Here is a 54,463-nt window from a genome sequence, read left to right as displayed (position 1 = left end):
ATTCTCTTCCGCTCATGCGGATCCAAATAGCGCTTGCGCAAGCGGATCGCGTTTGGCGTTACTTCGACCAATTCATCATCATCGATGTAAGCGATAGCCTCTTCCAAGGAAAACTGAATATGGGGCGTCAATCGTACCGCATCGTCTGAGCCGCTTGCACGCACGTTGGTCAGCTTCTTACCTTTGAGCGGGTTCACTTCCAGATCATTGTCGCGGGAATGTTCACCGATCACCATGCCCTGATAAACATCGGTTTGCGGGCCAACGAACATACGCCCGCGTTCTTCCAGGTTCCATAAGGCATAAGCAACCGCTTGCCCTTTCTCCATCGAAATCAGGACACCGGCACGACGACCGGGGATTGAACCCTTGTGGGCGGCCCAGCCGTGAAATACGCGGTTCAATACACCGGTTCCACGCGTGTCGGTCAAAAACTCACCATGATATCCGATCAATCCGCGCGAAGGCACGTGCGCGATGATCCGTGTCTTTCCCACGCCTGCGGGGCGCATCTCGGCCAACTCACCTTTGCGCGCACCGGTGATTTTTTCGATTACAGAGCCCGAGTATTCGTCATCGACATCGATGGTGACTTCTTCGATGGGTTCCAGACGCTGGCCATCTTCGTCGCGAAACAAGACCTGAGGGCGCGAGATGCTGAGTTCGAATCCCTCGCGGCGCATGTTCTCGATCAGAACACCCATTTGCAGTTCACCACGACCTGCGACCTCGAAGGCTTCGCCGCCGGGTGTGTCGGTGATGCGGATGGCGACATTTGATTCGGCCTCTTTCATCAGCCGGTCGCGGATGACGCGGGACTGAACCTTTTTGCCCTCACGACCTGCCAGCGGAGAATCGTTGATGCCGAAGGTAACCGTGATGGTCGGCGGATCGATCGGCTGCGCCGGCAGCGCTTCGATTACCTGCGGGGCGACAAGAGAGTCTGCAACCGTCGCCTTGCTCATTCCAGCAATTGTGACGATGTCGCCGGCTTCGGCGACGTCAATCGGCTGTTGTCCGAGACCGCGGAACGCAAGGATCTTCGTGGCGCGGAAATTTTCGATCAACCCGCCATCGCGGCTGATTGCCTTGAGGCTTTCACCTGCCTTCAAGGTACCGCTTTCGACGCGACCGGTCAGAATGCGGCCGATGAATGGATCGCTTCCCAGTGTCGTAGCGAGCATCCGAAACGGCTCATCCTTCCTTTCGATCTGCTTGGGGGCAGGGACGTGATCAACAATCAGATCAAACAGCGCAGACAGATCCTTGCGAGGGCCGTCCAATTCCATATCCGCCCAACCCGAGCGGCCCGAGGCATACATGGAGGGGAAATCAAGTTGGTCGTCATCTGCACCAAGATTGGCGAACAGATCAAAACATTCATCCAATGCGCGGTCGGGCTCGGCATCCGGTTTGTCGACCTTGTTCAAAACAACGATCGGGCGCAAACCCAATGCCAGCGCTTTGGAGGTGACGAACTTCGTCTGAGGCATCGGACCTTCAGCTGCGTCGACCAATAGAACAACACCGTCCACCATGCTTAGTATGCGTTCGACCTCGCCACCGAAATCAGCGTGGCCCGGGGTGTCAACGATATTGATGCGGGTGTCTTTCCATTCAACGCTTGTAGCTTTGGCCAGAATGGTGATGCCGCGCTCACGTTCCAGATCATTGCTGTCCATCGCGCGTTCAGCAACGGCCTGATTTTCCCGGAATGCGCCGGATTGTTTTAGGAGCTCATCGACCAGAGTCGTTTTGCCGTGATCCACGTGAGCGATGATTGCGATGTTGCGCAGGTCCATGAGAGGTCAGCCTTTGAACGGGAAGTTGGCCCGGCGCATAACGCGGCACGGCACAATATACCAGCACAAACAGGCGTTCAGTGGCCTGTCGTCGAAGAAAACAGATGAATGATCAGAATTCCGGACAGGATCAACGCAAGTCCCAGGATCGCCGGCCAGTCGAGTTTTTGCCCAAAGACCAGGAACCCGATCAAGGCGATCAGGAAGATACCCAGTCCGGACCAGATCGCATAGACGATGCCGACCGGCAGTACCTTCAGTGTCAGTGCCATAAAATAGAATGCGGTGCCGTAACCGACTACGACCAGAACGGACGGCCAGAAACGGGTGAACTGATGGCTGGCTTGCAGCGCCGTGGTCCCGATGGTCTCGGCGATGACCGCCAATAATAGGAATAGGTATGTCTTGGGCAAGAAGGATGCCTTTCCGATTTATCGCGGAAGTTTGAGCATAGGTACCTATTGCCGGGCAAGAGAATTCGGAAAGCAAGCATCAAAGGATAACTTTACCAAAGGTCAGGTAAACCAGACTATTCGACATTTGTGAGGTGTGGTAGGAACTCGATTGTTTTTAGTTTGTTTTTAATGAGTTTGGTAAGATGACGACTTTTGCAAAATCTGTCATTATCGTTTCGGTTTTGATTGTGGCGCTGGGGTGGCTTGCAGACGGGGGGTCCGTCGACATTGATGCAGCCCAAAATGTTGAGCGGTTAACGGGTATTTCAGTTTAGGCGCCCGCCGAACGATTATCTGAAAAGGAGCTTTCGGGCTCCTTTTCTTTTGTTCGAATTACAATCGCCTCGGAATTTACTGCTTTTCGATCGCCTTGAGCTTTGAGCGATGCTCGGACAATTTCTTGACCACAAACTGCCGGGCCTTGCGCTCTGCCAACCGAACCCGGATTTCGGTCAGAAACGCTTCTTCCAGGGTTTGGGACGCCGCGCCTAGGAGCTCGCCGACCTCAACAAAGAACCGATCTTCACCGGTTTCATCCATAACCTTCATCGTGTCCTCGGCCAGTCGAGCGGCCAGAGTCGTGACAGTGTCAGACATCAGCGCGTATTCTCAGTTAGGCGGCGTTTCACATAGTCGGTTACGTCGGTCATCAGCGTGTCCATGTGGCGCTCTTGGAAGAAATGATCCGCGCCTTCGACTTCGTTATGTGTAATCGTGATCCCTTTTTGCTCATGCAGTTTACCGACCAGAGATGTCGTATCTGCAGGAGGCGCAACGCGATCCGCTGATCCGTTGATGATCAGGCCAGATGACGGGCAGGGGGCAAGGAAGGAAAAATCGTACATATTCGCCGGGGGTGAAACACTGATAAAACCGGTGATCTCTGGGCGACGCATCAGCAATTGCATTCCGATCCATGCGCCGAACGAAAACCCTGCAACCCAGCAATGCTTGGAGTTGTTGTTCATCGATTGAAGGTAATCCAGCGCTGAGGCCGCATCGCTGAGTTCGCCAATACCCTGATCATATTCGCCTTGGCTGCGACCTACCCCGCGAAAATTAAAGCGCAGAACGGTGAAGCCCATATTGTAGAAGGCGTAGTGCAGGTTATAGACCACCTTGTTATTCATGGTCCCGCCAAATTGTGGGTGCGGATGCAGCACGATGGCGATCGGTGCGTCTTTTTCCTTTTGCGGGTGGTAGCGGCCTTCCAGGCGGCCTTCGGGTCCGGGAAAAATCACCTCGGGCATGTGTGCTTTGGTCCTGTTTTTTGACGCGTCGGCCCTGAGATTATCTTGACGGTAATCATCAGGTACCTTAGAACGGTTCTAATTACATTGTGTGGCGTGAAAACGCTGCCAGTGGGAGATACGCACTGGCTGCGGCGACGTCAATGTTTTCGCGTGGTTCTTGCCAAAAGGGGATGATATGAAATTATCGACCAAAGGCCGCTATGCGATGGTTGCGCTGGCCGATATCGCCCTTCAGTCCTCGGAAAAACTGGTGACGCTTGGTGAAATTTCCGAACGTCAGGATATTTCGCTGCCCTATCTAGAGCAGCTTTTCGTCAAACTGCGCCGTGCCGATTTGGTCAGTTCAGTTCGCGGACCCGGGGGCGGGTATCGCTTGGCACGCCCGGCATCCGAAATTCGCGTGGTTGAAATATTGGCTGCGGTCGATGAAACCGTGGATGCGATGCATAAAGGTGCCGGGGCTTCGGGTGCGTCCTCGGGCAGTCGGGCGCAGTCCCTGACCAATCGGTTATGGGAAAGCCTGAGCGCACATGTTTACGTTTTTCTACATCAGACGCGGTTGTCAGATGTCATCCGAAATGATCTTGCGCCATGCCCGGCCGTTCCAAACTTGTTTTCAGTCGTGGACGACTGAGCCAATGAAACACCTGTCTGCATCGCCAAAACCCATGCTGGAAAAGATACATCTATGACACGAGTTTATCTCGATCATAACGCAACGGCCCCGCTGAGGCCGGAAGCCCGTGATGCAATGATCGCGGCGATGGATCTGGTCGGCAATCCGTCATCGGTTCATGCCGAAGGCCGTGCCGCGAAGGCCATGGTCGAAAAAGCCCGCGCGCAGATCGCGACGGCATTTGGGGCGGATGGCGCTGATATAGTATTCACCTCGGGTGCGACTGAGGCGGCAGCGTTGGCAATATCGGGGCGGGACCTACAAGGTGCGGCGATTGAACATGACGCGGTAAGGGCCTGGACTAACGAGGTTTTGCTGGTGTCGCAAGATGGGCGCATTACGGTTTCGACCCCCTCACAGTCGACCTTACAACTCGCCAACTCGGAAACCGGGATTGTTCAGAGCCTTCCTGCTGGTCTGGCCGTAACTGATGCAACACAGGCGTTTGGGAAACTACCGGTTGCGTTCAACTGGTTGGGTGCCGAAATGGCCTTGATATCTGCTCATAAACTGGGCGGCCCCAAGGGTATTGGCGCGTTGGTGATGAAGCGCGGCACCGATTTGGCGGCGCAAATCAAAGGTGGCGGGCAAGAGATGGGGCGCCGCTCGGGCACGGAAAATGTGATTGGAATAGCTGGATTTGGGGCGGCGGCAGAAGCTGCGGCGCGCGATTTGGCGAATGGCGTTTGGGAAAAAGTAAGAGAACTTAGAAATATTCTAGAAAACGCTCTTGAGGCCGGTTCAAAAGCTACTATTTTTGTCGGGAAAGATCAGGAGCGACTCCCCAACACGACGTGCATCGCGACTCCGGGTTGGAAGGGAGAGACCCAGGTCATGCAGATGGATTTGTCGGGGTTTGCGATCAGCGCAGGTTCGGCCTGTTCTAGCGGAAAGGTACGCGCCAGTGCGGTGCTGACAGCCATGGGACTTGATGAACATGCGGCGGCCAGTGCGATTCGCGTATCGCTGGGCCCAGAGACGACGGAAGAGAATGTGCTGCGTTTCGCGGAAACGTGGCTGGAAAAACAGAAAAAGCATCGCGCGCGTGCCGCGTGATCTGACGGAGGGTGTCACATGGCCGCTTTGGACCAGACGCAGGTAAAAGAAGGTGTCGATCAAGAAACCGTTGATGCGGTACGAGAGGTCGGAACCTACAAATACGGCTGGGAAACCGAGATCGAGATGGAATACGCCCCCAAGGGCGTAAACCCCGATATCGTCAAGCTGATTTCAAGCAAGAATGATGAGCCCGAATGGATGACCGAATGGCGTCTGGCTGCGTTCGAGCGTTGGACCAAGATGGAAGAACCGAACTGGGCCATGGTCAGCTATCCCAAGATCGATTTTCAGGACCAGTATTATTACGCCCGCCCGAAATCGATGGAAGAAAAACCCAAATCTCTGGACGAGGTCGACCCCAAGCTTTTGGCTACCTATGAAAAGCTGGGCATCCCTTTGAAAGAACAGATGATTTTGGCTGGCGTCGAAGGTTCTGAGGATGCCCCGGCTGAAGGCCGCAAAGTTGCGGTTGACGCGGTGTTTGACTCGGTTTCGGTCGGGACGACATTTCAGGCTGAACTGAAAAAAGCGGGCGTCATCTTTTGCTCGATATCCGAGGCGATCCGTGAACACCCTGAGTTGGTGAAGAAATACCTGGGCACTGTCGTACCTGTATCGGACAATTTCTATGCCACGCTGAACTCAGCCGTGTTCTCGGACGGTTCGTTCGTTTACGTCCCACCGGGGGTGCGCTGCCCCATGGAGCTGAGCACCTATTTCCGTATCAACGCGGAAAACACCGGGCAGTTTGAACGCACGCTGATCATTGCCGACAAGGGGTCCTACGTCTCTTATCTTGAAGGCTGTACAGCGCCGCAACGTGATACGGCGCAGCTTCATGCCGCAGTGGTTGAAATCATTCTCGAAGAAGATGCCGAGGTAAAGTATTCGACCGTACAGAATTGGTTCCCCGGGGATGAGAACGGCAAGGGCGGTATCTACAACTTCGTCACCAAACGCGCCGATTGCCGGGGTGATCGGTCCAAGGTGATGTGGACGCAGGTGGAAACCGGTTCGGCTGTGACGTGGAAATACCCGTCCTGCATCCTTCGGGGTGAGGATAGCCAGGGTGAGTTCTACTCGATCGCTATTACCAACAACATGCAGCAGGCCGATACCGGCACGAAGATGGTTCATTTGGGCAAGAACACCAAGTCACGAATTGTGTCGAAAGGAATCAGCGCCGGTCGGGCGCAGAACACCTATCGCGGGCTGGTTTCGATGCACCCCAAGGCAAAGGACAGTCGCAACTATACGCAGTGCGACAGCCTGTTGATCGGCGACAAATGCGGGGCGCATACTGTGCCTTATATCGAGGTCAGGAACAACTCATCTCGGGTTGAACATGAGGCGACAACCTCAAAGGTTGATGACGATCAGCTGTTCTATTGCCGCCAACGCGGGATGGACGAGGAAGAAGCAGTGGCGTTGGTCGTCAACGGGTTCTGCAAGGATGTGCTCCAGGCGCTGCCCATGGAATTCGCGATGGAAGCGCAGCAGTTGGTCGCGATCAGCCTTGAGGGATCAGTCGGCTGATGACGCCAAAACGCCAACAACGTATCTGCAGGGATGACCTGCTGACAGCGCTTGGATACGCGTTGCCAGTACTCGGTGGCCTGTTGGGGGTTGTTTATGTGAACACAAAGTACATGAACTTCATAAACCCGGTTTGGGCAGTGGGCGCAGGCGTGCTGCTGGGTTGGATCATCGCCCGGGTGATCCGCAAGGCGCTGGGATAGAAACTAATTCGGGGCTGGTTAGCGCCCCTTGCGATACTCTAAAGGACTAAAAATATGCTGGATATCAAAAACCTGCACGTCAAACTTGAGGAAGAAGACAAGCAAATCCTCAAAGGGGTCGACCTGACGGTTGAGGCTGGCAAGGTGCATGCGATCATGGGGCCGAATGGCTCGGGTAAATCAACGCTTAGCTATGTCCTGTCCGGTCGGGACGGATACGAAGTGACAGATGGCACCGCGACGCTCAATGGCGAAGATCTGCTTGAGATGGAGCCGGAAGAGCGCGCCGCCGCAGGTGTCTTTCTTGCATTCCAATACCCGGTGGAAATTCCTGGGGTGGGCAACATGACTTTCCTGCGTACGGCGGTAAACGCCCAGCGCAAAGCGCGCGGTCAGGATGAACTTTCGGCTGCCGACTTCCTGAAAGAGGTACGCGCAAAGGCAAAAGCGTTGAAGATCGATGCTGACATGCTGAAGCGCCCAGTGAATGTCGGGTTCTCGGGCGGTGAGAAAAAGCGCAATGAAATACTGCAGATGGCGATGCTGGAACCCAAGATGTGTATCCTGGATGAGACCGACTCGGGCCTTGATGTGGATGCGATGAAACTGGTTTCGGAAGGCGTGAACGCGCTGCGCGACGAAGGGCGTGGTTTCCTTGTCATCACGCACTATCAGCGTTTGCTGGATCACATCAAACCGGATGTTGTGCACATCATGGCCGATGGTCGTATTGTTAAATCCGGCGGACCTGAGCTGGCTCTGGAAGTAGAGCACAACGGCTATGCAGATATTCTGGCCGAGGTGAACTGATGGCTCTTCCTCAAGCAAAACAGACGGCGACGGATGAGCGGCTTGCCACTCTGAACATGCCCGATGCGGGGTGTACCCGTAAAGCAAGAGAGGCAGCCTTGGCACGTGTGTGCGAAATGGGATTGCCGGGACGCCGTGATGAATACTGGAAGTATACCCAGCCTGACACGTTGGTTTCGGCGGACGCACCATTTGCAGCGCTGTTTCATAACGACGAACCGCCGATGTTCGATGAATTCGATCGATTGAAGATCGTATTTATCGACGGTGTCTTCAGTCCTGAAGACTCAGACGAATTGGCGATGGATGGCGTGTCCATCGATCGGCTTGAGGATATTTGTTGCAAAGATATCCATTGGGCCAAAGAGTTGTACGGCGTTCTTGAAGCCAACGGTCAGAACCCGGTACAGCGGCCTCTGGCGGCATTGAACACCGCGTTTGCATCGGACGGTGTTGCAATCCATGTGACTGGAAAACCAGCCAAGCCGATCAGCTTGATCTATCGCCACGCTTCTGAGACGTCTGATGCGATCTTGCACCACGTTGTTCGCGTTGAAAGCGGCGCCGAGGTCACGATCCTTGAAAATGGCCCCGCCGCTTCGCGTTTTAACAAATGCATGGAGATTGATATCGCTGATGGCGGCACCCTGCACCACATTCGTGCGCAGGGTCGCGATCATCAGCGTCGCGCCGCCACACATATGTTCACCCGAATGGGAACCGAGTCTGTCTACAAATCGTTCACGCTTACGGTGAATGGTGTACTGACGCGAAACGAACAGGTGGTTGAGCTTACTGGCGACGATGCCGTGGCTCATGTCGCTGGCGCATGCGTAGGCGATGGCGAATTCCATCATGACGACACGGTATTTGTGACCCATGATGCGGTGAATTGCGAAAGCCGTCAGGTGTTCAAAAAGGTGTTGCGCAACGGGGCGACCGGTGTCTTTCAGGGAAAGATCCTTGTCAAAGAAGGTGCGCAGAAAACCGACGGATATCAGATCAGCCAATCGCTGCTGCTGGATGAAGACAGCCAGTTTCTTGCCAAGCCTGAATTGGAGATTTACGCCGATGACGTGGCGTGCTCGCATGGCTCGACCTCGGGCGCAATTGACGAGACGGCCCTTTTCTACTTGCGTTCGCGCGGTGTTTCGGTCCGAGAGGCGACCAATATGCTGACATTGGCCTTCCTTGCCGAAGCGGTGCAAGAGGTCGAAGACGAAGCATTGGCCGAAGTGATTGTCACGCGATTGCAAGATTGGCTGGCGCGCCGCCGCTGATGTCCGTTACAACAGATATCGTAGCCACGTATCGCGGACCGGGGCGCGTCATGCGCCGTCTGCTTGATATGGGTCCGCGTGAAGACAGGGCGTTAGCTTTTGTGATGGCCTTCTGCGTTGTGGGATTCATCGCACAGCTACCAAGCCTTGCGCGTCGCGCCCATATCGAAGGGTTGGAACTAAACATGCTAATGGGCGGGGCCTTGTTGGGCTCTGTCTTCATACTGCCACTGTTCTTTTATCTCTTGGCGTGGCTCTCATATCTGATCGCGCGGATGTTTAGAGGCGGCGGCGACAGCTATGGCGCAAGACTGGCGCTGTTTTGGGCTCTGTTGGCATCGGCCCCTTTGGTTTTGCTGAACGGTTTGGTGGCCGGTTTCATTGGTCCAGGCCCCGCACAGACATTCGCCGGGTTGTTATGGGTTGCGATTTTCGGCTGGTTCTGGTTGTCCGGTCTGAGACAATCGCAAAAGGCCGTCAAATGAACTCTGCCGCGCTGCTAAATATGGTCGTTCTGACCCTGACGAACCCTGCCGAAGCCGCACAGCGTTTGCTGGCCATGCGCTTTGGGCCAGATGTGTTGTGGCTGGCCTTCTTTCTTGCAGTCATCCTGAACGCCCTGGTCCAATCGCTGTCCGGCTTTGTTTTACCCCTGATAAACCCCGAGGTCCAACAGCTTGCCGAACCTGTGTCGCGGACATTGTTTGTTTCGGTTGCAGCAATCCTAATTAGTGTCGTGATATTCCTGCTGGTGGGCCGGGTCATGGGCGGTTCTGGATCGTTCAACGATTTCATGACCCTCGTCGTATGGCTGCAAATCCTGCAGATCGCAGGGCAGGCCATTGTTCTGGTGTCAGTCTCAGTCCTGCCGTTTTTATTCCTTCCAGCAAGTTTGGCGATGCTGGTGCTGAGCCTCTACATCACGCTTCATTTCATCAACGAGGCGCATGAATTCAAGTCGCTGGGAAAATCGTTTCTGGTGATTTTATTGTCCGGCCTTGTGGCCATCCCGTTTGTCCTCTGGCTGTCGCCTGTATAGGGAACTCTTGTCCATGTATGACATACAGAAAATTCGCGCCGACTTTCCGATTCTGTCGCGGCAGGTCAATGGCAAGCCGCTGACCTATCTCGATAATGGGGCATCTGCGCAGAAACCTCAGGTCGTGATCGACGCAGTGACGCAGGCGTATGCGCATGAGTATTCCAATGTCCATCGCGGGCTTCACTACCTGTCGAACCTAGCGACCGAGAAATACGAGTCTGTTCGCGGAACCGTCGCACGATTTCTTGGCGTTTCAAACGAGGATGAGATCGTCCTGAACTCGGGCACGACCGAAGGGATCAATCTTGTTGCCTATGGTTGGGCGATGCCGCATTTGCAGGCGGGGGATGAGATTGTCCTCAGCGTGATGGAGCATCATGCCAACATCGTACCCTGGCATTTTCTGCGCGAACGCCAGGGCGTGGTTCTGAAATGGGTTGATGTGGACGCGACCGGACATCTCGACCCTCAGGCAGTTATCGATGCAATTGGCCCCAAGACAAAGTTGGTGGCGGTGACCCATTGCTCGAACGTGTTGGGCACGGTTGTTGATGTCAAAACGATCACACAAGGCGCCCATGCCAAGGGTATTCCGGTTCTGGTGGATGGAAGTCAGGGCGCAGTTCACATGCCCGTCGACGTCGAGGATATCGGCTGTGACTTCTACGCTATCACCGGCCACAAACTGTATGGCCCGTCCGGTTCAGGCGCGATCTTTATCAAGTCAGAACGCATGGCCGAGATGCGCCCCTTTATCGGCGGCGGCGATATGATCAAAGAAGTCTCAAAAGACCAGGTGATCTATAACGATCCGCCGATGAAATTCGAGGCCGGAACGCCCGGTATCGTACAGACCATCGGGATGGGGGTCGCGCTGGACTACATGATGGAATTGGGCATGGAGAATATCGCCTCTCATGAGGCAGGTTTACGCGATTATGCGATGCAACGTCTGAATGGATTGAACTGGCTTCAGGTTCAGGGCATCACACCAGGTAAGGCTGCAATCTTTAGCTTTACGCTAGACGGGGCAGGGCATGCCCATGATGTTTCGACCATTCTGGATAAGAAAGGTGTCGCCGTCCGCGCAGGCCACCATTGTGCCGGTCCGCTTATGGATTATCTGGGGGTCACCGCCACTTGTCGCGCCAGCTTTGGGCTTTACAATACAAACGATGAAGTCGACACGCTGATCGATGCATTGGAATTGGCCCACGATCTGTTTGCCTGATTGTAGTACGCATTTGCAGTTGCACCCGGATTGGAACGAGGGTAGCTAACGGCCAAGGCACCTGTAGCTCAGCTGGATAGAGCGCTGCCCTCCGAAGGCAGAGGCCAGAGGTTCGAATCCTCTCAGGTGCGCCATTCCTCAAAATTTGAACGATTAAATATGCAGCCACTGTAGCGCGCTGGCTCGCTGCCCAACAAAACAAAACCCCCAACAGGACTGACCTGAGGGGGCTGAATGAAAGGACGGTAAGAAACGTTAGATCAGCCGCGCCACGAACGGATGATACCGCAATCCATGTGCACAAAATTCGAACGGTTGTACTGACCAACGCCACCGGCACGACAGGACATCGCAGCCTTGGCCATTTGCGAGACCGAGCGGGAAGACAGGCGTAAATCTGCAGCTTGACCCTTCATGTGCAACGAGTTCTTGGCGACCCCACGTGAGCGACGGCGCAACATGGCATTGGTTTGTGGTGAACGATATCCGGACAGCAGCATGTAGGGTTCGCTTACGTCCAGCATATTGTGTGCGGCAGCCATGATGTCGATGGTGCGCAGGTCCATATCCTTGACCTGATCGCTGCGCCAATCACGCATGAAGTGATTAACCTCTTTCACGGCGTCCTTGATATACTTTCCGTCAACCCAATATACCATATCGACACGTTCGCCGGTGCGGCCCGAGTACATGCGGATGCGGCGGATATCACCGCCGCCTCGAAGAAAGCCTGCTGCTTTGGAATAGGTTGGTGCCGCAACAACCGCCGTTGCGGCGAATGCGCCCAATAGGGCACGCCGGGTCAAGCCCGATGTACTGCTCTTGGTCATTTCAGTTTCGTCCCGTACTGTTCCTGCCTGCACACGATGTTACGCGCGCTGTCTTAATTTTTATCCCATCCCAGATGCGGAATTTATGGCACAGTCGGAATCATCAGCCAAGGAGTCTTTGTTTGCGCCGTAATCAAGGGGGAATTTTCGGCAGTTTTTTGCGCAACTGATGCAAAGATGCATGATTTGACCCTATCCAGAATCGCAACGATGCAAACGCGCATCACGGCAAAAAGAAGAGGCGCATTGATGTATTTGTGATTAGACTTCACCTGCGCTGCAAAACATTATTTTTAAACTCCGCTGCTAAAGTGCGGAAAATCATTGAATAACCAAGGCTATCTAATGTCGTTTGTTTCTCGTGCCCGTTCCAGTGTTTTCGTCGTTGCCTTGTTTGCGGCATCGGCCTCGTTCGCCCATGCGGGGACCTCGGGTACAGCCTTTCAGATGGCAGTGGCAGAAAACACTGCTACAGATACCTCCATTGCCGAGTTTTACAGCCAAAACGGGTTTGATCCGGTATGGACCGGAGACACTTCAGAACATAAGGCGCGTCGCGCGGCCTTGATCCGGGCACTTTCGACAGCTGATATGCATGGCCTTCCCGGCGCTCGGTTTGATGCGCCTGCGCTAATCACCTTGATGCAAGAGGCTAGATCCACCCGTGATCTGGGGCGGGTTGAAGCTGAGCTAAGCCGCGTTTTTGTCAAGTACGCCAATAAGTTGCAATTCGGTGCTACATCACCTGCACAAATCGATTCCGGCCTCGTCCGGACAGTTGAGCGCCGTAGCGCGGATGAACATTTGCAGCGCCTCGTGGCGGGTGGCGGTGAACAATATTTCCAGGAGCTAATGCCGCAATCGCGCCAATATCGCGCGCTGATGAAGCAGAAAAAGGTGCTGGAAACTCTGATTGAGAAAGGCGGTTGGGGAGAAACCGTTCCCATCGCAAAGCTCGAACGCGGGGATACGGGCGGAAATGTCATCAAGCTGCGCAATCGATTGGTTGCCATGGGGTATCTGAGGCCAACTGCGAGCCCTGAATATGACGATGCATTGCTTACTGCGGTCCAAGCTTTTCAAACTGCACATGGGTTAGAGCCGGATGGCGTCGCCGGGCAAGGGACCATTACCGAGATCAATAGGCCGGTTTCAGAGCGCCTGAAATCGGTCTACGTCGCGTTAGAGCGTGAGCGTTGGCTGCCCAAGGAACGTGGTGATCGTCATATCCTCGTAAATCAGGCAGATTTTTCTGCTAAGATCGTTGATGATGGGCTGGTGACGTTCGAAACACGCGCCGTTATTGGCAAAAATACCCATGATCGCCGCAGCCCCGAGTTTTCGGACGAGATGGAGCACATGGTAATCAACCCAAGTTGGTATGTGCCGCGCTCGATCATCACCAAAGAATACCTGCCGAAACTGCAGGCCAATCCAAATGCAGTCGGGCACATTCAAATCACCGATCGCGGCGGGCGTCAGGTAAACCGGGGCGCTGTCGATTTCACCCAGTTCACGGCAAGGAACTTTCCATTTTCAATGCGCCAACCCCCAAGCAAAAGCAATGCGCTGGGTCTGGTGAAGTTCATGTTCCCGAATAAGTACAACATCTATCTCCATGATACGCCACAGAAATCTCTGTTTGCACGTGAGGTTCGGGCGTTTTCGCATGGCTGTATCCGGCTGGCTCAACCGTTTGAATTTGCCTATGCGCTGCTGGCCAAGCAGGAAGAAGATCCGAAAGCATTCTTCCACCGTGTTCTGAACACTGGAAAAGAAACAAAGGTGGATCTGGACAGCCCTGTGCCGGTACATCTGATATATCGGACAGCATATATTGGACCGAAAGGAGAGGTTCAGTATCGCCGCGACGTTTATGACCGGGATCGCAAGATCTGGGAGGCGTTGCAGAAGGCAGGGGTGGCCCTGCCGGACGTTCAGGGGTAATCACGGGGCAGATCGCGCCACGAGGAAGCCCGCATGCAGTTCACAGTTCAGCAAATCGCCGAAGCTCTTGATGCCGTGGCCGAAGGGCAGGTCGGACTGACGATTCTGCGCGCTGCCGAGCCGGGCGATGCAGGGCCGACCGATTTGGCAATGGCGATGTCGCCCAAATATGCTCAGGCCCTAACCGACGGCGCGGCCCGGGCAGCTGTTCTCTGGGATGGGGCGGACTGGAAAGCGTTGGGGCTGGAAGCCGCCATCTTTGTCCAACGCCCGCGCATGGCCATGGCGGGGATCACATCAATGCTGGATCGCGGGCAGGGGATCGCACCGGGGATTCATCCCTCGGCGGTGGTCGATGACACCGCCGAGATCGGTGCAGACGTCTCGATTGGCCCGCTGGCTGTCATCGGCGCGCGTGCGCGGATTGGCGCAGGTTCGGTCATAGGGGCGCATTGCGCGATTGGAATTGATGCCTCACTGGGGAATAACGCCCTGCTGCGCGAAATGGTTAGCATAGGTGCCAGGGCGCAAATTGGTGATCGTTTTACCGCACAACCGGGCGCTCGTATCGGAGGAGACGGGTTCAGCTATGTCACGCCCGAGGTTTCTGGCGCTGAAAATGCGAGGAAGACACTGGGCGATCAAGGGGACGCCAAGGCCCAGAACTGGTTGCGCATTCATTCACTGGGGGCGGTTGAGATCGGCGACGATGTCGAAATTGGTTCGAACTGTACTGTAGACAACGGAACCATTCGAAACACTGTAATCGGCAGCGGATCCAAGCTGGATAACCTTGTGCACGTTGGACACAATACCCGTATCGGGCAGGACTGTCTGCTGTGCGGCCAAACGGGCGTGTCTGGATCGGTCGAGATTGGCAACAATGTCGTATTGGGCGGCCAAACCGGTGTATCCGACAATATTTTTATCGGAGATGGAGTAATTTCTGGTGGTGGGTCAAAGATCCTATCCAATGTTCCAGCTGGTCGCGTAATTATGGGGTATCCGGCTGTCAAAATGGAAAGCCATACCGATATTTATAAGGCACAACGCCGTCTGCCCCGAATGGCGCGTGACGTCGAAGCGTTGAAAAAGGCTGTTTTCAAACAGCCCCCAAGCGATTAAGTCATGCCCAACGCGATAATCAGAGGATCGAGATGAGCATCAGCGACCGCGTCATTGCAATCATTGCGGAACAGGCCGTGCTTGAGCCTTCGGATGTGACGCCCGATAGCACCCTCGAAGATTTGGGCATCGATAGTCTGGGTCTGGTCGAAAGCATTTTTGCCATCGAAGAAGAGTTCGATATTACGGTGCCTTTCAACGCGAACGAGCCCAATTCTACCGATTTCGACATTTCGAACGTGGCCGCCATCATTGCGGGCATCGAAAAACTCGTTTCGGAAAAGGTCTGACCGCCGATATGAAACGCGTCGTCATTACGGGTGCGGGCACCATCAATTCATTGGGGCATTCAGTTCCCGATACGCTGGAAGCCATGCGCGAAGGTCGATGTGGCATTTCAGACTTGGAATTTCGTGATGTCGACCGCCTGTCGATCAAGATCGGTGGACAGGTGCGTGGCTTTGAAGCCGAAGGCCGGTTCAACCGTCAGCAGATGACGCTGTATGATCGGTTCACACAGTTCACATTGACCGCAGCTAAAGAGGCAATCGACCAATCAGGTATCGTCTTCTCGGGCGATACCGCTGCGCGATCGGGCGTCGTACTGGGGACAGCTGGCGGTGGTGTCTCGACTTGGGATGATAACTACCGATCAGTTTACGAAGACGGCAAGAACCGGGTACATCCTTTTGTCGTACCCAAGCTGATGAACAACGCGGCCGCCAGTCACGTTTCGATGGAACACAACTTAAAAGGCCCCAGCTTTACAGTATCGACAGCCTGCGCATCGTCGAACCATGCAATGGCGCAGGCGTTTCAGATGGTACGTAGCGGGGCCGCACCTGCGATGGTAACGGGTGGTTCGGAATCCATGCTGTGCTTCGGCGGCGTAAAGGCGTGGGAAGGGCTTCGGGTCATGTCGAAAGATGCGTGCCGCCCATTTAGCGCCAACCGAAATGGGATGGTGCAGGGCGAAGGGGCTGGTGTCTTTGTATTCGAAGAATACGAACATGCGCGTGCGCGCGGTGCCGAAATCTTGTGCGAGGTTGCGGGCTTTGCCATGTCCTCTGACGCAGCTGATATTGTCATGCCCAGCAAACAGGGTGCGTCGCGCGCCATGGCCGGGGCATTGGCGGATGCGCGCCTAAATGGCAGCGATGTTGGATACATCAATGCGCATGGAACGGGTACGGCAGCCAATGATAAAACTGAATGTGCTGCAGTTGCGGACGTGTTCGGCCCCCATGCGGACGACCTTATGATCTCGTCCACAAAATCGATGCATGGTCATCTGATTGGCGGTACGGGCGCGGTCGAGTTGCTGGCCTGCATCATGGCTCTGCGCGACGGGATTGTTGCGCCGACGATCGGGTATGAAGAGCCCGACCCCGAATGTGCGCTTGACGTTGTGCCGAACGAGGCGCGCGAGGCGAAAGTTGATGTCGCGCTCAGCAATGCTTTTGCCTTTGGCGGTTTGAACGCTGTTTTAGCGCTGAAGCGGATATGAAAAAAGCCGCCGCAACTTAGCGACGGCTTCGATTTCGTAGATTTCAGTTCTTAATTCGCGGATACACTCAACCCGTCAAAACCTGACGTGAAACCGCTCAGAGACATTTCCATATTCAACACCTGATCCGGCAGGCGGGCAGGAACCAGCGAGAGCACTGCAGTTGATCCCGATTTCATGGCGTCAATATCGCCCTGGGTCAGCCCCAGCTGTGCGATGCACCCAACGGAAACGCAGTGGTGGTAGTTGTACAGCTTGCGCGGAGCACCATCGATCGAAACCGCCAGCTGCGCCTGCAGAAGTGTTTCAAGCGGAACAACAACATTTGCCCAAGCGACCGCAGCACCACCTTGCGGTAGCTTCCCGATCGAAATTTCGGCAATCGGATCACCTTGCGGATTGTCCAGGATTTGCACCATAGCGCAGGGGTCTTCGTTGCCCTCCGATTTGATGCAAGAAATGTTCCAGTCGCCCGATTGCTCTTTCACATATTGCTCGCCAATACGGGGGCCGGTCTGGCCTAGGTCTAGATCGCTGCCAACCTCGGCCTCTGTGTCCGGGGCTTCGGTGGTTTCCTGCGCGAAGGCCGAATTGCACAACAGTGCAGCCGCCAACATGCTAAGGGGTGCCAATTTCCTGATCATGAATGCCTCATATTGCTGATCCAGCTTTTTGTTTCGTCTAACACTGTTGCCAAGCGGTGTCAGGAACAATCCGAATGGATGACTGTAAATTACTCACTTTTTTATCCAAGCGTGTTTGGCGCACCCATTCTGGCAATGAAAAAGGGAGCCGGTGGAGCGGCTCCCTTCTTGAATATTTTCTCCCCGTCGGACTGGCCGACTTATTTATGCGCAGACGTTACGAAAGCGAAACCCGTCGGTCAACCGCTAACCCGAAAAAATTGAACCAATACCCGCAGGTTTTAACCAAATAAGACCAAAAAAGCCGTGCCCGAAGGCACGGCCAGTCTACAGGGAGGAAGTTTGCCCACCACAGTCATACCATGATGGGCAACATTTACTCTCGCAGCGAAAGGTTAACTTTGTATGCTTGCGGCAGATCGGTAGAATTCGGGACAGATTTTCAATGGACAACAAGATCTTCGTAGGCGGCGGCGGTGATGGGTATTCAGTGGCGCAAGGGCTTTCCCTGAAATATGCAAACCGTCACGGCTTGATCGCCGGAGCGACCGGAACGGGCAAAACGGTAACACTTCAAATACTGGCCGAGGGATTCTCACAAGCCGGGGTCCCGGTATTTCTGGCTGATGTCAAAGGTGACCTGTCGGGATTGGCGCTGCCCGGAAGCCAAGAGCATAAACTGCATCAGGCATTTCAGGATCGGGCCACCAAGATCGGGTTCGGTTCTTTCTCATACGCTGCGTGCCCAGTCACTTTCTGGGACTTGTTCGGCGAACAGGGCCACCCCGTTCGGACCACCGTGACCGAGATGGGGCCATTGCTGCTTTCGCGCCTGATGGAGCTTAGCGAGGCGCAGGAAGGAATTTTGAACATCGCGTTTCGGGTGGCGGACGAAGAAGGCATGCCGCTGCTTGATCTGAAGGACCTGCAGGCATTGCTGGTCTGGATCGGCGAGAACCGGGCGCAGTTGTCGCTTCGATATGGCAATGTCTCAACTGCATCAATTGGTGCCATTCAAAGGCGTTTGCTGGTGCTGGAAAACCAAGGTGGCACCAACCTGTTTGGCGAACCCGCGCTGGACCTTTCTGACTTGATGCGGACGGATGCGAACGGGCAGGGGATGGTGAACATTCTGGCCTCGGACAAGCTGATGGGGTCACCGCGTCTTTACGCAACCTTCCTGCTGTGGCTGCTCAGCGAACTGTTCGAGGAATTGCCCGAGGTCGGCGACCCTGAGAAACCCAAACTGGTTTTCTTCTTTGACGAGGCCCATTTGTTGTTCGAAGACGCTCCGAAAGTTCTGGTCGACAAGGTTGAACAAGTGGCGCGGCTGATCCGGTCAAAGGGCGTGGGCGTTTATTTCATCTCGCAGAACCCGGCAGATATTCCGGAAGATATCCTTGGTCAGTTGGGCAATCGTGTCCAACACGCGCTTCGAGCTTTCACAGCACGCGACCGCAAAAACCTGCGGCTTGCAGCAGAAACCTATCGTGAGAACCCTACCTTCGATACCGAAGCCGCCATACGAGAGGTTGGTGTAGGCGAAGCGGTAACCTCGATGCTGCAAAAGAAAGGTGTTCCAGGCGTGGTCGAGCGTACGTTGATCCGGCCGCCGGGTTCACAGCTTGGTCCGATTACAAAGGCCGAACGTCAGTCAGTCATCACAGCATCGCCAATGGATGCCAAATATGGCACCCGGGTCGATCGAAAATCTGCGTTTGAAATTCTGCAAGCGCGCGCAAATACCGCTGCGGGTGCCGCCGAACAGGCCGAATCCGACGAGGCGTTGGATCAACAAAGCCCGGCAGAACGTGAATATGCCTCGGCCCGAAGGTACTCGGGCAGTCGTGTCGGACGCTCATCCTCTCGTGTCTCGCGCAAAAAGGATACCTTCGCCACTGCGATGAGCGAGGCAGTCATCAAGGAATTGAAGGGCACAACTGGCCGCCGCATAGTGCGCGGTATTCTGGGCGGTTTGTTTCGCAACCGTTAAGAATAGGATGGCACGCGATCAACTGGCCGCGTGCCACATCGGTCAACGCTTCAACCGGCGCAAACCTTCCTGTTTGCAATAGTTGTCAGCCTCGGGCACCGACATTTTGGTGGCGGGGAAATCAATCGCACGATCCCAGCTTACGCGGTTATGTCGATAGAGTTGGCAAGTTACGACACCTTTGGATGTCTGCACCCTCACCGGCGTAGTCTCCAACTCCTCAGGTGTCGGCACACAGGCAGACAGCGAGGCTATCAGAGGAATGGCTATTGCGAAATTCTTGAGTGGATTTTTCATGGCGATTACGATGTTCTCATCCTGGTAACTGTCTGATCGTTAAAACTCCACGCTGAGCTTGCGTAGGACACGGTAGCGAATTGGTGGATCGCAGAATGCCGGTTTAGTTCGTTCTGATCTACGGCACTATAAAACGCGCCGGTTAACGGCGCGTTAGGGGAATTTCTGAATTTTTTTGGCTTATTTCTCGGGGATCAGCCCTCTTGGACTGAATCTGAGAACAATCAGCAGGATCAGACCCATGGTAAACAGGCGCATATGTGCCGCACTGTCGATCAAATGGGCCTTCAGTGCACTGCCATCAGCCATTCCTACGGTGATCAGGTTCATCAACCACAGGCCAATGGGTTCAACCTGTACCCACAGGAACCAGATCAGGAATGCGCCCAGAACAGCGCCGAAATTGTTCCCCGATCCGCCAACAATCACCATCACCCAGACAAGGAAGGTAAAGCGCAGCGGGTTGTAAGTACCCGGTGTCAGCTGCCCGTCCAGCGTAGTCATCATAGCACCTGCAATGCCACAAATGGCCGAGCCCAGAACAAATATCTGCAGGTGGCGGCGGGTGACGTCCTTTCCCATCGCCTCGGCTGCGACTTCGTTGTCGCGGATGGCCCGCATCATACGCCCCCAAGGGCTTTTCAATGCCATCTGCGCCATCCAAAGCAGGATCAGAAGGACAACCAGAAACAGCAGCGAATAGCCCAGCTTGACCGATAGGGTCGACGCCGTCACCGGGTCCAACCCCAGCCATTCTGCCCGTGCAAGGAAGGACGGGTCTTGCTGAAGCTCGACCTCATACCCGACAACAGGCGCGGGGCGCGGTATGCCATAGACATTCTTGACCCCACGGGCCAGCCAGTCTTCGTTTTTCATGATCGCAATAATGATCTCGGCGATACCAAGCGTTGCAATCGCCAGATAGTCCGAGCGCAGGCCCAGAGCTGTCTTGCCGATCAGCCATGCAGCGCCAGCGGCCAGTAATCCTCCGGCGGGCCAGGCCAGCAGAACCGGAAGGTTCAGGCCACCGATATTACCGGCAATGGCCGGATCGATCGCCTCAATGGCAGAAACATTTGGGTCAAAGATCGCGCGGTAAACAAAGAAACCGACCAGCAGAATACCCACCAGCGAAACAGTTCGCGTTCGTCCTTTTGGCATTTTCTGCGCCACCATGACCGCCGCAACAACCGTCGCTGCACCGAGCAACAGCGCGAGCACAACGCCATAGCCGCCCGTCGACCACGCGCCAGGCGTCGGCGGGGTTGAGACCAGCACAACCGCCAGCCCGCCCAAGGCGACAAAGCCCATGACGCCCACATTGAACAAACCCGCAAAGCCCCATTGCAGGTTTACCCCGATGGACATGATGGCCGAGATCAGACCCATGTTCAGGATCAGGATCGCGGCATTCCAGCTTTGGGTAAACCCGGTCAGCAAGATGAGGCCGCCAACGACAACAAAAAGCAGCGTGTTTTTGACGGGCTCGCTCATATTACTTTTCCTTTGAACAAGCCGGTGGGCTTAAACAGCAGCACGATCAGCAGAATGGCAAAGCTGACGGCGAATTTGTAATCGGTGGACAGAAACTGAACCAACCCGGAAGGCTCCAGATTTTCCGGTGCCAGATAGGTCAGCACTTTCTTCCACGCATAGGTGACGGTCACCTCGGAAAACGCGATGATGAACCCACCAGCGATAGCGCCCAGAGGGTTGCCAAGGCCACCCACGATGGCCGATGCAAATATCGGCAGCAGCAACTGGAAATAGACGAAGGGCTTGAAGCTTTTGTCGAGGCCGTAAAGCACACCCGCCGTGGTCGCCAGCGCGGCCACGATGATCCATGTGATCATCACCACACGCTCCGGGTTGATGCCCGACAGCAGCGCCAGATCCTCGTTATCCGAATAGGCGCGCATTGATTTTCCGGTGCGGGTCTTGTTGAGGAACCAGAACAAAGCTGCCACGGCGACCACCGCCACAACAACTGTGATGGCCTGCGAGGTTTTGATCGCAAGCCCCTCGTTCAGACCGGTCCAGGCTTTGAAATCCCGCGCCTTGATTAGAAAACGGGCACCGTCGGAAAACCTCTGATCATCTGGACCGATGATAAAGCGCACAAGGCCGTTCATAATGAACATCACGCCCATTGAGACGATTACCAGAATGACCGGTTTGGCTTTTTGTTCTCGGTAGAAGCGATAGACTAGCCGATCAGTGACGAGCACCAGAACGATACAACCCAGAATGGCAAAGGGCAGGGCAAGCAGCGCGGTCGGCAGCGGCCCGAAGCTGACCCCAGCGGCCTGTAGGCCCCATGTGACCAGCACGGCGATCATTGCGCCAAACGCCATCGTGTCGCCGTGCGCAAAGTTCGAGAACCGCAAGATGCCGTAGATCAACGTCACCCCCAACGCGCCCAGCGCCAATTGGCTGCCATAGGCGATTGCGGGAACAAGGACGAAGTTGGAGAGCGCCACAAGGGCGTTTAGGAAGTCCATTAGTAGCCTTCTCCACAGTGGCCGTGAAGCACAGAGATTTCGATCAGCGAACCTCTAGTTTGGGTTGTGATCGTTACGTCAGTTGGTTGCCCGTTATGTAGCTCGACCTGAATGAAGGCGATTTCTTCGTCATTAGTACGGCTTGCTACAATGTCGTCATCTGTCGAAAGCTCTGAGTCAAACTCAAACCCCGCTAGCGGAAACTTGGAGTCTTTGTCTGGACTGACAGCAAAAGTGTTCAACTGGTTGCCGATAGAAGAAAGCTCCATGTCAAACCCGCCATCTAGACACTCGACGGCATCACAGTCGTTCGAGATGCAATGCGCGAGAACTTCACACATTTTCACACGACAGTAAGTTTGGGGAACGATTTCGGCATAGGCTACGCTAGTTGAACCGAACCCAGCGACAGTCAAAAAAAGAAAATGTTTCAGTCTTCGCAGAGCAATCATGGCTATTAGCCCCCCAAAAAACTCTTACGAACCTCTGGATCGGCCAGCAGCTCCTTGCCTGTGCCGGTATAGGCGTTGCGCCCCTGAACCAGCACATATCCCTTGTCTGCGATCTCCAACGCCTGACGGGCGTTCTGCTCGACCATCAGGATCGGCAGTCCGGTGCGGGAAACCTCGATGATCCGGTCGAACAACTCATCCATCACGATGGGTGAGACACCGGCGGTCGGTTCATCCAACATCAGCACCTTGGGCTGCGTCATCAGTGCGCGGCCCACGGCGACCTGCTGGCGCTGGCCGCCCGACAGCTCTCCGGCGGCCTGATTGCGTTTGTCGCGTAGGATCGGGAAGAGGTCGAAAACCTGCTCCATCGTATCAGAGAAATCGTCGCGACGGATGAAAGCGCCCATCTCAAGGTTTTCTTCCACCGTCATCGACGTAAAAATATTCGAGGTCTGCGGCACAAAGCCCATGCCACGCGTCACTCGATCCTGCGGGCTGTGATTGGTGATGTCCTCACCATCCAGTCGAACGGAACCGGCCCGCACGTCCAACATGCCGAACACCGCCTTCATTGCGGTCGATTTGCCCGCGCCGTTGGGGCCGACGATCACAGCGATCTCGCCCTTGTCGACGGAAATGGTGCACTCATGCAGGATGTCCGGCCCTTTGCCATACCCCCCAGTCATCGTGTCACCGATCAGAAACGGGCCACCTTCGACCTTGTGCGTCTCGCCGCTTTTGCGATGGGCGGGCGTCATGGTTCCCATGCCTGCCGTGTTGGTGATCGAGGCGTCCTTGTTGCCCTTGTCGTCCTGATATGGATTGCCTGTCACGTTCCGGCCTCCAGCTTGTCTTTGTTCTTCAGGCCGGTGCCCAGATAAGCTTCAATCACGTGCTCATTGGCTTTAATCTCGTCCAGAGTACCCTCGGCCAGAACCTTGCCTTCGGCCATGCAGATGACCGGGTCGCAGATCTTGCCGATGAAATCCATGTCGTGCTCGATAACCACGAAAGTATACCCACGTTCCTTATTCAGTCGCAGGATCGTGTCGGCGATGGTCATCAACAGAGTGCGGTTCACGCCCGCGCCGACCTCGTCCAGAAATACGATCTTGGCGTCGACCATCATGGTGCGACCGAGTTCCAGCAGCTTTTTCTGACCGCCCGAGACCTGACCGGCCTTGTGATCCGCCAGATGTTCTATGGTCAGGAATTCCAGCACCTCATCGGCCTTGGCCATCAGGGCGCGTTCCTCGTCAGCGATCCGCTTGCGTCCGAACCACGTATTCCACAACGATTCACCTGATTGCGCACCAGGCACCATCATCAGGTTCTCGCGGCACGACATCGATGAAAATTCATGCGCGATCTGGAAGGTGCGCAGCAAGCCCTTGTGAAACAGCTCATGCGGGGGGAGGCCGGTGATGTCTTCTCCATCCATGAACACCTTACCGCTGGTCGGCGGCAATACGCCCGCGATCACATTGAACAGAGTGGTTTTTCCGGCCCCGTTCGGTCCGATCAGACCAGTGACCGAGCCATTTTGGATTTCCAGCGATGCCCCGTCTACCGCATGAAATCCGCCGAAATGCTTGTGCACGTCTTCGACGACGATCATCTTTTCCCCTTGCCGCCCTGTTCGGCGTTCTTGTTATCACATCCCGCTAGGGGAGGTGCGGCCTTTTGTCATTGAAGCAGCCCGGGCACAAGGCCCGGGCTGCTCGTTTTTATGACGTTTGATGCAGGATCAACGGAACTTGACAGTCTCGTTCTTGCCGTCGATCACTTCGATTTCGCGGTAAGAACCCGCGCTTTCACCGGGGCCGATCAACTCAACACCAGACGCGCCGACATAGTCGATCTCCTGACCCGCGGCCAAAAGTTCCAGACCCTTGGCCAGTTCACCGGGATAAATTTTCTCACCCGGTTCGTTCGCCACATCCATGATCTTTGCGCCATATTCGGCAGGGTTGCTCGAGCCTGCGGCTTGCATCGCCAGCATGAACAACGCAGCGGCATCATAGGCTTCAGGCGAATAGGGTGACGAGCCATCGAAACCGGCGGCTTCAGCCATGGCAAAGTACTTTTCAGCCCCTTCACCGCCGGATCCGGCGATCTGACCGAACGAACCGTTAAGATCCGGGCCGACATTTGTAGGCAACGAGTCACCGATCATGCCACCCGGCAGACCGAATGTGTCAAATGCGCCGGTATCCAGCGAAGACTGGATGATGCCCAGACCGCCCTGATCCAGATAACCCGCAACGACAAGAATGTCTCCGCCCGCCGAGGCCAGCGCGCCAACTTCAGCCGAATAATCGGCTTTGCCGTCTTCGTGCGCCGCTACGATAGTGATTTCGCCGCCCACAGCTTCGAACGAGGTCTGGATCGCATCTGCCAGACCTTTGCCAAAGTCGTTGTTGGTATAGGTCAGCGCGATCGAATTGATGCCGCGATCCTTAAGGATATCGGCCATGATCTGGCCTTCGCGCGCGTCGGATGGCGCGGTGCGGAAGAACAGGCCATTATCTTCCATGGATGAAAGGCCCGGCGATGTCGCTGACGGTGAAATCATGACCATGCCATTCGGAATAGCCACGTTCTGCAGGATCGCACCGGTCACGCCCGAGCAGTCTCCACCAACGATGCCAGCAACACCATCCGCGATCATGCGTTCGCCATTCGATGTCGCCAGACCGTTATCGATGCAGCCAGTGTCAGCACGCGAGCTGGTGACGGTCGCGCCGTCCAGCAGCTTGCCGGATTCCGTGACCTCAGACATCGCCAACTCGGCGCCTGAACCCATGGCTGGTGCGAGTGATTCAATCGGACCAGTAAAACCAAACAGAACGCCCAGTTTAACGTCTTCGGCCATCGCAGTGCCCGAAAGCAAAGCGGTTGCTGCAGTTGCAGTAAGCAGCTTCTTCATCAGGTTACTCCCTATTATTGTACGAACGTCTTTGTTCTGGGCATGACCCTAGGCAAGCAATCAAAAAAAGAAAAGTCCTAACGAAAAAGTGCTTTTGCGTGCAGTTATCCTATCTGATTCGGTGGGCTTGGCGCAAAATGAGCCAGCCGGTAACGGGGTTGAGGAAAGACATGTTCAAGCCATTTGTGATTCTCGTCCTGTCCTTTGGGCCTATCATGGGCTGGGCAGACGTTATCGATACAACCGCCGGACCGGTACGGATCACGCAGATGGCCAAGGGATTGGATGAGCCATGGGCCATCGGCATTCTTCCAGACGGCAGCTACGTTATCACTGAGCGCGACGGTGAGTTTTTGTTTGTTGACGATGGCGATGTCAAAAGGGTCAGGGGCCTGCCCAAAGTGGTTGCGAATGGTCAGGGTGGTCTGCTTGATGTTACGATTGCCCGGAATTTCAGCCAAACCCGAGAGCTTTTTCTAACATTCTCAAAGCCGCAAAAAGGCGGGGCGGGTACGGCAGTTGCTGTTGCGCGGTTGTCTGAAAGCGGAGATCGTCTGACCAACCTGCGAGTGATTTTCGAGGCCGATCCCGGTGGATCAGGAGGGCGGCACTTTGGCTCTCGTGTCGTTGAGGCGAGTGATGGGACCTTGTTCGTCACCATCGGGGATCGCGGTGATCGACCGAATGCGCAGGATCGTTCGAACCACATGGGAACCGTTATTCGGATCAACCGCGACGGTTCGATACCCAGTGACAATCCGTTTAATAACGAAGCCGATGTGCGACCGGAAATATGGTCCTTCGGCCATCGCAACCCGCAGGGTGCCGATCTAGATTTGCAAGGGCGATTGTGGGTGTCTGAACATGGAGCGAAAGGCGGGGATGAGATCAACCTGATCCGGCCCGGCGCCAACTACGGTTGGCCGGTGATTTCTTACGGAGTGCATTATTCGGGCCATAAAATAGGTGAAGGCACGTCAAAGGCCGGTATGGAGCAGCCCGAACACTATTGGGACCCCTCCATCGCGCCTTCTGGATTGGTGGTTTACTCAGGCAAGCTGTGGCCCGCGTGGAAAGGCGACCCGTTCGTCGGTTCTTTGAAGTTTGACTACATCGCAAGACTTTCGGGTGCGCCCTTGCGGGAGGTCGAACAGATCAAAGGCCCCGAAACTGAGCGTGTGCGGGATATTGTCGAGGCCCCGGATGGATCGATCTGGTTCATCTCGGTTGGGAACGGGGCTGTCTACCGGATGACGCCGTCGCCTTAAGCCGAAAACCGCCCACCTTGCGCACCGCGCTCACGGTAGGGCGTGGTATTGTAGTGTGCCCGGTAGCATTTTGAGAAATGCGAGGGGCTGGCAAAACCGCAGGCAAGGGCCACGTTGATAACACTCATATCCGTCTGCATCAGCAGATTGCGGGCTTTGTGCAGGCGAAGCTCCATATAATACCGCTTGGGGGAACGGCTGAGATAGCGGCGGAACAGGCGTTCAAGCTGGCGTGTCGACATGCCAACATCCTTGGCCAGTATAGAAGGCGAGATAGGCTCTTCTATGTTCTTCTCCATCATCAGAATGACCTGGCTGAGTTTTGGATGGCGCACTCCGATCCGTGTCGGCGTGGACAGGCGCTGCGTATCCTGATCGGTGCGGATGGAGGAATAGATCATCTGATCCGCAACAGCGTTGGCCATATCCTCACCATAGTCGTCTGCAATAAGCTTAAGCATCAGATCAATCGACGATGTACCACCTGCAGTGGTCATCCGGTTTCCGTCTACAAGGAACACCGATTTGGTCAGTTCGACTGTGTCGAACTCTTCGGCAAAGCTGTCCGAGTTTTCCCAGTGGATTGTGGCTCGTTTTCCTTCCAGCAATCCGGCCTTGGCAAGTGTATAGGCTGCGGTGCAGAGGCCGCCAATCCTCACTCCTTTGCGCGCTTCGCGGCGCAACCAATTCAGAACCCGTTTCGTGGTCGCCGCCTGAACATCAACCCCGCCGCAGATCAGGATCACATCATCTCGCTGCAATTCTGAAAGGTCCGCATCCAGCTTGAAGGTCGTTCCGGCTGAGCATTGCACAAGGTCGCCGCCTTCGCCGGTCAACTTCCATCTATAAAGCTCGCGGTTTGCCATTCGATTGGCGATGCGCAGACTGTCGAGGGCGGACGCAAAGGACAGCAGAGAAAACTTGTCCAAAAGGACAAATACGAAATTGAGCGGCTGGCCCGTGTCTTGATCCACGGTGACAACTTGGCGCTGCTCTTTCATGGCGAACTGTCCTTGATTCGGGGCGCGTCGGGTTCTCTGCGACGGCAGATATGCCCGTCAACATGCTCAAAGCTTGTTTGCGGCGTCAAGAGGCGCAAATCGCATATGGCCTCTCTTCGATGCTTTTTGTATAGAAGCGATCTGAATTACCTCAGCGGAGACCCAAGCTATGACCGAGTGGCAAAAAACGAACTGGCGCAACAAGCCCCGCGTTCAGATGCCCGACTATACCGACGCGGACGCGTTGGTAAAAGTCGAGGCGCAGCTTTCAAAGTATCCCCCGCTGGTTTTTGCCGGCGAAGCACGGCGGCTAAAACAGCATCTGGGTGCTGCGGGCCGAGGTGAGGCATTCTTGCTGCAAGGCGGAGATTGTGCAGAAAGCTTCGAACAGTTCAGCGCAGATGCGATCCGCGACACGTTCAAGGTGATGCTGCAGATGGCGATGGTTCTGACCTATGGTGCCAAGGTGCCCGTGGTCAAAGTGGGCCGTATGGCGGGTCAGTTTGCCAAACCGCGCAGCGCGCCGACCGAAGTGATGGATGGCGTGGAACTGCCCAGCTACCGTGGCGACATCATCAATGAACTGGCGTTCACACCCGGGGCCCGCATCCCGAATCCCGACAAGATGCTGCAGGCCTATACGCAAGCGGCAGCGACGCTGAACCTTCTGCGTGCGTTTTCGACTGGTGGCTTCGCGGATATGAGCCACGTGCACTCGTGGACTCTGGGCTTTGCCGATGGGCAGGATGTTCAGAAGTATTCCGAAATTGCTGACCGCATCCAGGATTCGATCGATTTCATGGGTGCTGCTGGGATTACCGCGGATACCACCCACGAATTTTCATCGGTTGAGTTTTACACCAGCCACGAAGGCCTGCTGCTTGAGTACGAAGAGGCGCTGACGCGTCTGGATTCGACCTCGGGCAACTGGTTGGCAGGGTCAGGGCATATGATCTGGATCGGCGACCGCACCCGTCAGCCCGACGGTGCGCATGTCGAGTTCTGTCGCGGTGTTCTGAACCCGATCGGTTTGAAATGCGGCCCGACGACAAGTGCAGAAGACCTCAAGGTCCTGATGTCCAAACTGAACCCCGAGAATGAAGAGGGGCGTTTGACTCTGATCGCGCGGTTCGGTGCTGGTAAGGCGGGGGAGCATTTGCCGCGTCTGGTCAAAGCCGTAAAGGAAGAGGGCGCGAAGGTCACCTGGGTCTGCGATCCAATGCACGGCAATACGATCAAATCAGCCACGGGGTATAAGACCCGGCCATTCGATTCCGTGCTGCGTGAAGTGCGGGACTTCTTCGATGTGCATCAGGCCGAGGGTACCGTCCCAGGCGGTGTGCATTTCGAAATGACGGGTTTGGACGTCACCGAATGCACGGGCGGTGTCCGTGCCGTGACCGAAGAAGATCTTTCGGATCGGTATCATACAGCGTGCGATCCGCGTCTGAATGCATCTCAGTCGCTGGAACTTGCCTTCCTGGTTGCAGAAGAGCTGACAAACCTACGCCGTAACAGAAGCAAGCGTGCTGCAAGTTAAGCTGCTCCTTTATCTACATTGAAAACGGCGGGCCGAGTGTCCGCCGTTTTTCTTATTCTTCGCGTGATGAAACCAACCGCAGATGGGGGGCACCGTTGAAGGCGCTCTGAGTTTCGGCAAAACCCTCTGCCATTTGTGGTAGCGGCTTTGGTGGATTCTGAATATCTGAGACCTGATGCACGCGCGGATCGGCCACCGTAAACCGACGCGGTGTCGCGCTGATCATTCCGTCTGAAATCATTACACCCAACACTCGGCTGATATCGCCAAGATCACTTTTTAACGGCAGAAGGATCATGCGGGCCTGAAGGCTGATCCTGCCCAGCTTGCCTTTTGAAATGAGGCCAAGTTCGGCAACAGCGGGTGCAGAAAAAACCTGATCTAGAACGGTTTTCACATCATCTCTGGCATTTGGTTCAAAGAATGAGGTTAACGGCATGCCGCGGACCTCCATACCAGCCAGTTTATTCAGATGGCTTCCCGCCAGCCGAAATCTGGCCAAACCCGGCGCGATACGTTCAAGAATGAAAGTGTATTCCAGAATATTCTCAAGCCCGCGTGGATCAATCTGTGACCGCATTGGAACGCCATCTGCAGTCAGCAAGGCGGTCCAATAGGCTTCGGCCTGACGAATAGGGGACAGGCTGCGTCCACTGTCAAATCGATCCATGGCGATGATCTTTCCAAATTCAGAACCAGATTTAGTACCGAAAAGTCTCTTCATTTCATCACCCTAACGCCAACCACTCACTATTTATTAAAATGCCACCTAACGGGCAATGCTGTGATCCACCAGCCTTTTCAACTGCAAGATTGACATGGGTTAATACAATTTTGGAGTAATTCTTTAACGAATGGTTAACCTCTTCGAATTGATCCGGGATTGAGCAAGGTCTTGCCCCCTGCCAGTCAATGGCATTAGGTGCGATCAGCAAATTCGACGGAAAGGGCAGGCATGATCAAATCGATGACCGGTTTCGCCTCGGGCAAAGGGGCGTTCGGTCCTCATAGCTGGAACTGGGAGTTGCGCAGCGTCAACGGCAAGGGGCTGGATTTACGCCTGCGACTTCCGGATTGGTTGACCGGACTTGAGGCCGCGCTGAGGGGTGAACTGTCAAAACAGGTCAGTCGAGGCAATGTCACGCTGTCATTGCGGTTGAGTCGTGAGGAAGCCGCTTCGGACATCCAATTGAATACATCGGCGATGGAGGCAGCATTGGATGCGCTGGCCCAAGCCGAAGCGTTGGCAGGCGCCCGTGGGATACAATTGGCACCATCCAAAGCAAGCGATCTTCTTGCTTTGAAAGGGATGATGGAAACCGGGAGCGATGCTGACGACCCGGCTCCACTTGTTGAACACCTGAAATCTGAATTCGGTGGTTTGCTTGCAGCATTCCTTGAAATGCGAAGTGCCGAAGGGGCCGCATTGGCCGGTATCCTTAGTGGGCAACTAGATCAGATCGCAAAGCTAACGGATCAGGCGGCAAAACTGGCCGAGCGTCGACGCGAAGAAATGGAACAGAGCTTGCGCGATAATCTGGCACGAGTCCTCGACAATGCGCAGGGCGCCGATCCCGAACGGGTTGCGCAAGAGCTGGCTCTGATTGCGGTCAAGGCGGACATTACAGAAGAGATCGACCGATTGGTGGCCCATGTCACAGCGGCGCGTACACTTCTAAAGCAAGACGGCCCGGTTGGTCGCAAGCTGGATTTCTTGATGCAGGAATTCAATCGCGAAGCCAACACGCTCTGCTCGAAATCGCAATATGCCGAGTTAACGGCGGTTGGGCTGGAACTGAAGGCGGTCATCGATCAAATGCGCGAGCAAGTGCAGAACGTGGAATAAGGACGGAGTAATCGCATGGTGGATCGCCGAGGTCTCTTAATCATTCTGTCCTCGCCTTCGGGTGCGGGTAAATCCACGCTGGCCCGGCGATTGATGCGTTGGGATACCGATCTGGAATTTTCGGTCTCGGCCACAACCCGTGCTCCGCGCCCTGGCGAAGAACATGGGCGCGAGTATTACTTTTTGTCTGAAGACGCATTCAAACAGCAAGTGGCCGACGGGCAAATGTTGGAACACGCGCATGTGTTTGGTAATTTCTATGGCTCGCCTGCGGGGCCTGTGCGTGAGTCGATCACGCAAGGGCGCGATGTGCTGTTCGATGTTGACTGGCAGGGTGAAGTGCAGATCCGGAATTCCGACCTTGGCAAACACGCTTTGTCGATCTTCATTCTCCCACCTTCGATCCGCGAACTTCGGCGTCGGTTGGAAGGGCGTGGACAAGACAGCGAAGATGTGATCGCCAAGCGGATGCTGAAAAGCTGGGATGAGATCAGCCACTGGGGCTATTACGATTACGTCCTGATCAATGATGATCTTGATGCCACCGAAGAAAAGCTGAAGACCATCGTCAGCGCGGAACGCATGCGCCGCATTCAACAACCGAGCCTGCAAAACCACATCCGTACCCTGCAAACCGAGTTCGACGGCCTATCATGACAAACTATGCATTAGGTGAACATAAGCCACAAATTCACGACGACACTTGGGTCGCGCCAGACGCCAACCTGATCGGAAAGGTGGTTCTGGAGCAGGGAGCTTCGGTTTGGTTTGGATGCACAATCCGGGCGGATCACGAAGAAATTCGCGTGGGCGCTGGCAGTAATGTGCAGGAAAGCTGCGTGATGCATATCGATGCGGGCTATCCTCTGACGATCGGTCAAAACTGTACCATCGGACACAAGGTCATGCTTCACGGATGTACAATCGGTGACAATTCTCTGATCGGCATGGGTGCCATTGTTCTGAACGGAGCGAAGATTGGAAAAAATTGCCTTATCGGGGCAGGGGCGTTGATCACCGAAGGCAAAGAGATCCCCGACAATTCGCTGGTCATGGGATCGCCGGGAAAAATCGTGCGGCAGATCGATGAGGCCGCAGCCCAGAAACTGACGTTAAGTGCGCTGCACTATCAGGAAAACATGCGTAAGTTTCGTGAAACCCTGCGTCCGGTCTGACTACGCATGCCCGATACATTGCTTGCCGAATTTGTCTCTGCAATTCCGATGCCCGCCTTGCTGGTTGGCCAGTCCGAACGGATCATAGCCGCGAACACCGAGGCGCAGGCGCTGCTGGGTCAGGCAATAGAAGGCCGGCACTTCGCAACGATCCTGCGTCAGCCACAGGTCATTGAGGTAATCGAGCAATGCCTTCGGTCGAAAGAGCCGGGCAGGGGGCGGCACCTTTCAAATGACGGTGCGCAGGATACGACCTTTGAAATGCAGTGCCGATCTGTTAACGAGGCGGATGCGGTACTGGCCGTGTTTCAGGACGTCACGCATCTGGAACAGGCAGGCCAGATGCGACGCGATTTCGTGGCCAATGTCAGCCACGAGCTGCGCACTCCACTGACGGCCCTGATGGGGTTCATCGAAACTCTTCAAGGCCCGGCCCGGGATGACACCGCCGCACGGGATCGTTTTCTGCAGATCATGGCCGATGAGGCCAATCGAATGAACCGGCTGGTCGGTGATCTGCTGTCGCTCAACCGCGTGGAAAGTGAAGAACGGGTCAGACCAAAGGAGCCGTTGGAGCTGACAGGCCTGATTCAGTCGACATTGAATACTCTGCGACCACTGGCTGAAGATGCTGGTGTTACCGTCTCGCTTGATGCACCCAGCGCACCAATCTCGATGGTCGGGGATAGTGATCAGTTGCGTCAAGTCCTGACTAACCTCATTGAAAACGCAATCAAATATGGCGGAGGCGGAGGCACAGTTGATGTGGTCGTTCGGCTGTTTGAGCGGGATACCGCAATGCGCGGCCCTGCCGTGCGGATCAAGATCATCGACCAGGGTCCAGGCATCGATGCCAAACATTTGCCCAGACTGACCGAGCGTTTTTATCGGGCTGACAGCCATCGCTCACGCGAATTGGGTGGAACGGGTTTGGGGCTTGCGATCGTCAAGCACATCGTCAATCGGCATCGTGGCCGGTTACGTGTTGAAAGCGAATTGGGGCAGGGCGCGGTTTTTACGGTCATATTACCCCGTTGATGTCGCGGCTGCCCTTGACCATTCGGTCATGACGCCTCGTCAAGTTAAGAATTTCTGAGAAATTCCTGAGTTGTCATGAAGCTGTTACATACCTGTCACAAAAGGCTTACGCACGCGTCATAGTGCTGCGCTCAGATCATCATGGGGATGATCAGAACGTATCTTTCTCAAGGAGACTGAGATGTCCTTTGTAAAACTGTCGGCTTCGGCTCTTGCCATCGCTGCCGTTTCGGCGACCACCGCTGCTGCCCGTGATCAAGTTCAGGTTGCCGGTTCGTCGACCGTCCTGCCTTACGCTTCGATCGTTGCTGAAGCCTTCGGTGAGAATTTTGATTTCCCGACACCGGTTGTTGAATCCGGTGGATCGTCCGCCGGTCTGAAGCGTTTCTGCGAAGGCGTGGGCGAAAACACCATCGACATCGCCAACGCATCGCGCCAAATCCGCGAAAACGAGATCAAAGCCTGCGCCGACGCCGGTGTAACTGACATCATCGAAGTTCAGATTGGTTATGACGGGATCGTTTTCGCATCCGACATCAACGGCAACACTTTCGCGTTTACGCCGGATGATTGGTACAAAGCACTGTCTGCTCAGGTTGTTGTCGACGGCCAACTGATCGATAACCCTTATAAGACCTGGGACCAGGTAAACCCGAACTTTCCGGCGCAACCCATTGCAGCCTTCGTTCCGGGCACCAAGCACGGCACCCGTGAAGTTTTCGAAGACAAGGTAATCCTGGCAGGTTGTGAGCACACCGGCGATTTTGAAGCCTACAAAACCGCCAATGGCGACGACGAGAAAGCTGCCGAGAAAGCTTGTATAGCGCTGCGCACCGATGGTGTTTCGGTCGATATCGACGGCGACTACACTGAAACCCTGGCCCGTATCGATAGCAACAAGGACGGTATCGGCGTCTTTGGTCTGGCGTTCTATGAGAACAACACCGACAAGCTGCAAGTTGCAACCATGTCCGACGTCGTTCCGTCGACCGAGTCGATTGCAACCGGTGAATATCCAGTGTCGCGCCCTCTGTTCTTCTACGTGAAAAAAGCTCATATCGGCGTGATCCCTGGCCTAAAGGAATACGCTGAATTCTTCGTCGCGGACGAGATTGCAGGCCCCGATGGCCCGCTGGCCGAATACGGCCTCGTGTCGGATCCGGAGCTGCTCAAAGTTCAAGAAGCGGTTGCCAACGAAACCGTTCTGGGCGGTGGATCCTAAACCCTGAATACTCACGAATCGGGGCGATTCACACGCGCCCCGGTTCCTTTGACTGCAACTCTGCCATCCCCACGGAGTTCACATGGCGCTATCCTGGCTATTGCTGATCCTGCTTGCTTTGGCAGTGATTGGGTATTTTGCGGGTCGGACCCGCGCATTGGCAAGTGCCGAAGGCGATGCGCGCGCATTGCATTCATTGCCATCCTACTATGGATATAATGTCGCGCTGACCGCGCTGGTCCCGGCGCTGGGATTGCTGATCTTGTGGCTGCTGGCGCAACCGTTGATCGTGGATAAAACCGTCTCTGGCATGATCCCGGATACCGCGATCACCGAAGGCTCGGACCGGGGACTAGTCATGAGCGAGGTGCGCCGCGTCGCCTACGGGCTGGACGGTGCGATTGCCGCTGGCACGTTGTCCGATGCGCAAGCGCGCAATGCGAGCGCGGATATCGAAGGACTGACCCAGTCGCTGAAAGATGCGGGTCAGGTGCTGACGCAGGACATCTCAAAACCCATTTTGATGGCCGCTCAGAAATACCGCAGCATGACCGCGGCCGGGTCAACCGCGATGCAAGTTGTTGTGCTGCTGGCAGCCCTTTTGGGCGCGGCTTTTGCCTATGTCCGCACGCACAAGGAATTCCGTGCCCGAAACGTGGTTGAGCAAGGGGTTCTGGCACTTCTTCTGCTGGCGGCATCAATCGCCATTCTGACAACTGTAGGCATCGTCCTGTCGATGTTGTTCGAAACGATGAACTTCTTCCAACTGCATTCCTGGAAGGATTTCTTCTTTGGTAGCACTTGGGCCCCGAACTTCCGGGGCGGGAGCGAGCTGTCGATCCTGCCGCTGCTGTGGGGCACGCTTTACATCTCGCTTATCGCGTTGCTGGTGGCAGTGCCGATCGGTTTATTCGCGGCGATTTACCTGTCGGAATACGCCACAGGAGTGACCCGCTCGATTGCCAAACCACTGCTGGAAATACTCGCCGGTATCCCGACCATCGTTTATGGTCTGTTTGCCTTGTTGACCGTGGGTCCCGCGCTGGTGTCCCTGTTTGGGGATGGCGGAGCGCTGGGACTGGGATGGATGGCCAGCTCCAACGCCGTTCTGACCGCCGGTCTTGTAATGGGTATCATGCTGATCCCTTTTGTGTCGTCGTTGTCGGATGACATCATCAACGCGGTACCACAATCGATGCGCGATGGATCACTGGGGCTTGGCGCAACCAAGTCTGAAACCGTGCGTCAGGTGGTTCTACCTGCAGCGCTGCCAGGGATCGTTGGTGCGATATTGCTGGCCGCAAGCCGCGCAATTGGCGAAACAATGATTGTCGTGATGGCCGCTGGCGCGATCGCAAAGTTCTCGGGCAATCCGTTCGAGGCGATGACAACCATTACAACCCGTATCGTCAGCCAGCTGACCGGCGATACCGATTTTGCCAGCCCTGAAACACTGGTGGCCTTTGCACTGGGTCTGACCCTTTTCATCATTACACTGGGGCTGAATATCTTCGCGCTCTACATCGTACGCAAATACCGGGAGCAGTACGAATGACCGATATTTCCCAAACGCCTGACACCTCTTCTACTGCGAAGCCCAAAGGTTCGCTGTTTGACAAGGATGCACGCACCAAACGTCGCAATGCCGCTGAAGGCCGGTTCAAGCTGTACGGCATCGCGGCTATCGGTATCGGCCTGTTGATGCTGGTCGTTCTGGTTACCAAAATCGTGACCGCTGGCACGGGCGCATTCCAGCAAAGCTTTCTTGAGCTGAGTGTCGAGCTGAAAGAAGACAAGCTGGACAAGAAGGGCAACCGTAATATCGAGGATATCAAGAAGGTTTCGACCTTTGGCTATGCGCCCTTGATATCCACAGCACTGGAAACCGAAGTTCAGAATCTGGGCATTCAGACGGATCTGAAGCCCAAGGAGATGGGTAAGATCCTGTCCAAGGCTGCACAAGCCGATTTGCGGAACTATGTCATCGCCAATCCGGATGAGATCGGCAATACGGTCAGCTTCCGCTTTTTGGTCAACAGCCGGGTCGATGGCTACATGAAAGGCCGTGTGACCCGCGAGTCCATCGCCAATGACAAAAGCATCTCGGTCGCGCAGCTAGATTTGGTCGATCAACTGCGGGACGCGGGGGTCCTGTACAAAGCCTTCAACCCGGATTTCATCTTTGGTTCAGACGCATCCGATCAACGGCCCGAGGCGGCTGGGATCGGTGTGTCCATGCTGGGATCGCTGTTCATGATGTTGGTGGTGCTGGTGCTGGCTTTGCCCATCGGTGTTGCCGCTTCGATCTATCTTGAAGAGTTCGCGCCGCAGAACCGGCTGACAGATATTATCGAGGTAAACATTTCGAACCTCGCCGCTGTTCCGTCCATCGTGTTCGGTATTTTGGGTCTGGCGGTGTTCATCAACTACATGCACCTGCCGACCTCGGCGCCTCTTGTGGGTGGTTTGGTTCTGACGCTGATGACCTTGCCGACGATCATCATCTCGACGCGCGCGTCACTGAAGGCGGTACCACCGTCGATCCGGGATGCAGCGCTTGGGGTAGGGGCCTCGAAAATGCAGTCGGTGTTCCACCATGTTCTGCCGCTGGCCGCACCCGGTATTCTGACCGGTACGATCATCGGTCTGGCGCAGGCTTTGGGTGAAACCGCACCGCTTCTGTTGATCGGGATGGTGGGCTTTATCGCGTCGAACCCGCCGGATGGGATCGTGGCTGGCTTCCTGTCACCGAACTCGGCCATGCCGGCACAGATCTACGAATGGTCCAAGCGTGCCGACCCCGCCTTTTATGAACGCGCATGGGGAGGCATCATCATTCTGTTGATCTTCCTTGTCACAATGAACACCATTGCGGTCATCCTGCGCCGCCGCTTTGAACGCCGCTGGTAAGAGGGGGCAATGATGAACGATATGACACGAGTGGAGAGAACCGTGGACTCCAAAGCAATCAAGATCGCCGCGAACAATGTTCAGGTCCATTATGGCGACACCCACGCCATCAAGGACGTGAATGTCGAGATCGAGGATAAGACGGTTACCGCATTCATCGGCCCCTCGGGCTGTGGAAAGTCCACGTTCCTGCGTTGTTTGAACCGGATGAATGACACCATCGATATCTGTCGCGTCACCGGGGATATCCTGCTGGATGGCGAAGATATCTATGACAAGCGCGTTGACCCGGTGCAGCTGCGCGCCAAGGTCGGCATGGTGTTCCAGAAACCGAACCCGTTTCCCAAGTCGATCTATGACAACGTGGCCTACGGCCCGCGCATCCACGGCCTTGCAAAGAACAAGGCGGAATTGGATGAACTCGTCGAGAAATCCTTGCGTCGCGGTGCGATCTGGGAAGAGGTCAAGGATCGTCTGGATGCACCGGGCACTGGCCTTTCTGGTGGCCAGCAGCAGCGTCTGTGCATCGCCCGCGCTGTGGCGACAGAGCCAGAGGTTCTGCTGATGGATGAGCCATGCTCGGCGCTTGACCCGATTGCGACGGCGCAGGTCGAAGAATTGATCGATGATCTGCGCAAGCGATATTCAGTGGTGATCGTGACGCACTCGATGCAACAGGCGGCTCGGGTCAGCCAGAAAACGGCGTTCTTCCACCTTGGTAATCTGGTTGAATTCGGTGAGACCGGTCAGATTTTCACCAATCCCGAAGACCCCCGGACCGAAAGCTACATTACAGGCCGGATCGGCTGAGAACAGGTATTCAGACATGACCGAACAACATATTGCATCCGCGTTCGACCGGGATCTCGAAGCCATTCAGGCCCATATCATGAAGATGGGTGGACTGGTTGAGGCCGCAATCATCGGCGCTGCTCGTTCGCTGGAAACCCGTGACGAGGAGCTGGCGCAGGAAGTGCGACAGGGCGACAAGGCAATCGATGCACTGGAAGAGTTAATCAACGAAGAAACCGCACGCCTGATCGCGTTGCGGGCCCCCACGGCAGGCGACCTGCGGTTGGTTCTGTCGGTTCTCAAGGTCTCGGCCAACCTCGAACGGATTGGCGATTATTCAAAAAACATCGCCAAGCGGACCACCGTTCTGGTCAATGCAGGCGAGATCAACGGCAGCGCCGCCGCCTTGCGCCGCATGGCGCGTGAAGTGGAACGAATGCTGCGGGATGCACTGGATGCCTATATCCAGCGTGATGCCGAGTTGGCCACCGACGTGATCGAGCGTGATCAGGAAGTGGACCAGATGTACAATGGCCTGTTTCGCGAGTTCCTGACCTTCATGGCCGAAGACCCGCGCAACATTTCGTCCTGTATGCATCTGCATTTCATCGCAAAGAACATTGAGCGGATGGGGGATCACGTCACCGCGATTGCCGAGCAGGTTGTCTATCTCGTCACTGGCGAAAGACCCAGCGAAGCCCGCCCCAAAGCCGACAACACCTCGCAAACGATCTAGGAGACCGCTGTCATGTCCGCTGATCAACCGACGGTTCTGGTGGTCGAGGATGAACTGGCCCAGCGAGAGGTGCTGGCCTACAATCTGGACGCCGAAGGGTTCCGCGTAACACGCGCCGAAAACGGAGATGAAGCCCTGCTGCTGGTCGAAGAAGACCGCCCGGATATCATCGTTCTGGACTGGATGATGCCCAATCTCAGCGGCATCGAGGTTTGTCGTCGGTTGAAAACACGGCCCGACACGCGCTCGATCCCGATCATCATGCTGTCAGCACGGTCCGAAGAGGTCGACAAGGTGCGTGGTTTGGAAACCGGCGCGGATGACTATGTAGTCAAACCGTATTCAGTTGTGGAACTGATGGCGCGGGTCCGTACGCAACTGCGGCGGGTGCGTCCAGCAACCGTGGGTATCCGGTTAGAGTTCGACGATATCATCCTGGATTCAGAAACCCACAAAGTCAGCCGCGACAACAAGCTACTGAAACTTGGTCCGACCGAATTCCGCCTGCTGAGTACCTTCATGGAAAAACCCGGTCGAGTCTGGAGCCGCGAACAACTGCTCGACCGTGTCTGGGGTCGTGACATCTATGTCGACACACGCACCGTTGATGTCCATATCGGACGCCTGCGCAAGGCGCTGACCCAGCATGGCGGCGAGGATCCTGTGCGCACCGTGCGTGGGGCGGGATACGCCCTGGGCTGACGCTCAGCGGGGCAGGGTGTCTTCTGGCTGCGCCTGCGAGGCCAACCAGTGTCTGAACTGTCGCAGCGATGTGTCTTTTGACTTTTCGTGTGGCCAAACCAGATAATACGCTCCCATGGCCTCGACCGCATTTGGGAAAGCGGCAACCAGCCTGCCAGTGGCAAGGTCTTGTTCGACCAGATAGTTCGGCATCAAAGCCACGCCCAGCCCGTGCAGTGCGGCCTGATTGATCGTATTGAATTGGTCATGGACCGTGCCGGGCAGGGGGTGTGGATGATCAACCCCCAACTGCTGAAACCAATCCTGCCACGCGCGCGGCCTTGTCTGGATGTGCAACAAAGGCAGTTTGAGCAGATCGCCTGGTGACCCTGGTTCGCCTTGCGGCAGCAGTTCTGGTGCGCAAACAGGTAATACCCGCTCCATGCTCAAGAGCAACCGGTCGGTTCCCGGCCAATCGGGTTCGCCAAAATGTAGTGCTGCATCAAAGGGTTCAGACGCAAAACTGAAGGGCCTCAGCCGTGTTGTCATGTTAATTGTGATGTCTGGATGAAGTCGCGCGAATTCCGGAAGACGCGGCACCAGCCAACGCATTCCAAAGGTTGGCAGGATCGCCAGATTAAGCGTCCCTCCAACCGGTGCGATATGCAGTTTTATCGCCGCCTGTGCGATCTGTGAAAGGGCTGGTCGAATTTCCTGAACATAGTCCTGCCCAGCTTTGGTTAGCGATAATCGCTTTCGATCACGGCTGACCAGCTCAGCATTCAGGTGTGCCTCGAGTGTTTGGAGCTGTCGGCTGACTGCACTTTGCGTCAGTGCCATCTCATCAGCAACCGCCGAGGCCGATCCAAGGCGATCCAAGGCTTCGAGCGCGCGCAGCGCGGTAATGGGCGGTAGGATAGGGCGGTTCGTGCTCATCTATGCGTTTTGATCATGAAACCATGCGAATGTCTTGCTGTTTTTTGCATAAATCTCAGGATATGATGACGCAAACCTATTTCTGCCGGAGAAGCAACATGAACGCCCCAGACACAAAACCCGTCCTGCGTGCCAAGGATGCGCCAGAACTTGGAAGCTTTAACTGGGATGATCCTTTTCGTTTGTCAGATCAATTGGAAGAGGACGAACGCCTGATCGCCGACAGCGCGCGCGCCTATGCCCAAGAGAAACTGCAACCGCGCGTCACCAAGGCTTTCCAGAACGAAGAAACCGATCCGGATATCTTTCGCGAAATGGGGGAAATGGGCCTGCTAGGCACAACAATCCCCGAGGAATATGGCGGGATTGGCGCGAGTTATGTGGCATATGGCCTTGTCGCGCGTGAAGTCGAGCGTGTGGATTCCGGCTATCGTTCAATGATGTCGGTGCAAAGCTCGTTGGTGATGTACCCGATCTTTGCTTATGGCAGTGAGGAACAGAGACGCAAATACCTGCCCAAACTGGCAAGTGGCGAATGGATTGGATGTTTCGGTCTGACCGAACCGGATGCAGGGTCAGATCCTGCCGCGATGAAAACACGCGCTGAAAAGATCGATGGCGGCTATCGATTGACCGGCAGTAAAATGTGGATTTCAAATTCACCGATAGCGGATGTCTTTGTGATCTGGGCTAAATCGGATGCCCATGATGGCAAAATTCGCGGCTTTGTATTGGACAAAGGGACCAAGGGTCTGAGCACACCGAAGATCGAAAACAAGCTGAGCCTGCGGACATCGATCACTGGCGGAATCGTCATGGACGGCGTTGAAGTGGACGAGGGCGCCTTGCTGCCGCATGTGCAGGGCCTGAAAGGTCCATTTGGTTGCCTAAACCGTGCACGCTTTGGCATCAGCTGGGGTGCTATGGGTGCTGCGGAATGCTGTTGGCACGCAGCACGCCAGTACGGTTTGGACCGTAAGCAGTTCAATCGTCCTCTGGCACAAACGCAGCTGTTTCAACGTAAGCTGGCCGAAATGCAGACAGAGATATCACTGGGCCTGCAAGCAAGCCTGCGCGTTGGACGTTTGATGGATCAGGCTGAGGCTGCGCCTGAAATGATCTCGATCATCAAGCGCAACAACTGCGGCAAAGCGTTGGACATCGCGCGGATGGCCCGGGACATGCATGGCGGCAATGGTATATCGCTGGAATTCCAGGTTGTGCGCCATATGATCAATCTTGAGACCGTAAACACCTATGAGGGCACGCATGATGTCCACGCATTGATCCTGGGGCGGGCACAAACCGGGCTTCAAGCGTTCTTTTGAAGCGTGACTCAATATACGTATAATCAGTATTATGTAATATATTAGATCAGCAAACCGCAGCCGTGCAATGTACATTGGCTGTGGTTTGCCAGCATGTTACGTTGTGTTCGAAATGTAGACACGGACATAGCAATGGATCTGAATGGCAAGACCGTCGTTATTACCGGGGCCGCGAATGGTATTGGTAAAGGTCTGGCGGAACGGTTCTCGGAAGAAGGCGCACGGGTTATCTGTTCGGATATCGATCTGGAACGCGCACAGGTTGTCGCAGAACGGATCGACGGCCATGCTATCAGGTGCGATGTTTCCAAAGAAAGCGATACGCGCGCGTTGATTGAAACTGTCGAGGCAACAATTGCTCCGATCGATCTGTTTTGCGCGAACGCCGGAATTCTGACACTTGGTGGGCTTGATGTGCCGGATGCTGAATGGGACCGCATCTGGAAAACCAACGTCATGTCTCATGTCTGGACTGCTCGACATCTGATCCCAAGAATGGTCGCGCGTGGTGGTGGTTACTTCATGTTCACCGCGTCTGCGGCTGGGTTGCTCAATCAACCTGGCGCGGCACCATATGGTGTGAGCAAACATGCGGCCGTCGGGTTATCAGAATGGATCGCGATGACGTATCGGGATAAAGGGATCCGGGTTTCAGTTTTATGTCCGCAAGCTGTGCGATCAGAGATGATACGTGGGCACGAAGCCTCGGTTGCTGCAATTGACGGAATAATCGAACCTAATGACGTCGCTCAGGCCTGTGTTCAGGGGCTTTCAGATGAGTGTTTCTTGATTCTGCCGCACCCAGAGGTACTTGATTACATACGTCAGAAAACCACTGATTACGAGCGATGGATCAGTGGTATGAACAAGTTTAATCAACGGTTTATAGACAATACCTAACGTTGGATACGCCTCCTCAGCAAACCTTCCTGCGCGACCGAAGCGACCAAGCTGCCATCCTGAGAATAGATGGACCCACGATTGAAGCTGCGCCCCTGCCCCGTCCATGGCGCCTCCATCGAATAGAGATGCCAGTCTTGGAACCGGACAGGTGCATGAAACCAGATGGCGTGATCCAGGCTCGCCCCGTCGATTTCGCCGCTAAACCAACTTAACCCATGTGGCCGCATTCCCGAACTCAGCAGACCCATGTCAGAAGCATAGGCCAAAAGAAGATGCTGTGTAATCGTATCCGCATGGTTCGCCGCCCCCATACGAAACCACAGATAGTTCTTATCGTCTGCTTTGGACGGTGTGAACAAGTCCAGCGGATAAACTTCGCGCACTTCGATAGGGCGTTCGCGCAGAAATTCTGACTTCAGCTTTTTCGGAACGCGCCCAAGATACTTTTGCCGCAAATCGTCGCGTGACGGATGACGTTCTGGGGCGTCGACGGCAGGAATTGGATGCTGATGATCCCACCCCTCATCCTGTTTGTGAAACGACGCGGACATGTTCAGGATCTGCTTGCCATGCTGGATCGCAACGACACGGCGGGTTGTGAAAGAACCTCCATCTCGTGCGCGATCCACTTGATATATAACGGGTATCGCTGGATCGCCTGGTCGAATGAAATAGGCATGCAACGAATGACAAAGGCGGTTCTCAACCGTCCGATAGGCAGCAGCAAGCGCTTGTGCGATCACCTGCCCGCCGAAGATGCGCGTTGGTGTTTCTCCCCCTGAACCCGTTCCACGAAACAGATCGACCTCAAGCCGTTCGAGGCTCAGAAGATCAAGCAATACGCGTTCGGCTTCGGTCATCAGATATTCTCCGGTATTCAGGCCATTCCCGCTATCATCCACAACCCGATCATTCAACGAGGGCCGCGTGAACAAGCGCCTTCAGCTCGGCGCGGGACGGATATGAGCTGGAAGGAGAGAGCTGAGTGAAGAATACAGTCGAAAGATCGTTGACAGGGTCAATCCAAAAATAGGTTGAAGCCATACCACCCCAACCGAAATCACCAACTGAGCCCGGACATCTGGCCCGCGCCGGGTTCAGAATTACCGCACCTCCGATACCGAATCCGGTGCCCTCCATGGGTTGCTCGGCAAAACTCTGCGGACCCATAGATGCAATGTCGCCCGGTAAGTGATTGCGAAACATGAAGTCTGTGGTCTTGGAACCAAGTAAACGGGCACCATTCCCAGTTCCTTTGTTTCGCAGCATTTCGGCAAATGTGCTGTAATCGTCGATCGTGCTGATCAACCCACCACCACCTGAGAATGTGGTTGTCGCCTCAAACGGTGATTGGCCGACACAATCCACCAACCGAAGCGTCTCGCCACCGGACTTTGCCGCGTTCAGCGCCATGGCGTCACCTTCGAGCGGGGTGTAAAGCGATGCAAACCGATCCCCTGCCCCTGCGGGTACAGAAAACGCAGTTTCGTTCATTCCCAGCGGTTCAAACACATGTTCGGTCAGAAACACATCAAGAGACGTGCCTGAGACCAATTCGATCACACGACCGATCACGTCGATCCCGACCGAGTATTCCCATCGCGTGCCGGGCTGAAACGCCAGTGGCAATTGCGCCAACATTTTGACCCGATCAGCCAGCGGGCCCTGTTCTGGCGAAAAGATCAGATCACGTTCCTCCATTGCCTTGGCAAGCACGCCGGGATTGAACGGGTAGCTTAGGCCGCTGGTATGCGTCAGCAATTGATGCAGGCTTGGTGACGGGGCATCTTCAACCTGATCAATGCGCGTTGCGTCCGGGATCAGGGCTTGCATAGATGCAAACTCCGGTAGGAATTCGGAAACCGGGGCATCGAGGTGGAACAATCCTTTTTCCAGCAACATCATCAAGGCGACCGATGTCACGGGCTTGGTCATCGAATATATCCGGACCAGGCTATCGCGCTGAAATGGGAGGTTGTTTTCGATACAGCGGCGGCCGCAGGCATGAAAGAACGCTTCTTTCCCGTTTTGGCGGATCAAAAGCGCGCTACCTGCATATCTTCGTTGGTCTACATATCGCTGCATCCAATTGCGAATATGGGTCTGTGCGGTCGGATCAAATCCCATGAGTGGCCTCTGTTTTGATTGCACCGATCATGACTTCGTGCGGAATAGGGTGACAACTGAATACGCAGGTTTTAGCCGGATTTGGCGGAAATGATGAAAGGCCAGATGTTTTCCCCTTATGCCTCACCCAAGGCGGACAGGCCATGTTGGGCAAAGATCGGGACATAGGCACCAAACGCACGCGCGCGCGTCGGGTCTGACGCATTCCCATCCAGCGCACGTTTGTAGACCCCCTGTAGAATGCCAGCCATCCGAAAGAAGTTGAAAGCAAGGTAGAACCCGAAATTCTCAATCGCCGGAATTCCTCGGCGCGCGCAATAGTCTGCAACAAAGCCCTGATCAGATGGCAGCCCGAGGCTTTCCCGATCCACCCCCGCCAGGCCGCGCCCCTCTTTGCCCGGAGGCAGTTGCCATTGCATGATAACAGCCGCCAGATCTGCATAAGGGTGGCCGATTGTCGAAAGCTCCCAATCCAGTACTCCGATGCAGGCCGTGCCATTTGTTTCGAACATCAGGTTGTCGATGCGGTAGTCGCCGTGAACCAGTGTCCTCTGGCTGTCATCTTCCGGAATCTGGTGTTGAAGGGCTGCAATCAACCGATCCATTTCGGTTATCTTGTCGACTTCCGTGGCGCGGTATTGCTTGGTCCAGCGGGCGATTTGCCGTTCAAAATAGTTGCCCGGCGGCCCGTAATCCGAAAGACCAGCCGCTTCGATATTGACCATATGTAATTCGGCCAGTACGCGGTTCATCTCGTCCACAGCACCCGTGCGCGTGGCGTTGTCCTCGCCTTTCATAACCGGGTCGATAAATGTGCGCCCCTGCAGATGCTGCATCACATAAAAGGCAGAGCCGATGATTCCCTCATCTTCGCAGAGCAGATACACCTCTGGCACCGGCACATTACTGCCAGCTAGCGCAGCCAGTACGCGATATTCCCGATCTACCGCATGGGCTGATTTCAGCAGTATTCCAGGTGGTTTGCGCCTTAGGACATACGACCGATCGAATGTGCGCAGCAGATAGGTCGGATTGGACTGGCCAATGGTGAATTTCTTTGCCTCAATCAGCCCCCTATATCCATCAAGATGAGATTTAAGGTAGGCATCAACCGCCTTGATATCTAACGTATTATCCACGCTATCCATTTGTACCACCTGCGATTTTGATGGAGCTACAACGCATCGGCAAAGATATTGCCCCCGGTCTGCACGTTGATCCCGCCGGAAACCGGCAAAACCGCACCGGTGATATAGCTGCCTCCGCGGCCACACAGAAACAACATACAGCCAGCGATATCTTCGGCGCGACCTACCCGGCCCAGCGGAACCCCCTTGCCGACGCGTGTGCGCTTGTCTTCATCTTCGGTTGCGAACGCAGTCATGCGCGACACGAACGGCCCCGGAGCCAAGGCATTTACAGTGACCTGATACGATGCAAGTTCTTTGGCCATGACCTTGGACAGGTGGATCACAGCCGCTTTCGAGGCGGAATAGCTGTAGGCCCCATCTCCCATTGGGACCTCTCCCATGACCGAGCCCACATTGATCACTCGTGCCGGATCATCGCCGGTCGCGGATTTCATCAGAAGCGGAAGCAGCTTTTGGGTCAGATCGAATATGCCTGCGACGTTGACCGACATAACCTTGTCCCACGCGGCATAGGGGAATTGGCCCATAGGGGCACCCCAGGTAACGCCTGCATTATTCATCAATATATCAAGCGATTGCGCACGCTTATTGACTTGATCTACCAGCGCATCAATGCCTGCCTCATCACTTATGTCGCCCGCGAAACCCTGGGCAGAGCCGTCGGTGCCCAAGGCATTCAGTTCATCTGCCACCGCCTCACATGCATCGCCCTTGCGCGAAGCGATCAGAACATGGGCACCGGCGCGGACCAACGCTTCGGCCGCCATCCGTCCGATACCCGAGGCACCCCCGGTCACCAGTGCTGTTTTTCCATTAAGTGAAAACAATGCCTCGGGCGTCATGATTGTTCCTTTCGGGCGATCAGGGCTATGCCAAACCAGACGAGCGGTCTTCTTGACAATACGCGTCTGTAATCCAACGATTTCAAATCAATCGAAGCAAGGGGCAAGTGAGGAATATGCAGGCATTACTCAGCGTCAAACCGGGTGGTCCCGAAACATTACAAGTCACCACCCTGCCCGACCCCACGCCAAAGGCCGATGAAATCTTGGTGCACATACGCGCCGCAGGGGTGAACTTTCCAGATACGTTGATGATCCGGGATTTGTATCAGATCAAGCCGCCTCGGCCCTTCGCGCCGGGTGGAGAAATCGCGGGAGACGTTGCCCAAGTCGGCAAAGATGTCACCGATTTTGCCCCCGGAGATCGTATTCTGGCCCTAACAGGTCACGGAGGGTTCGCGACGCACCTGACGCTCAAACCTGCGACTGCAGTTAAGATCCCTGACACAATGCCGTACGAAGATGCGGCCTGTTTCATCTTCACATACGGCACGTCATACCATGCCCTCAGAGACCGTGCGCAGCTGCAACCGGGTGAAGCGGTGCTGGTGCTAGGAGCTTCTGGTGGTGTTGGCTCTGCGGCGATCGAGCTGGCGAAAGCCATGGGTGCACGTGTGATCGCGGCGGTTTCATCCAGTGAAAAGGCCGCATTCTGCACAGAAATTGGTGCAGACGAGACGCTGATATATCCACGTAATATGGACCAAAAGGCGCAAAAGGCCCTGTCTGCCGAGATCAAATCACTGACGGGTGGTAACGGTGTAGATGTGGTATATGACGCAGTTGGCGGCAACTACGCCGAGCCCGCCGTGCGGAGTATGGCGTGGAAAGGTCGCTATCTGGTTGTTGGTTTTCCAGCAGGTATTCCCAGCATCCCGTTGAACCTGACCCTGCTTAAAGGTTGCCAGATTGTTGGCGTTTTCTGGGGCGCGTCGGTGTTTCGTGATCCTAATGGGCATTCCCGGAACATGGCCGACTTATTCAGGATGTATGAAACCAAGGCGATCGCCCCTCGTATTGGTGCTCGATTTCCGCTCGAACGCGGGGCAGAGGCGATTAGCTTGCTGGATCAGCGCAACGCTATCGGTAAAGTTGTGGTCTCAATGCGAGATATGAATACAGATTCACATTCTAGTCTCTAGCCACTAGCGCGCATGCGACACAACCACTCGCGCCAAAGGGGCGATGGTTGCTGGACGCCTCACAGTTTCGGGTTTATGAAAAAGAAGAAGATGGGGACAGTTAGAAGATGCAAAAAATACTGGTTCTGAATGGTCCGAACCTGAACCTGCTGGGTAAACGGCAACCCGAGGTATATGGATCGACGACCTTGAAGATGATCGAGGACCTGTGCGTTGCACATGGTCAGACACTGGATCAGACCGTTACGCATTTTCAAACAAATCACGAAGGCGCGCTGATCGATGCGATCCATGCCGCACGTGGCGTTCAGGATGGGATTGTTTTGAATGCGGGTGGATATACACACACCTCGGTCGCGTTGATGGATGCGATTTCTTCGGCAGAAGTACCTGTTATCGAAGTACATTTGTCGAATATCCATGCGCGTGAAGCGTTCCGACACAAGTCTTATATTGCCGCAGTCGCCATTGGGCAGGTCTGCGGATTTGGTGCGCAAAGCTATGTGCTCGCCCTAAGTGCCCTCGCTGCCCATTTGGCCGAAAGGGATGCGGGATGAACCTCAAGGAATATTTGAACTTTCTGAGCTACACCAAAACACTGGAAGAGCTTTGGGATGCCCATTGCCGTCAAATGGCAAAGTTCGGTTTTGATCGGCTGCTATACGGATATACCCAATATCGCACCGCAACCTCTCTGGGTGATCCCGAAGATTTTGTGATCCTGACCAATCACTGCAAAGACTATCTGGACGGTTTCCTTCGCTCGGGTCTTTATTTCCACGCGCCGATGCTGAAATGGGCGTTGAACCATGAAGGCGCCGCAAGCTGGAGTTTGATCCACGACATGATGTCCAGCGGTGTCATGACACCCGAGGAACTAAAGGTCTTTGAGTTCAATAAATCACTTGGGATATCAGCGGGTTATACAGTCAGTTTCAACTCGGTTTCCATGCGTTCCAAAGGCGCGATCTCGCTCGCTGCCCGGCGGCATGACCAGGATGCATTGGACGAGATCTGGAAGAAACATGGCGAGGACATTTTGTTGATGAACAATGTTGCTCATCTCAAGATACTGACCCTGCCCTACAACGCGCCAAATCGAGCTCTGACAAAACGACAGCGCGAGGCCCTGCAATGGGTGGGGGACGGAAAAACCACCCAGGATATCGCTTTGCTGATGGGATTGACGGCCGCAACCGTTGAAAAGCACCTGCGGTTGGCGCGCGAGGCTCTTTCGGTTGAAACGACGGCACAGGCCGTTCTTAAGGCCACATTGCACAATCAGATGTTTGTGATGGAAGTCTGACCCCGATCTGACGCCAAGTTGCGCCAAATTTACCTAGGGTAAGGAATACATGACTTTCCGAATCTCCCCTTAAAATTGCAGATTGGTGGTGTTCCGTGAGTGGTGGCTTTAGCCTGGGAACATTTGGTCGGACCTTTGAATTGCAAAGCTCTCCGGTCGGTCTGGCATAGGGGCGTCTATTCGTCCGCGTACCTTTGTCGGAATTTTTGAGGGGTCCTGTCCATCCCCATCATGCGGGGCCCCTCAATCCACACCTTTCCTATTATTATGATTGGCATGAGCGTCAATGAACGTTTTGGACCAAAAAACCCGGCTGCGCGATGCAACCGGGTTCTAAGAATTGCAACCTCAGAGAGGTTGCAATGATCTGCACTTAGCCCTGGGCTGCCTTTGCAACCTCAGCAGCGAAGTCTTCTTTTTCGACTACGATGCCTTCGCCGACTTCCATACGGATGAAGCCAGTGATGGTGGCACCCGCCTCTTTGGCTGCGGCTTCGACGGTCAGGTCAGGGTTCACGACAAATGACTGATTCAGCAGTGTTGCTTCCGCCACGAACTTCTTCATGCGGCCAACGATCATCTTTTCAATCACCTGCTCCGGCTTGCCGGATTCGCGGGCGATGTCCATCTGAACCTGCTTTTCCTTCTCGACAACTGCCGGGTCCATGTCGGCCTCGGACAAAGCCGCCGGGTTCACAGCTGCGATGTGCATTGCAATCTGCTTTCCGATGGTCTCATCGCCACCCGACAGTGCAACCAGAACGCCGATTTTGCCCATACCGTTGGTGGCCGCGTTGTGGACATAGGACACGACTGTGTCGCCCGACAGCTTGGCCATACGGCGCACCGACATGTTCTCGCCGATGGTGGCGATCTTGTCGGTCAAGGTGTCTGCGACGTTCTTGCCGCCCAGATCAGCCGACAGCAGTGCTTCGACATTGTCGACGCCTTCTGCTGCATAGGCGATCTTGCCAACCATTTCCTGGAAATCAGCGTTTTTCGCGACAAAGTCAGTTTCCGAGTTAACTTCGACTGCAACACCGTTGCCTCCGTCGACGTGCACTGCAACCAGACCTTCTGCCGCGGTACGGCCAGATTTCTTGGCCGCTTTGGCCAGACCTTTGGTGCGCAGCCAATCAACGGCTTCGTCCATGTTGCCTTCGGTTTCGGTCAGCGCTTTTTTCGCGTCCATCATGCCTGCGCCGGTCGTATCGCGCAGTTCCTTAACCATTGCTGCTGTGATTGCCATCTCTTGGCTCTCCTCAATTCAAACGGATTTGGGGCAGGTCTACCCTGCCCCATATGTCATTCACGTGACGGGCAGCTTACGCTTCGGCTTTGGCTTCCGGCGTGGCTTCTTCAGCTGGTGCTTCTTCTGCAACGACTTCTTCAACCGGAGCTTCTTCGAACGCACCCAGATCAACACCCGCGGCACCCATCTGAGCGGTCATGCCGTCCAGAGCAGCACGTGCAGCCAGATCGCAATACAGCGAAATCGCGCGCGCGGCGTCATCGTTGCCGGGAATGATGTAATCCACGCCATCGGGTGAGCAGTTGGTGTCTACCACGGCCACAACAGGGATACCCAGCTTGTTGGCTTCGGCGATGGCCAGTGCTTCTTTTTTGACGTCGATGACGAACAGCAGATCAGGAACGCCGCCCATTTCGCGGATACCGCCCAGCGATGCCTGCAGTTTGCCCTGGTCACGCTCCATGCCCAGACGCTCTTTCTTGGTCAGGCCTTCGGCGCCGCCTTCCATGGCTTCGTCGATCTGGTTCAGACGGTTGATCGACTGGGAAACGGTTTTCCAGTTGGTCAGCGTGCCGCCCAGCCAGCGGTGATTCATGTAGTACTGAGCCGACTTTTCAGCAGCATCTGCGATCGGCTGAGCAGCCTGACGCTTTGTACCAACGAACAGAACACGGCCACCTTTTGCGACGGTGTCACGAACAGCCTGCAGCGCCTGATCCAACATCGGAACGGTCTGGGTCAGGTCCATGATGTGGATGCCATTGCGCGAGCCGTAGATGAACGGGCCCATGCGGGGATTCCAACGCTGTGTCTGGTGACCAAAGTGAACGCCAGCTTCCAACAGCTGACGCATGGTGAACTCGGGAAGAGCCATGCTATTTTCCTTTTCCGGTTTACGCCTCGGCGGGGGTGAAAGAAGCGGATGCTCCAACCGGCGGGCCAGATAAGGATGTCTCCCCTAAAAAGCCCAAACCCCGCCTGCGGGTTTGAATGGCGCGCGTATACGGCAGGTTTTGATGCAGCGCAAGGGCCAAATGCCCTTATTTTTCAAGCCGCGCCAGTGCGTGCGCGTGCCGCACGGCTTGTTCACAATGGGCAGCCAGCGCTTTACGATTTTCAAAATCGCTCACCTTGGCCGGCGTATGGTAAATCAGCTCAACCCATCCCTGCTTGCGCGCGCCAAGAGTCTTTAGCAGGTGCGGCCCGAACTCCATGTCGCCCCACCAGCCATAGAAACGATCAGGTTGACCCTTTGGTGCATGAAAGATGACTGACACGGGTTGAACATAAATGATGTCGTGCAGTTCTTTTGTGAAGAACGCAGCGAAAAGCGTTGTTTTAAATGACAAAACACGCAAACCATCGGTCGACGTGCCTTCGGGAAAGAACAGCAACTTGTGCCCGACCTTCAGGCGTTCTTCGAAGATTTGGGTCTGCTCTCGGGCCTTTTTGGGGTTTCGTTCAATAAAGACCGTGCCGGTTGCGCGCGCCAGCCAGCCGATCCCTGGCCATTTTGCGACCTCGGCTTTTGAGACGAAATAAACTCGTTTACGGGCATTTAGCGCAAATATGTCTAGCCACGAGGTATGATTGGCCACCACTGCGCCACGCTCGTGCATCAGTTCACCCGAGGTACGGAATCGGATCCCCAATATCCTGAAGGCGTTGCGACAGACGAATTGAGAGATGAATGGCGTGATCGGGCGTTGCACTCCGAACAGTGGCCGCTCGAACAAACGTATGCCCAGCAGAATGAGGAACCCGCCAAAGACCAGAACCGCCAGCGGGACACCACGCAAGAAAACCAAGACCCATCCAAGAACTCCAAATTCGATTGGATCGGGCGCATCATCGCTTTGCCAAGATGGATCACTCACCGTTTCAGGCTCCGCTATAGATGCGACGCTGTCGCTCATTCATGCGCGCGGTGTCGAGGATCAGGCACACGTCGGTCGTGTTGAAGGCATGATCGATAAAGGCCCCCTCGCCCACGAAACCGCCCAGGCGAAGGTAGGCCTTGATCAGCGATGGCACCTGCACCATGGCCGCGCGACGATCCAGCGCGTCCTTGGACAAAAGATCCATGGGCTGGAAAACGCCCGGTTGAGCCCGCACACGCAGATCCGGCGGAGCAAGATGATTGTGGTGCAACATCGACAGCGGTTGGGCCAGCTCCTGCACATCGGTACCGTGAAAGCTGGCAACGCCAAACAGAACCTCGATCTCGCGCTCGGCCACATAAGCCGCCAGCCCGTTCCAGAGGTGATACATCGCCGTCCCACCGCGATAATCCAAATGCACACAAGAACGGCCCAGTTCCAACAACTTGCGCCCGCTTTGTTTTAGAACCGTCAGGTCGTATTCATCCTCGGAATAGAACTGCCCCAGCTCAGAGGCCCGCTCACCCGGTAGCAATCGGTACACGCCTACAACTTCGCCAGTCGTATCATCGCGTGCGATCATATGGTCGAAATAGGGATCGAACCGGTCTTGCTCGAGCCTGGCCTCATGGTCCACCATCTCGCCGCCGCCACCCAATTCGCATACAAAGACGTCATAGCGCAAACGCTGGGCGGCGCGCAGTTCAGCCTCGGTCTCGACGAGTTTGACTGTGAATGAGGGGCCTGTGTCCGGCATCAACAAATGGTCCACTTTCTCGGTTGCGCGCTGATAGCGCGATTGAACGGCGAAACGCAACAAGCGCTGGTTTCGGCTAAGTTGTTAACCTTTCTTAAACCAGTTTCACGGATCAAAGACCGGCATCAGGGCAATGCGTGTCCCGTCGATTACCACTTTCCCCTGCTCGCGAAAGTTAACGGTGATCTTGCCGCCGATATTGGATTGAACCTGTCCAATACCCCAATCGGGGAAATCGGGGTGGCGGACATACATGCCCGGTGCAAGAATAGCATTCAAATCTGTCATGTCGGGCTCCGGGTCCTGCGGCAGATGCAGCAGGAGGTACGCATGGGCGCGTCAGACGTCAACCTGGCCGAGTTGATCGGCTCTCGGATTTGTCATGATCTGATCAGCCCCATCGGGGCAATCACCAACGGGCTTGAGCTGTTGGAGATGGTTGGCGCAGTTCAAGGTCCGGAAATGGAATTGATATCCGGAAGCGTTGGCAGTGCCGGGGCACGCATTCGGTTTTTTCGGGTGGCTTTTGGGTCAGCCGGCGATCAACCGTTGGGACGCTCCGAGGTTGTGGAACTATTGAAAGATTTGGAACGCGCTAGCCGTGTCCGGATCACTTGGAACCTGTCAGAGCCGGTACCGCGCAATCAGGTAAAGCTCGCCTTTCTTGCCATTATGTGCTGCGAAAGCGCCATGCCGTTCGGCGGCGAGGTGGAAATTGCAACTCAGGGCAGCGCGTGGACCGTGATCGGCACGGCCGACAAACTGAACCTTGATACCGGATTGTGGAAAGGAGTTACAACGGGTCAATTTGCCAACAAGTTGAGCCCCGCTCAGGTGCAATTCGCCCTGCTGCCCGATACGGCCTCGGCGATGGGACGCCGGGTTGCGTCGGAAACGACCGCAACCCAGGTGAAGCTGCGGTTCTAGTCCCTTGTCGTTCCGTCTCCACGTACCAGATATTTGAAGCTGGTGAGCTGAGCTGCCCCGACAGGGCCGCGCGCATGCATCTTGCCCGTCGCGATCCCGATTTCGGCACCCATGCCAAACTCGCCACC

59 protein-coding genes and 1 tRNA gene (2 of these 60 only partly in view) are annotated in these 54,463 nt (G+C 55.3%); 34 read left to right on the top strand and 26 right to left on the bottom strand.

Annotated features, from left to right (window positions below; genetic code table 11):
• Both typA and Q1B46_RS06715 read right to left on the bottom strand, forming a co-directional pair.
• Nucleotides 1-1,802 carry the 5' portion of a translational GTPase TypA gene (gene typA / locus Q1B46_RS06720; protein WP_299946148.1) on the bottom strand. It extends 16 nt beyond the left edge of the window, so 1,802 of the gene's 1,818 nt are visible here — the first part of the coding sequence; it begins with the start codon at nt 1,800-1,802; its stop codon lies beyond the left edge, outside the window.
• Between the two features lie 77 nt (nt 1,803-1,879).
• A complete protein-coding gene (locus Q1B46_RS06715) occupies nt 1,880-2,215 on the bottom strand; it encodes an SMR family transporter (RefSeq protein ID WP_299660452.1) in 336 nt (111 codons plus the stop codon).
• 185 nt (nt 2,216-2,400) lie between these two features.
• On the opposite strand from Q1B46_RS06715, the gene Q1B46_RS06710 reads away from it, so the two are divergent.
• Nucleotides 2,401-2,532 carry a hypothetical protein gene (locus Q1B46_RS06710; protein WP_299660449.1) on the top strand — a complete coding sequence of 44 codons (132 nt, stop codon included), beginning with the start codon at nt 2,401-2,403 and terminating at the stop codon, nt 2,530-2,532.
• Between the two features lie 76 nt (nt 2,533-2,608).
• Here the strand turns inward: Q1B46_RS06710 and Q1B46_RS06705 are convergent, their stop codons facing one another.
• Nucleotides 2,609-2,854 (bottom strand): hypothetical protein, encoded by a 246-nt coding sequence (locus Q1B46_RS06705; RefSeq protein WP_299660446.1) that lies wholly within the window; start codon nt 2,852-2,854, stop codon nt 2,609-2,611.
• The gene (locus Q1B46_RS06700) at nt 2,854-3,507 is read right to left on the bottom strand and encodes an alpha/beta hydrolase (protein WP_299660443.1); all 654 of its coding nucleotides are present in this window, start codon (nt 3,505-3,507) and stop codon (nt 2,854-2,856) included. Before Q1B46_RS06700 ends, Q1B46_RS06705 begins: the two co-directional genes overlap by 1 nt.
• Nucleotides 3,508-3,685: 178 nt before the next feature.
• Between Q1B46_RS06700 and Q1B46_RS06695 the strand changes: the two genes are divergently transcribed.
• From Q1B46_RS06695 to Q1B46_RS06650, 10 genes are all read left to right on the top strand, one after another.
• Nucleotides 3,686-4,144 (top strand): Rrf2 family transcriptional regulator, encoded by a 459-nt coding sequence (locus Q1B46_RS06695; protein WP_299660441.1) that lies wholly within the window; start codon nt 3,686-3,688, stop codon nt 4,142-4,144.
• A 54-nt stretch (nt 4,145-4,198) separates the two neighbouring features.
• Nucleotides 4,199-5,242, top strand: coding sequence for a cysteine desulfurase family protein (locus Q1B46_RS06690; protein WP_299946144.1), 1,044 nt, complete (start codon nt 4,199-4,201; stop codon nt 5,240-5,242).
• 18 nt (nt 5,243-5,260) lie between these two features.
• Nucleotides 5,261-6,781, top strand: coding sequence for a Fe-S cluster assembly protein SufB (sufB, locus tag Q1B46_RS06685; protein ID WP_299946141.1), 1,521 nt, complete (start codon nt 5,261-5,263; stop codon nt 6,779-6,781).
• The gene (locus Q1B46_RS06680; RefSeq protein ID WP_299946139.1) at nt 6,781-6,984 is read left to right on the top strand and encodes a hypothetical protein; all 204 of its coding nucleotides are present in this window, start codon (nt 6,781-6,783) and stop codon (nt 6,982-6,984) included. Before sufB ends, Q1B46_RS06680 begins: the two co-directional genes overlap by 1 nt.
• A 54-nt stretch (nt 6,985-7,038) precedes the next feature.
• Nucleotides 7,039-7,794, top strand: coding sequence for a Fe-S cluster assembly ATPase SufC (sufC, locus tag Q1B46_RS06675; protein ID WP_299946137.1), 756 nt, complete (start codon nt 7,039-7,041; stop codon nt 7,792-7,794).
• Nucleotides 7,794-9,074 carry a SufD family Fe-S cluster assembly protein gene (locus Q1B46_RS06670; RefSeq protein ID WP_299660428.1) on the top strand — a complete coding sequence of 427 codons (1,281 nt, stop codon included), beginning with the start codon at nt 7,794-7,796 and terminating at the stop codon, nt 9,072-9,074. Before sufC ends, Q1B46_RS06670 begins: the two co-directional genes overlap by 1 nt.
• Nucleotides 9,074-9,559 (top strand): YIP1 family protein, encoded by a 486-nt coding sequence (locus Q1B46_RS06665; protein WP_299946135.1) that lies wholly within the window; start codon nt 9,074-9,076, stop codon nt 9,557-9,559. Before Q1B46_RS06670 ends, Q1B46_RS06665 begins: the two co-directional genes overlap by 1 nt.
• Complete coding sequence (locus Q1B46_RS06660; RefSeq protein WP_299946132.1) at nt 9,556-10,113, top strand: Yip1 family protein; 558 nt, start codon at nt 9,556-9,558, stop codon at nt 10,111-10,113. Before Q1B46_RS06665 ends, Q1B46_RS06660 begins: the two co-directional genes overlap by 4 nt.
• Before the next feature lie 13 nt (nt 10,114-10,126).
• A complete protein-coding gene (locus Q1B46_RS06655) occupies nt 10,127-11,347 on the top strand; it encodes a cysteine desulfurase (protein ID WP_299946129.1) in 1,221 nt (406 codons plus the stop codon).
• A 57-nt stretch (nt 11,348-11,404) separates the two neighbouring features.
• A tRNA-Arg gene (locus Q1B46_RS06650) sits at nt 11,405-11,481 on the top strand.
• A gap of 126 nt (nt 11,482-11,607) precedes the next feature.
• On the opposite strand, the gene Q1B46_RS06645 is transcribed toward Q1B46_RS06650, so the two are convergent.
• Nucleotides 11,608-12,177, bottom strand: coding sequence for a DUF882 domain-containing protein (locus Q1B46_RS06645; RefSeq protein ID WP_299660412.1), 570 nt, complete (start codon nt 12,175-12,177; stop codon nt 11,608-11,610).
• Nucleotides 12,178-12,522: 345 nt separating this feature from the next.
• Between Q1B46_RS06645 and Q1B46_RS06640 the strand changes: the two genes are divergently transcribed.
• The 4 genes from Q1B46_RS06640 to Q1B46_RS06625 are packed head-to-tail and all read left to right on the top strand — an operon-like array spanning nt 12,523 to nt 16,756.
• Nucleotides 12,523-14,124 (top strand): L,D-transpeptidase family protein, encoded by a 1,602-nt coding sequence (locus Q1B46_RS06640; protein ID WP_299946126.1) that lies wholly within the window; start codon nt 12,523-12,525, stop codon nt 14,122-14,124.
• Between the two features lie 33 nt (nt 14,125-14,157).
• Nucleotides 14,158-15,249: a UDP-3-O-(3-hydroxymyristoyl)glucosamine N-acyltransferase gene (lpxD, locus tag Q1B46_RS06635; protein ID WP_299946122.1), complete on the top strand. Its 1,092-nt coding sequence runs from the start codon at nt 14,158-14,160 to the stop codon at nt 15,247-15,249.
• Nucleotides 15,250-15,281: 32 nt separating this feature from the next.
• Nucleotides 15,282-15,539 (top strand): acyl carrier protein, encoded by a 258-nt coding sequence (locus tag Q1B46_RS06630; RefSeq protein ID WP_299660405.1) that lies wholly within the window; start codon nt 15,282-15,284, stop codon nt 15,537-15,539.
• Nucleotides 15,540-15,547: 8 nt separating this feature from the next.
• Entirely contained in the window at nt 15,548-16,756 is a 1,209-nt protein-coding gene (locus tag Q1B46_RS06625; RefSeq protein WP_299660402.1) for a beta-ketoacyl-[acyl-carrier-protein] synthase family protein, read from the top strand.
• Nucleotides 16,757-16,806: 50 nt separating this feature from the next.
• On the opposite strand, the gene Q1B46_RS06620 is transcribed toward Q1B46_RS06625, so the two are convergent.
• On the bottom strand, nt 16,807-17,400 hold the full coding sequence (locus Q1B46_RS06620) for an invasion associated locus B family protein (protein ID WP_299946118.1): 594 nt from the start codon (nt 17,398-17,400) through the stop codon (nt 16,807-16,809).
• Between the two features lie 445 nt (nt 17,401-17,845).
• Here Q1B46_RS06620 and Q1B46_RS06615 point away from each other — a divergent pair, with 445 nt between their 5' ends.
• A complete protein-coding gene (locus Q1B46_RS06615; RefSeq protein WP_299946116.1) occupies nt 17,846-19,393 on the top strand; it encodes a helicase HerA-like domain-containing protein in 1,548 nt (515 codons plus the stop codon).
• A 42-nt stretch (nt 19,394-19,435) separates the two neighbouring features.
• Here Q1B46_RS06615 and Q1B46_RS06610 read toward each other — a convergent pair whose 3' ends face one another.
• The 7 genes from Q1B46_RS06610 to Q1B46_RS06580 form a co-directional block, all read right to left on the bottom strand.
• Nucleotides 19,436-19,690, bottom strand: a complete 255-nt coding sequence (locus tag Q1B46_RS06610; RefSeq protein WP_299946114.1) for a hypothetical protein — start codon at nt 19,688-19,690, stop codon at nt 19,436-19,438.
• A gap of 180 nt (nt 19,691-19,870) precedes the next feature.
• On the bottom strand, nt 19,871-21,184 hold the full coding sequence (locus Q1B46_RS06605) for a branched-chain amino acid ABC transporter permease (protein ID WP_299946112.1): 1,314 nt from the start codon (nt 21,182-21,184) through the stop codon (nt 19,871-19,873).
• Nucleotides 21,181-22,191, bottom strand: a complete 1,011-nt coding sequence (locus tag Q1B46_RS06600) for a branched-chain amino acid ABC transporter permease (RefSeq protein WP_299946108.1) — start codon at nt 22,189-22,191, stop codon at nt 21,181-21,183. The genes Q1B46_RS06605 and Q1B46_RS06600 overlap by 4 nt, the downstream gene beginning before the upstream one ends.
• On the bottom strand, nt 22,191-22,643 hold the full coding sequence (locus Q1B46_RS06595; protein WP_299946105.1) for a hypothetical protein: 453 nt from the start codon (nt 22,641-22,643) through the stop codon (nt 22,191-22,193). Before Q1B46_RS06595 ends, Q1B46_RS06600 begins: the two co-directional genes overlap by 1 nt.
• Nucleotides 22,644-22,648: 5 nt before the next feature.
• Nucleotides 22,649-23,479 (bottom strand): ABC transporter ATP-binding protein, encoded by an 831-nt coding sequence (locus tag Q1B46_RS06590; RefSeq protein WP_299946102.1) that lies wholly within the window; start codon nt 23,477-23,479, stop codon nt 22,649-22,651.
• Complete coding sequence (locus Q1B46_RS06585; RefSeq protein ID WP_299946099.1) at nt 23,476-24,264, bottom strand: ABC transporter ATP-binding protein; 789 nt, start codon at nt 24,262-24,264, stop codon at nt 23,476-23,478. The genes Q1B46_RS06590 and Q1B46_RS06585 overlap by 4 nt, the downstream gene beginning before the upstream one ends.
• A gap of 129 nt (nt 24,265-24,393) precedes the next feature.
• On the bottom strand, nt 24,394-25,575 hold the full coding sequence (locus Q1B46_RS06580) for an ABC transporter substrate-binding protein (RefSeq protein WP_299946097.1): 1,182 nt from the start codon (nt 25,573-25,575) through the stop codon (nt 24,394-24,396).
• Between the two features lie 170 nt (nt 25,576-25,745).
• On the opposite strand from Q1B46_RS06580, the gene Q1B46_RS06575 reads away from it, so the two are divergent.
• Nucleotides 25,746-26,843 (top strand): PQQ-dependent sugar dehydrogenase, encoded by a 1,098-nt coding sequence (locus Q1B46_RS06575; protein WP_299946095.1) that lies wholly within the window; start codon nt 25,746-25,748, stop codon nt 26,841-26,843.
• Here Q1B46_RS06575 and Q1B46_RS06570 read toward each other — a convergent pair.
• A complete protein-coding gene (locus Q1B46_RS06570; RefSeq protein WP_299946093.1) occupies nt 26,840-27,844 on the bottom strand; it encodes a GlxA family transcriptional regulator in 1,005 nt (334 codons plus the stop codon). The genes Q1B46_RS06575 and Q1B46_RS06570 overlap by 4 nt on opposite strands.
• A gap of 169 nt (nt 27,845-28,013) precedes the next feature.
• On the opposite strand from Q1B46_RS06570, the gene Q1B46_RS06565 reads away from it, so the two are divergent.
• Nucleotides 28,014-29,384 carry a class II 3-deoxy-7-phosphoheptulonate synthase gene (locus Q1B46_RS06565; RefSeq protein WP_299660374.1) on the top strand — a complete coding sequence of 457 codons (1,371 nt, stop codon included), beginning with the start codon at nt 28,014-28,016 and terminating at the stop codon, nt 29,382-29,384.
• Nucleotides 29,385-29,436: 52 nt separating this feature from the next.
• Here Q1B46_RS06565 and Q1B46_RS06560 read toward each other — a convergent pair whose 3' ends face one another.
• Nucleotides 29,437-30,108, bottom strand: a complete 672-nt coding sequence (locus Q1B46_RS06560; RefSeq protein ID WP_299946089.1) for a PAS domain-containing protein — start codon at nt 30,106-30,108, stop codon at nt 29,437-29,439.
• Between the two features lie 231 nt (nt 30,109-30,339).
• On the opposite strand from Q1B46_RS06560, the gene Q1B46_RS06555 reads away from it, so the two are divergent.
• The 10 genes from Q1B46_RS06555 (at nt 30,340) to phoB (ending at nt 39,805) form a co-directional block, all read left to right on the top strand.
• Nucleotides 30,340-31,230 (top strand): YicC/YloC family endoribonuclease, encoded by an 891-nt coding sequence (locus Q1B46_RS06555; protein WP_299946088.1) that lies wholly within the window; start codon nt 30,340-30,342, stop codon nt 31,228-31,230.
• Nucleotides 31,231-31,245: 15 nt separating this feature from the next.
• Nucleotides 31,246-31,887, top strand: coding sequence for a guanylate kinase (gene gmk / locus Q1B46_RS06550; RefSeq protein WP_299660365.1), 642 nt, complete (start codon nt 31,246-31,248; stop codon nt 31,885-31,887).
• Nucleotides 31,884-32,405, top strand: coding sequence for a gamma carbonic anhydrase family protein (locus Q1B46_RS06545; RefSeq protein WP_299946085.1), 522 nt, complete (start codon nt 31,884-31,886; stop codon nt 32,403-32,405). Before gmk ends, Q1B46_RS06545 begins: the two co-directional genes overlap by 4 nt.
• A gap of 6 nt (nt 32,406-32,411) precedes the next feature.
• On the top strand, nt 32,412-33,443 hold the full coding sequence (locus tag Q1B46_RS06540) for an ATP-binding protein (RefSeq protein WP_299946083.1): 1,032 nt from the start codon (nt 32,412-32,414) through the stop codon (nt 33,441-33,443).
• A 181-nt stretch (nt 33,444-33,624) separates the two neighbouring features.
• On the top strand, nt 33,625-34,665 hold the full coding sequence (locus Q1B46_RS06535; protein WP_299946081.1) for a substrate-binding domain-containing protein: 1,041 nt from the start codon (nt 33,625-33,627) through the stop codon (nt 34,663-34,665).
• 82 nt (nt 34,666-34,747) lie between these two features.
• The gene (pstC, locus tag Q1B46_RS06530) at nt 34,748-36,220 is read left to right on the top strand and encodes a phosphate ABC transporter permease subunit PstC (RefSeq protein ID WP_299946078.1); all 1,473 of its coding nucleotides are present in this window, start codon (nt 34,748-34,750) and stop codon (nt 36,218-36,220) included.
• Nucleotides 36,217-37,575, top strand: a complete 1,359-nt coding sequence (gene pstA, locus Q1B46_RS06525) for a phosphate ABC transporter permease PstA (RefSeq protein ID WP_299660353.1) — start codon at nt 36,217-36,219, stop codon at nt 37,573-37,575. The genes pstC and pstA overlap by 4 nt, the downstream gene beginning before the upstream one ends.
• A gap of 12 nt (nt 37,576-37,587) precedes the next feature.
• The gene (gene pstB, locus Q1B46_RS06520; RefSeq protein WP_299946075.1) at nt 37,588-38,385 is read left to right on the top strand and encodes a phosphate ABC transporter ATP-binding protein PstB; all 798 of its coding nucleotides are present in this window, start codon (nt 37,588-37,590) and stop codon (nt 38,383-38,385) included.
• Nucleotides 38,386-38,401: 16 nt separating this feature from the next.
• Entirely contained in the window at nt 38,402-39,103 is a 702-nt protein-coding gene (phoU, locus tag Q1B46_RS06515; RefSeq protein WP_299660349.1) for a phosphate signaling complex protein PhoU, read from the top strand.
• A gap of 12 nt (nt 39,104-39,115) precedes the next feature.
• A complete protein-coding gene (gene phoB / locus Q1B46_RS06510) occupies nt 39,116-39,805 on the top strand; it encodes a phosphate regulon transcriptional regulator PhoB (RefSeq protein WP_299660346.1) in 690 nt (229 codons plus the stop codon).
• Nucleotides 39,806-39,808: 3 nt separating this feature from the next.
• Here phoB and Q1B46_RS06505 read toward each other — a convergent pair whose 3' ends face one another.
• Entirely contained in the window at nt 39,809-40,720 is a 912-nt protein-coding gene (locus Q1B46_RS06505; RefSeq protein WP_299946071.1) for a LysR substrate-binding domain-containing protein, read from the bottom strand.
• 98 nt (nt 40,721-40,818) lie between these two features.
• On the opposite strand from Q1B46_RS06505, the gene Q1B46_RS06500 reads away from it, so the two are divergent.
• Nucleotides 40,819-42,048: an acyl-CoA dehydrogenase gene (locus Q1B46_RS06500; protein ID WP_299946068.1), complete on the top strand. Its 1,230-nt coding sequence runs from the start codon at nt 40,819-40,821 to the stop codon at nt 42,046-42,048.
• Nucleotides 42,049-42,180: 132 nt separating this feature from the next.
• Entirely contained in the window at nt 42,181-42,948 is a 768-nt protein-coding gene (locus Q1B46_RS06495) for an SDR family oxidoreductase (RefSeq protein WP_299946066.1), read from the top strand.
• Here Q1B46_RS06495 and Q1B46_RS06490 read toward each other — a convergent pair.
• The 4 genes from Q1B46_RS06490 to Q1B46_RS06475 all read right to left on the bottom strand — a co-directional run bounded on the left by Q1B46_RS06490 (nt 42,945) and on the right by Q1B46_RS06475 (nt 47,071).
• Nucleotides 42,945-43,811, bottom strand: a complete 867-nt coding sequence (locus tag Q1B46_RS06490; RefSeq protein WP_299946064.1) for an acyl-CoA thioesterase II — start codon at nt 43,809-43,811, stop codon at nt 42,945-42,947. The genes Q1B46_RS06495 and Q1B46_RS06490 overlap by 4 nt on opposite strands.
• Nucleotides 43,812-43,860: 49 nt before the next feature.
• Complete coding sequence (locus tag Q1B46_RS06485) at nt 43,861-45,078, bottom strand: serine hydrolase domain-containing protein (protein WP_299946062.1); 1,218 nt, start codon at nt 45,076-45,078, stop codon at nt 43,861-43,863.
• Between the two features lie 116 nt (nt 45,079-45,194).
• On the bottom strand, nt 45,195-46,226 hold the full coding sequence (locus Q1B46_RS06480) for a phosphotransferase family protein (protein ID WP_299946059.1): 1,032 nt from the start codon (nt 46,224-46,226) through the stop codon (nt 45,195-45,197).
• A gap of 26 nt (nt 46,227-46,252) precedes the next feature.
• Nucleotides 46,253-47,071 carry an SDR family NAD(P)-dependent oxidoreductase gene (locus Q1B46_RS06475; RefSeq protein ID WP_299946056.1) on the bottom strand — a complete coding sequence of 273 codons (819 nt, stop codon included), beginning with the start codon at nt 47,069-47,071 and terminating at the stop codon, nt 46,253-46,255.
• Nucleotides 47,072-47,187: 116 nt separating this feature from the next.
• Here Q1B46_RS06475 and Q1B46_RS06470 point away from each other — a divergent pair, with 116 nt between their 5' ends.
• The 3 genes from Q1B46_RS06470 (at nt 47,188) to Q1B46_RS06460 (ending at nt 49,519) form a co-directional block, all read left to right on the top strand.
• Nucleotides 47,188-48,213, top strand: a complete 1,026-nt coding sequence (locus Q1B46_RS06470) for an NADPH:quinone oxidoreductase family protein (protein WP_299946054.1) — start codon at nt 47,188-47,190, stop codon at nt 48,211-48,213.
• A gap of 107 nt (nt 48,214-48,320) precedes the next feature.
• Entirely contained in the window at nt 48,321-48,770 is a 450-nt protein-coding gene (gene aroQ / locus Q1B46_RS06465) for a type II 3-dehydroquinate dehydratase (RefSeq protein WP_299946051.1), read from the top strand.
• Nucleotides 48,767-49,519, top strand: a complete 753-nt coding sequence (locus tag Q1B46_RS06460) for an autoinducer binding domain-containing protein (protein WP_299946049.1) — start codon at nt 48,767-48,769, stop codon at nt 49,517-49,519. The genes aroQ and Q1B46_RS06460 overlap by 4 nt, the downstream gene beginning before the upstream one ends.
• Nucleotides 49,520-49,892: 373 nt before the next feature.
• Here Q1B46_RS06460 and tsf read toward each other — a convergent pair whose 3' ends face one another.
• From tsf to Q1B46_RS06435, 5 genes are all read right to left on the bottom strand, one after another.
• A complete protein-coding gene (gene tsf / locus Q1B46_RS06455) occupies nt 49,893-50,768 on the bottom strand; it encodes a translation elongation factor Ts (RefSeq protein ID WP_299946047.1) in 876 nt (291 codons plus the stop codon).
• Nucleotides 50,769-50,844: 76 nt separating this feature from the next.
• The gene (rpsB, locus tag Q1B46_RS06450) at nt 50,845-51,645 is read right to left on the bottom strand and encodes a 30S ribosomal protein S2 (RefSeq protein WP_299946045.1); all 801 of its coding nucleotides are present in this window, start codon (nt 51,643-51,645) and stop codon (nt 50,845-50,847) included.
• Nucleotides 51,646-51,811: 166 nt separating this feature from the next.
• Nucleotides 51,812-52,687 carry a lysophospholipid acyltransferase family protein gene (locus Q1B46_RS06445; RefSeq protein WP_299946042.1) on the bottom strand — a complete coding sequence of 292 codons (876 nt, stop codon included), beginning with the start codon at nt 52,685-52,687 and terminating at the stop codon, nt 51,812-51,814.
• Complete coding sequence (locus Q1B46_RS06440) at nt 52,653-53,408, bottom strand: GNAT family N-acyltransferase (protein ID WP_299946039.1); 756 nt, start codon at nt 53,406-53,408, stop codon at nt 52,653-52,655. The genes Q1B46_RS06445 and Q1B46_RS06440 overlap by 35 nt, the downstream gene beginning before the upstream one ends.
• Before the next feature lie 105 nt (nt 53,409-53,513).
• Nucleotides 53,514-53,696, bottom strand: coding sequence for a DUF3553 domain-containing protein (locus Q1B46_RS06435; RefSeq protein WP_299946036.1), 183 nt, complete (start codon nt 53,694-53,696; stop codon nt 53,514-53,516).
• Between the two features lie 42 nt (nt 53,697-53,738).
• Between Q1B46_RS06435 and Q1B46_RS06430 the strand changes: the two genes are divergently transcribed.
• On the top strand, nt 53,739-54,335 hold the full coding sequence (locus Q1B46_RS06430) for a histidine phosphotransferase family protein (protein WP_299946033.1): 597 nt from the start codon (nt 53,739-53,741) through the stop codon (nt 54,333-54,335).
• On the opposite strand, the gene Q1B46_RS06425 is transcribed toward Q1B46_RS06430, so the two are convergent.
• Nucleotides 54,332-54,463 carry the 3' end of a glutamate-5-semialdehyde dehydrogenase gene (locus Q1B46_RS06425; RefSeq protein ID WP_299946030.1) on the bottom strand. It continues 1,131 nt past the right edge of the window, so only the last 132 of its 1,263 coding nucleotides appear in the window; its start codon lies off the right edge, out of view — the gene reads right to left on this strand; it ends in the stop codon at nt 54,332-54,334. The genes Q1B46_RS06430 and Q1B46_RS06425 overlap by 4 nt on opposite strands.

The organism is uncultured Ruegeria sp., from assembly GCF_947500045.1.
GTDB lineage: Bacteria > Pseudomonadota > Alphaproteobacteria > Rhodobacterales > Rhodobacteraceae > Ruegeria.
The sequence above is the reverse complement of the archived record's forward strand: the minus strand, read 5'-3'. Positions and strand labels throughout refer to the sequence as shown.

Bases quoted from the DNA above. Each gene is read 5' to 3' on its own strand.
- Q1B46_RS06710 (WP_299660449.1), top strand. From the start codon at position 2,401: ATGACGACTTTTGCAAAATCTGTCATTATCGTTTCGGTTTTGATTGTG.
- Q1B46_RS06705 (WP_299660446.1), bottom strand. From the start codon at position 2,854: ATGTCTGACACTGTCACGACTCTGGCCGCTCGACTGGCCGAGGACACG.
- Q1B46_RS06700 (WP_299660443.1), bottom strand. From the start codon at position 3,507: ATGCCCGAGGTGATTTTTCCCGGACCCGAAGGCCGCCTGGAAGGCCGC.
- Q1B46_RS06695 (WP_299660441.1), top strand. From the start codon at position 3,686: ATGAAATTATCGACCAAAGGCCGCTATGCGATGGTTGCGCTGGCCGAT.
- Q1B46_RS06690 (WP_299946144.1), top strand. From the start codon at position 4,199: ATGACACGAGTTTATCTCGATCATAACGCAACGGCCCCGCTGAGGCCG.
- sufB (WP_299946141.1), top strand. From the start codon at position 5,261: ATGGCCGCTTTGGACCAGACGCAGGTAAAAGAAGGTGTCGATCAAGAA.
- Q1B46_RS06680 (WP_299946139.1), top strand. From the start codon at position 6,781: ATGACGCCAAAACGCCAACAACGTATCTGCAGGGATGACCTGCTGACA.
- sufC (WP_299946137.1), top strand. From the start codon at position 7,039: ATGCTGGATATCAAAAACCTGCACGTCAAACTTGAGGAAGAAGACAAG.
- Q1B46_RS06670 (WP_299660428.1), top strand. From the start codon at position 7,794: ATGGCTCTTCCTCAAGCAAAACAGACGGCGACGGATGAGCGGCTTGCC.
- Q1B46_RS06665 (WP_299946135.1), top strand. From the start codon at position 9,074: ATGTCCGTTACAACAGATATCGTAGCCACGTATCGCGGACCGGGGCGC.
- Q1B46_RS06660 (WP_299946132.1), top strand. From the start codon at position 9,556: ATGAACTCTGCCGCGCTGCTAAATATGGTCGTTCTGACCCTGACGAAC.
- Q1B46_RS06655 (WP_299946129.1), top strand. From the start codon at position 10,127: ATGTATGACATACAGAAAATTCGCGCCGACTTTCCGATTCTGTCGCGG.
- Q1B46_RS06645 (WP_299660412.1), bottom strand. From the start codon at position 12,177: ATGACCAAGAGCAGTACATCGGGCTTGACCCGGCGTGCCCTATTGGGC.
- Q1B46_RS06640 (WP_299946126.1), top strand. From the start codon at position 12,523: ATGTCGTTTGTTTCTCGTGCCCGTTCCAGTGTTTTCGTCGTTGCCTTG.
- lpxD (WP_299946122.1), top strand. From the start codon at position 14,158: ATGCAGTTCACAGTTCAGCAAATCGCCGAAGCTCTTGATGCCGTGGCC.
- Q1B46_RS06630 (WP_299660405.1), top strand. From the start codon at position 15,282: ATGAGCATCAGCGACCGCGTCATTGCAATCATTGCGGAACAGGCCGTG.
- Q1B46_RS06625 (WP_299660402.1), top strand. From the start codon at position 15,548: ATGAAACGCGTCGTCATTACGGGTGCGGGCACCATCAATTCATTGGGG.
- Q1B46_RS06620 (WP_299946118.1), bottom strand. From the start codon at position 17,400: ATGATCAGGAAATTGGCACCCCTTAGCATGTTGGCGGCTGCACTGTTG.
- Q1B46_RS06615 (WP_299946116.1), top strand. From the start codon at position 17,846: ATGGACAACAAGATCTTCGTAGGCGGCGGCGGTGATGGGTATTCAGTG.
- Q1B46_RS06610 (WP_299946114.1), bottom strand. From the start codon at position 19,690: ATGAAAAATCCACTCAAGAATTTCGCAATAGCCATTCCTCTGATAGCC.
- Q1B46_RS06605 (WP_299946112.1), bottom strand. From the start codon at position 21,184: ATGAGCGAGCCCGTCAAAAACACGCTGCTTTTTGTTGTCGTTGGCGGC.
- Q1B46_RS06600 (WP_299946108.1), bottom strand. From the start codon at position 22,191: ATGGACTTCCTAAACGCCCTTGTGGCGCTCTCCAACTTCGTCCTTGTT.
- Q1B46_RS06595 (WP_299946105.1), bottom strand. From the start codon at position 22,643: ATGATTGCTCTGCGAAGACTGAAACATTTTCTTTTTTTGACTGTCGCT.
- Q1B46_RS06585 (WP_299946099.1), bottom strand. From the start codon at position 24,264: ATGATCGTCGTCGAAGACGTGCACAAGCATTTCGGCGGATTTCATGCG.
- Q1B46_RS06580 (WP_299946097.1), bottom strand. From the start codon at position 25,575: ATGAAGAAGCTGCTTACTGCAACTGCAGCAACCGCTTTGCTTTCGGGC.
- Q1B46_RS06575 (WP_299946095.1), top strand. From the start codon at position 25,746: ATGTTCAAGCCATTTGTGATTCTCGTCCTGTCCTTTGGGCCTATCATG.
- Q1B46_RS06570 (WP_299946093.1), bottom strand. From the start codon at position 27,844: ATGAAAGAGCAGCGCCAAGTTGTCACCGTGGATCAAGACACGGGCCAG.
- Q1B46_RS06565 (WP_299660374.1), top strand. From the start codon at position 28,014: ATGACCGAGTGGCAAAAAACGAACTGGCGCAACAAGCCCCGCGTTCAG.
- Q1B46_RS06560 (WP_299946089.1), bottom strand. From the start codon at position 30,108: ATGAAGAGACTTTTCGGTACTAAATCTGGTTCTGAATTTGGAAAGATC.
- Q1B46_RS06555 (WP_299946088.1), top strand. From the start codon at position 30,340: ATGATCAAATCGATGACCGGTTTCGCCTCGGGCAAAGGGGCGTTCGGT.
- gmk (WP_299660365.1), top strand. From the start codon at position 31,246: ATGGTGGATCGCCGAGGTCTCTTAATCATTCTGTCCTCGCCTTCGGGT.
- Q1B46_RS06545 (WP_299946085.1), top strand. From the start codon at position 31,884: ATGACAAACTATGCATTAGGTGAACATAAGCCACAAATTCACGACGAC.
- Q1B46_RS06540 (WP_299946083.1), top strand. From the start codon at position 32,412: ATGCCCGATACATTGCTTGCCGAATTTGTCTCTGCAATTCCGATGCCC.
- Q1B46_RS06535 (WP_299946081.1), top strand. From the start codon at position 33,625: ATGTCCTTTGTAAAACTGTCGGCTTCGGCTCTTGCCATCGCTGCCGTT.
- pstC (WP_299946078.1), top strand. From the start codon at position 34,748: ATGGCGCTATCCTGGCTATTGCTGATCCTGCTTGCTTTGGCAGTGATT.
- pstA (WP_299660353.1), top strand. From the start codon at position 36,217: ATGACCGATATTTCCCAAACGCCTGACACCTCTTCTACTGCGAAGCCC.
- pstB (WP_299946075.1), top strand. From the start codon at position 37,588: ATGAACGATATGACACGAGTGGAGAGAACCGTGGACTCCAAAGCAATC.
- phoU (WP_299660349.1), top strand. From the start codon at position 38,402: ATGACCGAACAACATATTGCATCCGCGTTCGACCGGGATCTCGAAGCC.
- phoB (WP_299660346.1), top strand. From the start codon at position 39,116: ATGTCCGCTGATCAACCGACGGTTCTGGTGGTCGAGGATGAACTGGCC.
- Q1B46_RS06505 (WP_299946071.1), bottom strand. From the start codon at position 40,720: ATGAGCACGAACCGCCCTATCCTACCGCCCATTACCGCGCTGCGCGCG.
- Q1B46_RS06500 (WP_299946068.1), top strand. From the start codon at position 40,819: ATGAACGCCCCAGACACAAAACCCGTCCTGCGTGCCAAGGATGCGCCA.
- Q1B46_RS06495 (WP_299946066.1), top strand. From the start codon at position 42,181: ATGGATCTGAATGGCAAGACCGTCGTTATTACCGGGGCCGCGAATGGT.
- Q1B46_RS06490 (WP_299946064.1), bottom strand. From the start codon at position 43,811: ATGACCGAAGCCGAACGCGTATTGCTTGATCTTCTGAGCCTCGAACGG.
- Q1B46_RS06485 (WP_299946062.1), bottom strand. From the start codon at position 45,078: ATGGGATTTGATCCGACCGCACAGACCCATATTCGCAATTGGATGCAG.
- Q1B46_RS06480 (WP_299946059.1), bottom strand. From the start codon at position 46,226: ATGGATAGCGTGGATAATACGTTAGATATCAAGGCGGTTGATGCCTAC.
- Q1B46_RS06475 (WP_299946056.1), bottom strand. From the start codon at position 47,071: ATGACGCCCGAGGCATTGTTTTCACTTAATGGAAAAACAGCACTGGTG.
- Q1B46_RS06470 (WP_299946054.1), top strand. From the start codon at position 47,188: ATGCAGGCATTACTCAGCGTCAAACCGGGTGGTCCCGAAACATTACAA.
- aroQ (WP_299946051.1), top strand. From the start codon at position 48,321: ATGCAAAAAATACTGGTTCTGAATGGTCCGAACCTGAACCTGCTGGGT.
- Q1B46_RS06460 (WP_299946049.1), top strand. From the start codon at position 48,767: ATGAACCTCAAGGAATATTTGAACTTTCTGAGCTACACCAAAACACTG.
- tsf (WP_299946047.1), bottom strand. From the start codon at position 50,768: ATGGCAATCACAGCAGCAATGGTTAAGGAACTGCGCGATACGACCGGC.
- rpsB (WP_299946045.1), bottom strand. From the start codon at position 51,645: ATGGCTCTTCCCGAGTTCACCATGCGTCAGCTGTTGGAAGCTGGCGTT.
- Q1B46_RS06445 (WP_299946042.1), bottom strand. From the start codon at position 52,687: ATGAGCGACAGCGTCGCATCTATAGCGGAGCCTGAAACGGTGAGTGAT.
- Q1B46_RS06440 (WP_299946039.1), bottom strand. From the start codon at position 53,408: ATGCCGGACACAGGCCCCTCATTCACAGTCAAACTCGTCGAGACCGAG.
- Q1B46_RS06435 (WP_299946036.1), bottom strand. From the start codon at position 53,696: ATGACAGATTTGAATGCTATTCTTGCACCGGGCATGTATGTCCGCCAC.
- Q1B46_RS06430 (WP_299946033.1), top strand. From the start codon at position 53,739: ATGGGCGCGTCAGACGTCAACCTGGCCGAGTTGATCGGCTCTCGGATT.